General features: G+C 64.3%; 48 protein-coding genes (2 of these 48 cut by a window edge). 33 read left to right on the top strand and 15 right to left on the bottom strand.

The window, feature by feature from the left end; all coding sequences use genetic code 11:
* The 3 genes in view from HMP06_RS11120 to HMP06_RS11110 are tightly spaced (at most 49 nt apart) and all read left to right on the top strand, a layout consistent with a single transcriptional unit that may run on beyond the window.
* Positions 1 to 302: the end of a peroxiredoxin gene (locus HMP06_RS11120; RefSeq protein WP_176497146.1), read on the top strand. The gene continues 355 nt to the left of window position 1, outside the view; 302 of the gene's 657 nt are visible here — the last part of the coding sequence; the start codon falls outside the window, past its left edge; its stop codon occupies positions 300 to 302.
* Between the two features lie 42 nt (positions 303 to 344).
* Entirely contained in the window at positions 345 to 941 is a 597-nt protein-coding gene (locus HMP06_RS11115; protein ID WP_176497145.1) for a methyltransferase family protein, read from the top strand.
* A 49-nt stretch (positions 942 to 990) separates the two neighbouring features.
* On the top strand, positions 991 to 1,842 hold the full coding sequence (locus tag HMP06_RS11110) for a class I SAM-dependent methyltransferase (protein ID WP_176497144.1): 852 nt from the start codon (positions 991 to 993) through the stop codon (positions 1,840 to 1,842).
* 300 nt (positions 1,843 to 2,142) lie between these two features.
* On the opposite strand, the gene HMP06_RS11105 is transcribed toward HMP06_RS11110, so the two are convergent.
* A complete protein-coding gene (locus HMP06_RS11105) occupies positions 2,143 to 2,502 on the bottom strand; it encodes a carboxymuconolactone decarboxylase family protein (RefSeq protein ID WP_176497143.1) in 360 nt (119 codons plus the stop codon).
* 225 nt (positions 2,503 to 2,727) lie between these two features.
* Between HMP06_RS11105 and HMP06_RS11100 the strand changes: the two genes are divergently transcribed.
* Complete coding sequence (locus HMP06_RS11100) at positions 2,728 to 3,828, top strand: cytochrome-c peroxidase (protein ID WP_176497142.1); 1,101 nt, start codon at positions 2,728 to 2,730, stop codon at positions 3,826 to 3,828.
* A gap of 131 nt (positions 3,829 to 3,959) precedes the next feature.
* On the opposite strand, the gene HMP06_RS11095 is transcribed toward HMP06_RS11100, so the two are convergent.
* From HMP06_RS11095 to HMP06_RS11085, 3 genes are read right to left on the bottom strand one after another with little or no spacing between them, the layout of a single operon-like run.
* The gene (locus tag HMP06_RS11095; RefSeq protein WP_176497141.1) at positions 3,960 to 5,168 is read right to left on the bottom strand and encodes a TolC family protein; all 1,209 of its coding nucleotides are present in this window, start codon (positions 5,166 to 5,168) and stop codon (positions 3,960 to 3,962) included.
* Between the two features lie 59 nt (positions 5,169 to 5,227).
* On the bottom strand, positions 5,228 to 5,431 hold the full coding sequence (locus HMP06_RS11090) for a YgaP family membrane protein (RefSeq protein WP_176497140.1): 204 nt from the start codon (positions 5,429 to 5,431) through the stop codon (positions 5,228 to 5,230).
* A gap of 11 nt (positions 5,432 to 5,442) precedes the next feature.
* The gene (locus HMP06_RS11085; RefSeq protein WP_176497139.1) at positions 5,443 to 6,726 is read right to left on the bottom strand and encodes an NAD(P)/FAD-dependent oxidoreductase; all 1,284 of its coding nucleotides are present in this window, start codon (positions 6,724 to 6,726) and stop codon (positions 5,443 to 5,445) included.
* A gap of 84 nt (positions 6,727 to 6,810) precedes the next feature.
* On the opposite strand from HMP06_RS11085, the gene HMP06_RS11080 reads away from it, so the two are divergent.
* The 7 genes from HMP06_RS11080 to HMP06_RS11050 are packed head-to-tail and all read left to right on the top strand — an operon-like array spanning position 6,811 to position 13,776.
* The gene (locus HMP06_RS11080) at positions 6,811 to 7,146 is read left to right on the top strand and encodes a rhodanese-like domain-containing protein (RefSeq protein ID WP_176497138.1); all 336 of its coding nucleotides are present in this window, start codon (positions 6,811 to 6,813) and stop codon (positions 7,144 to 7,146) included.
* Positions 7,147 to 7,159: 13 nt separating this feature from the next.
* Positions 7,160 to 8,170, top strand: a complete 1,011-nt coding sequence (locus HMP06_RS11075) for an efflux RND transporter periplasmic adaptor subunit (protein WP_176497137.1) — start codon at positions 7,160 to 7,162, stop codon at positions 8,168 to 8,170.
* The gene (locus tag HMP06_RS11070) at positions 8,167 to 11,391 is read left to right on the top strand and encodes an efflux RND transporter permease subunit (RefSeq protein WP_176497136.1); all 3,225 of its coding nucleotides are present in this window, start codon (positions 8,167 to 8,169) and stop codon (positions 11,389 to 11,391) included. Before HMP06_RS11075 ends, HMP06_RS11070 begins: the two co-directional genes overlap by 4 nt.
* Positions 11,388 to 11,711: an ArsR/SmtB family transcription factor gene (locus HMP06_RS11065; RefSeq protein WP_176497135.1), complete on the top strand. Its 324-nt coding sequence runs from the start codon at positions 11,388 to 11,390 to the stop codon at positions 11,709 to 11,711. Before HMP06_RS11070 ends, HMP06_RS11065 begins: the two co-directional genes overlap by 4 nt.
* Positions 11,708 to 12,145: a thioredoxin TrxC gene (gene trxC, locus HMP06_RS11060; protein WP_176497134.1), complete on the top strand. Its 438-nt coding sequence runs from the start codon at positions 11,708 to 11,710 to the stop codon at positions 12,143 to 12,145. The genes HMP06_RS11065 and trxC overlap by 4 nt, the downstream gene beginning before the upstream one ends.
* Positions 12,146 to 12,190: 45 nt before the next feature.
* Positions 12,191 to 12,733 carry a DsrE family protein gene (locus HMP06_RS11055; protein ID WP_176497133.1) on the top strand — a complete coding sequence of 181 codons (543 nt, stop codon included), beginning with the start codon at positions 12,191 to 12,193 and terminating at the stop codon, positions 12,731 to 12,733.
* A gap of 50 nt (positions 12,734 to 12,783) precedes the next feature.
* Positions 12,784 to 13,776, top strand: coding sequence for a c-type cytochrome (locus HMP06_RS11050; protein ID WP_232089609.1), 993 nt, complete (start codon positions 12,784 to 12,786; stop codon positions 13,774 to 13,776).
* A 4-nt stretch (positions 13,777 to 13,780) separates the two neighbouring features.
* On the opposite strand, the gene HMP06_RS11045 is transcribed toward HMP06_RS11050, so the two are convergent.
* Together HMP06_RS11045 and HMP06_RS11040 are read right to left on the bottom strand one after the other, a co-directional pair.
* Positions 13,781 to 14,152, bottom strand: a complete 372-nt coding sequence (locus tag HMP06_RS11045; protein WP_176497132.1) for an ArsR/SmtB family transcription factor — start codon at positions 14,150 to 14,152, stop codon at positions 13,781 to 13,783.
* A 2-nt stretch (positions 14,153 to 14,154) separates the two neighbouring features.
* Positions 14,155 to 14,811, bottom strand: coding sequence for a peroxiredoxin (locus HMP06_RS11040; protein ID WP_176497131.1), 657 nt, complete (start codon positions 14,809 to 14,811; stop codon positions 14,155 to 14,157).
* Between the two features lie 103 nt (positions 14,812 to 14,914).
* On the opposite strand from HMP06_RS11040, the gene HMP06_RS11035 reads away from it, so the two are divergent.
* The 8 genes from HMP06_RS11035 (at position 14,915) to HMP06_RS11000 (ending at position 24,738) form a co-directional block, all read left to right on the top strand.
* Positions 14,915 to 15,853: an MBL fold metallo-hydrolase gene (locus HMP06_RS11035; protein ID WP_176497130.1), complete on the top strand. Its 939-nt coding sequence runs from the start codon at positions 14,915 to 14,917 to the stop codon at positions 15,851 to 15,853.
* Positions 15,854 to 15,859: 6 nt separating this feature from the next.
* Positions 15,860 to 16,648 (top strand): sulfite exporter TauE/SafE family protein, encoded by a 789-nt coding sequence (locus HMP06_RS11030; RefSeq protein ID WP_176497129.1) that lies wholly within the window; start codon positions 15,860 to 15,862, stop codon positions 16,646 to 16,648.
* A gap of 383 nt (positions 16,649 to 17,031) precedes the next feature.
* Positions 17,032 to 17,289 (top strand): helix-turn-helix domain-containing protein, encoded by a 258-nt coding sequence (locus HMP06_RS18075; RefSeq protein ID WP_176497128.1) that lies wholly within the window; start codon positions 17,032 to 17,034, stop codon positions 17,287 to 17,289.
* A 734-nt stretch (positions 17,290 to 18,023) separates the two neighbouring features.
* Positions 18,024 to 18,944 carry a hydroxymethylglutaryl-CoA lyase gene (locus HMP06_RS11020; RefSeq protein WP_176497127.1) on the top strand — a complete coding sequence of 307 codons (921 nt, stop codon included), beginning with the start codon at positions 18,024 to 18,026 and terminating at the stop codon, positions 18,942 to 18,944.
* Positions 18,945 to 18,962: 18 nt separating this feature from the next.
* On the top strand, positions 18,963 to 21,011 hold the full coding sequence (locus tag HMP06_RS11015; protein WP_176497126.1) for a hydantoinase/oxoprolinase family protein: 2,049 nt from the start codon (positions 18,963 to 18,965) through the stop codon (positions 21,009 to 21,011).
* 12 nt (positions 21,012 to 21,023) lie between these two features.
* Positions 21,024 to 22,907 (top strand): hydantoinase B/oxoprolinase family protein, encoded by a 1,884-nt coding sequence (locus tag HMP06_RS11010; RefSeq protein ID WP_176497125.1) that lies wholly within the window; start codon positions 21,024 to 21,026, stop codon positions 22,905 to 22,907.
* Positions 22,908 to 22,909: 2 nt separating this feature from the next.
* The gene (locus HMP06_RS11005) at positions 22,910 to 24,103 is read left to right on the top strand and encodes a CaiB/BaiF CoA transferase family protein (protein WP_176498495.1); all 1,194 of its coding nucleotides are present in this window, start codon (positions 22,910 to 22,912) and stop codon (positions 24,101 to 24,103) included.
* Positions 24,103 to 24,738 carry an isochorismatase family protein gene (locus tag HMP06_RS11000; protein WP_176497124.1) on the top strand — a complete coding sequence of 212 codons (636 nt, stop codon included), beginning with the start codon at positions 24,103 to 24,105 and terminating at the stop codon, positions 24,736 to 24,738. Before HMP06_RS11005 ends, HMP06_RS11000 begins: the two co-directional genes overlap by 1 nt.
* A gap of 25 nt (positions 24,739 to 24,763) precedes the next feature.
* Here the strand turns inward: HMP06_RS11000 and HMP06_RS10995 are convergent, their stop codons facing one another.
* The gene (locus tag HMP06_RS10995) at positions 24,764 to 25,429 is read right to left on the bottom strand and encodes a GntR family transcriptional regulator (protein ID WP_176497123.1); all 666 of its coding nucleotides are present in this window, start codon (positions 25,427 to 25,429) and stop codon (positions 24,764 to 24,766) included.
* Positions 25,430 to 25,814: 385 nt separating this feature from the next.
* Between HMP06_RS10995 and HMP06_RS10990 the strand changes: the two genes are divergently transcribed.
* The 9 genes from HMP06_RS10990 to HMP06_RS10950 all read left to right on the top strand — a co-directional run bounded on the left by HMP06_RS10990 (position 25,815) and on the right by HMP06_RS10950 (position 38,703).
* A complete protein-coding gene (locus HMP06_RS10990) occupies positions 25,815 to 28,370 on the top strand; it encodes a TonB-dependent receptor (protein ID WP_176497122.1) in 2,556 nt (851 codons plus the stop codon).
* Positions 28,371 to 28,909: 539 nt separating this feature from the next.
* Positions 28,910 to 31,231, top strand: coding sequence for a TonB-dependent receptor (locus HMP06_RS10985; protein ID WP_176497121.1), 2,322 nt, complete (start codon positions 28,910 to 28,912; stop codon positions 31,229 to 31,231).
* A 9-nt stretch (positions 31,232 to 31,240) separates the two neighbouring features.
* On the top strand, positions 31,241 to 32,473 hold the full coding sequence (locus tag HMP06_RS10980; RefSeq protein WP_176497120.1) for a parallel beta-helix domain-containing protein: 1,233 nt from the start codon (positions 31,241 to 31,243) through the stop codon (positions 32,471 to 32,473).
* Positions 32,474 to 32,553: 80 nt separating this feature from the next.
* Entirely contained in the window at positions 32,554 to 33,696 is a 1,143-nt protein-coding gene (locus tag HMP06_RS10975; RefSeq protein ID WP_232089607.1) for an SO2930 family diheme c-type cytochrome, read from the top strand.
* A complete protein-coding gene (locus HMP06_RS10970; protein ID WP_176497119.1) occupies positions 33,693 to 34,946 on the top strand; it encodes a D-arabinono-1,4-lactone oxidase in 1,254 nt (417 codons plus the stop codon). The genes HMP06_RS10975 and HMP06_RS10970 overlap by 4 nt, the downstream gene beginning before the upstream one ends.
* A complete protein-coding gene (locus HMP06_RS10965) occupies positions 34,946 to 36,088 on the top strand; it encodes a DSD1 family PLP-dependent enzyme (protein WP_176497118.1) in 1,143 nt (380 codons plus the stop codon). The genes HMP06_RS10970 and HMP06_RS10965 overlap by 1 nt, the downstream gene beginning before the upstream one ends.
* Positions 36,085 to 37,203 (top strand): MFS transporter, encoded by a 1,119-nt coding sequence (locus HMP06_RS10960; RefSeq protein WP_176497117.1) that lies wholly within the window; start codon positions 36,085 to 36,087, stop codon positions 37,201 to 37,203. Before HMP06_RS10965 ends, HMP06_RS10960 begins: the two co-directional genes overlap by 4 nt.
* Positions 37,200 to 37,817 (top strand): TetR/AcrR family transcriptional regulator, encoded by a 618-nt coding sequence (locus HMP06_RS10955; protein ID WP_176497116.1) that lies wholly within the window; start codon positions 37,200 to 37,202, stop codon positions 37,815 to 37,817. The genes HMP06_RS10960 and HMP06_RS10955 overlap by 4 nt, the downstream gene beginning before the upstream one ends.
* A 262-nt stretch (positions 37,818 to 38,079) precedes the next feature.
* Positions 38,080 to 38,703, top strand: coding sequence for a PRC-barrel domain-containing protein (locus HMP06_RS10950; protein ID WP_443026479.1), 624 nt, complete (start codon positions 38,080 to 38,082; stop codon positions 38,701 to 38,703).
* 94 nt (positions 38,704 to 38,797) lie between these two features.
* Here the strand turns inward: HMP06_RS10950 and HMP06_RS10945 are convergent, their stop codons facing one another.
* From HMP06_RS10945 to HMP06_RS10920, 6 genes are all read right to left on the bottom strand, one after another.
* Positions 38,798 to 39,808 (bottom strand): NADPH:quinone oxidoreductase family protein, encoded by a 1,011-nt coding sequence (locus tag HMP06_RS10945; protein ID WP_176497115.1) that lies wholly within the window; start codon positions 39,806 to 39,808, stop codon positions 38,798 to 38,800.
* Between the two features lie 5 nt (positions 39,809 to 39,813).
* A complete protein-coding gene (locus HMP06_RS10940; protein WP_176497114.1) occupies positions 39,814 to 41,049 on the bottom strand; it encodes a cytochrome P450 in 1,236 nt (411 codons plus the stop codon).
* Between the two features lie 43 nt (positions 41,050 to 41,092).
* Positions 41,093 to 43,021: a flavin-containing monooxygenase gene (locus HMP06_RS10935; protein ID WP_176497113.1), complete on the bottom strand. Its 1,929-nt coding sequence runs from the start codon at positions 43,019 to 43,021 to the stop codon at positions 41,093 to 41,095.
* Positions 43,022 to 43,127: 106 nt separating this feature from the next.
* Positions 43,128 to 44,759, bottom strand: a complete 1,632-nt coding sequence (locus HMP06_RS10930; protein WP_232089605.1) for an AMP-binding protein — start codon at positions 44,757 to 44,759, stop codon at positions 43,128 to 43,130.
* A gap of 38 nt (positions 44,760 to 44,797) precedes the next feature.
* Entirely contained in the window at positions 44,798 to 45,445 is a 648-nt protein-coding gene (locus tag HMP06_RS10925) for a TetR/AcrR family transcriptional regulator (protein ID WP_176497112.1), read from the bottom strand.
* Entirely contained in the window at positions 45,442 to 46,626 is a 1,185-nt protein-coding gene (locus HMP06_RS10920; protein WP_232089603.1) for an iron-containing alcohol dehydrogenase, read from the bottom strand. The genes HMP06_RS10925 and HMP06_RS10920 overlap by 4 nt, the downstream gene beginning before the upstream one ends.
* A gap of 288 nt (positions 46,627 to 46,914) precedes the next feature.
* On the opposite strand from HMP06_RS10920, the gene HMP06_RS10915 reads away from it, so the two are divergent.
* On the top strand, positions 46,915 to 48,027 hold the full coding sequence (locus HMP06_RS10915; protein ID WP_197940682.1) for a CaiB/BaiF CoA transferase family protein: 1,113 nt from the start codon (positions 46,915 to 46,917) through the stop codon (positions 48,025 to 48,027).
* Here the strand turns inward: HMP06_RS10915 and HMP06_RS10910 are convergent.
* Positions 48,022 to 48,921 (bottom strand): MBL fold metallo-hydrolase, encoded by a 900-nt coding sequence (locus HMP06_RS10910; RefSeq protein WP_176497111.1) that lies wholly within the window; start codon positions 48,919 to 48,921, stop codon positions 48,022 to 48,024. The two genes, HMP06_RS10915 and HMP06_RS10910, sit on opposite strands and share 6 nt — an antisense overlap.
* A gap of 17 nt (positions 48,922 to 48,938) precedes the next feature.
* Complete coding sequence (locus HMP06_RS10905; RefSeq protein WP_232089602.1) at positions 48,939 to 51,173, bottom strand: TonB-dependent receptor; 2,235 nt, start codon at positions 51,171 to 51,173, stop codon at positions 48,939 to 48,941.
* A gap of 678 nt (positions 51,174 to 51,851) precedes the next feature.
* Here HMP06_RS10905 and HMP06_RS10900 point away from each other — a divergent pair.
* From HMP06_RS10900 to HMP06_RS10885, 4 genes are all read left to right on the top strand, one after another.
* A complete protein-coding gene (locus tag HMP06_RS10900) occupies positions 51,852 to 53,462 on the top strand; it encodes an MFS transporter (protein WP_176497109.1) in 1,611 nt (536 codons plus the stop codon).
* Between the two features lie 5 nt (positions 53,463 to 53,467).
* Positions 53,468 to 54,655 (top strand): HlyD family secretion protein, encoded by a 1,188-nt coding sequence (locus HMP06_RS10895; RefSeq protein ID WP_176497108.1) that lies wholly within the window; start codon positions 53,468 to 53,470, stop codon positions 54,653 to 54,655.
* Positions 54,652 to 56,025 (top strand): efflux transporter outer membrane subunit, encoded by a 1,374-nt coding sequence (locus HMP06_RS10890; protein WP_176497107.1) that lies wholly within the window; start codon positions 54,652 to 54,654, stop codon positions 56,023 to 56,025. The genes HMP06_RS10895 and HMP06_RS10890 overlap by 4 nt, the downstream gene beginning before the upstream one ends.
* Positions 56,026 to 56,126: 101 nt before the next feature.
* Positions 56,127 to 57,671, top strand: the 5' portion of a protein-coding gene (locus HMP06_RS10885) for a phosphoketolase family protein (protein ID WP_176497106.1). It continues 855 nt past the right edge of the window; the window shows 1,545 of its 2,400 coding nt (coding positions 1–1,545); the start codon lies at positions 56,127 to 56,129; its stop codon lies beyond the right edge, outside the window.

Below are 57,671 nucleotides of genomic sequence, written 5' to 3'. Positions count from 1 at the left end.
TCCATCCCGGCGCGTCGGACACGGCGGCTGTGCGTGCGACCTTCATCATCGATCCCGAAGGAATCGTCCGTGCGATGGTCTATTATCCGATGTCCAACGGCCGATCGGTGGCCGAATTCCTCCGATTGCTCGAAGCCTTGCAGACTGCCGACGCCAACAAGATCGCCACCCCCGAAGGCTGGCAGCCCGGAGAGGATGTTATCGTGCCGCCGCCAGCGACCGTCGAAGCGGCAGACGCACGCGCAAGCGAAGGCTATGCCTATGTCGACTGGTTCTTCAGCAAGCGCCCTCTCGCCGCGTGAAGGGCAAACTGATAGGCTGCGGGCAAAAGGATGTGTGCGCCAATGTCGGTTGCTGATCACCTGATTTATGCCCTGCTGTGGCTTGGCTTTGCTATGAGCCATAGCGTCCTGGCCGGTGCCGATCTCCGCCGAGGTATGGGTCGGCTGGTCGGGCGGGCGCACCGGCTTGTTTATAATGCGCTGGCGCTTCTTGCACTGCTCGCCGTGTTGGCGACCGGTCATTGGCTTGCCGGTAGTGCACTGCCATTCATGATGCCGTTGGCGCTGCGTTGGGTGATGAATGCCGCGGTTATCGCTGGGCTCGTGCTCGGCTGGGTAGCGCTGCGATCCTATCACCTCGGCGCGTTCATCGGCACGGCGCAATTGCGCGGTGCCGATGATACCGCTGCGGCGCTGTCTGTGAGCGGCCTGCATCGCTGGATACGCCATCCGCTCTATTCGGCAGTATTGCTGATCGTCTGGGGGATGGCTCGTTCGGAGCTGGATGTGGCGACGGCCTGCTGGGTGACCTTGTACCTGATTATTGGCAGCCGCATCGAGGAGCAGCGCTTGATCGCGCGTTATGGCGACGCCTATCGACGTTATCGCTCGACGACTCCGGCATTCCTGCCGCGGTGGCGACGGGCGACATCGCGCTGACCGACCAAGATCGGGTCACGGCGACCCACAGAAGAGAAGGGCAAAGGCAATGAAATCGAGTCAGCCCAACGGCGAAAATCCGACCAGCGATGACTGGGCAGGCGCACGCGGCGAGAAATGGCTGGCGCAACTCGGCCGGATGGAAGCCATGTTGGCTCCGGTCGATGCACCATTGATCGAGCTGCTCGCGCTGGGCGGCGCGCGGCGGATTGCCGACCTCGCCTGTGGCGGCGGTGGCACGACGCTGGCCGTCGCCGCTGCTTCCGATCCAGGAGCGGCGGTGTTCGGATACGACATCTCTCCTGCGCTGGTGCTGTTCGCGCAGCGCCGCGCGGCGCCGGCCGATCCGGCCCCGGTATTTGCCGTGGGGGATAGCGCCAGCCTAGCGGTCGGAGTGCCGTTCGACCGGATCGTCTCGCGGTTCGGGACGATGTTCTTCGCTAATCCCGCCGTTGCCTTTGCCAATATCGCGGGGCTGCTGGCACCGGGGGGTCGCTTTGCCTTCGCCGTCTGGGGGCCACCGGCCGATAATCGCTGGATGGCGATCGTGCGCGAAACGATCGGCGCGCTGATCGACCTGCCGCCGCCGCCGGCCGATGCGCCAGGGCCGATGCGCTATGGAGAAGTCGAGATACTGCTCGAGATGCTGAACAAGGTCGGCTTTCGCCACGTCGAAGTGCAGGACTGGCGCGGGGACCTTGCTATCGGCGGCGATCTCGAGCCTCATGCCGCTGCCCGGTTCGCGTTAGAGAGCATGTCGGTGGCGCAGGCGCTATCCGATCGAGGGCCAGAACTGATCGCGCGCGCAACGGTGGCACTTGCGCAGCGGTTTGAGCAACACTGGTCGAACGGTGGGGTTCGACTCCCCGCGCGCGTCCACCTTGTCCACGGCACCCTCTGACCACTTTAGCCTAAAATCATTCGCCAGTTGGCGGTGACGCAGCACAACTGTTGCTGCAGGCCATGTGCAAGCAGGCTTTGCACATTGGTCATCATACCCGCCGCCAGACCAACGATCCTCGCTAGCACAATCAGCGCCGCTTCACTCTCTCTTAATCCCTGCCTGATGCGGACCAAGAGCAAACTTCGTCGGGGGAGCAACCGTTTCACGCGAAATACCATGCGCGCGGTTGCACCCATGCCGACGAGCCGGTCACCTGCAACTCCTCGGTGTTGAGGCCGTGCGTTTGCTACGTGAGCGTCATGGCATAGGCGCCTCGCGCGCTACGATCTGATCGACGGCCTCAAGTGCCTTGGCGGCGTACATCACCGACGGTCCGGCGCCCATGTAGACCGCCATGGCCAATGTTTCCGACACTTCGGCACGGGAAGCGCCCTGCTTCACGGCGCCTTCGGCATGATAGGCGATGCACGGATCGCAGCGGACAGCGACGCTGATCGCCAGCGCGACAAGTTCCTTGGTCTTTGCATCGAGCGCTTCACCACCATGAGCAGCTCGGGCCATATCCGAAAACGCCTTCATCACATCGGGTGAGGCCGCACGAAGATCCCGCACCGCGCCGTTCATGGTGCCCATCAACGCCAACCAGTCTTCTACCATCACCGACTCCTGAAAATCGCGTTGCTTATGCCGATGCAAACCTGGGGCAGCGCCGCAACGGTACCGTCCAACTCGACCGCACCGGACAAACATCGCAGCGAACGCGATCATTCTGTTTGATTCGTATCAAGGTCGGACGTTCCGATACCGCTATTTTCGAGCTATTGGGTCAAGTGCTCAAAAACGTCGCCCGGCGTACTTCCGAGCCATGGATAGGAGTACCGGATGATGCGGATCGCCATCGGACTCGTTTTTGTTGCAAGCGTCGCGCTTGCAGGCTGCGACAAGCAAAAATCTTCGACCGGTCAGCCGGTCGGTACCCCCGCCGCGCTGAACCCGACGGTAGCCGCCAGCGAGCCGCTCATGGAAAACGCGCGGACATTATTCAAAGCCATCCCCGCCACCGCTCCGGCGCTGCCCGGGAATAACACGACGCCAGCCAAGCTCGCGCTAGGCAAGATGCTGTTCTTCGATCCGCGGCTGTCGGCAAGCCACGCCATAAGCTGCGCTTCGTGTCATAATATCGGTCTCGGCGGGACTGATAATGAGCCGACATCTATCGGTCATCACTGGCAGCATGGCGGTCGAAATGCCCCAACAGTATTGAACGCTGTCTTCAATACCGCACAGTTCTGGGATGGGCGCGCCGCCGACCTCCAGGCGCAGGCGGGCGGGCCGATGGTCAATCCGGTCGAGATGGCGTCGCCGCAAACGCATGTTGCGGAGCAGCTAAAGGGTATCCCCGGCTATCGCGATGCGTTCGCCAAAGCATTTCCGGATGAGGCTGATCCGATCAGCTTGTTGAATGTGCAAAAGGCGATCGCCGTTTTCGAAGCTGGATTGCTGACGCCCGATGCCCCGTTTGATCGATACCTGAACGGCGATGCGAAGGCGTTGACGGTCACTCAAAAACAGGGGCTGAAACTGTTCATCGACAAGGGGTGTGCTGCTTGCCACAGCGGGATCAACGTCGGCGGCGGGATGTATGCAAAATTCGGGGTTGTGGCCTCGCCGGGGGCGGCGATGCGGCCGCCAGGCGACAAAGGCCGGTCGGCGGTCACCGGCTTGGTCGGCGATGACTATAATTTCAAAGTCCCGTCGCTCCGCAACATTGCTCTGACCGCGCCCTATTTCCACACCGGATCGGTGTGGGACCTGCGCCAGGCGGTTGAAGTGATGGGCAATGCCCAGCTCGGTGATAAACTGGCAGCACCCGAAGTCGATCATATCACGGCGTTTCTCGGCAGCTTAACCGGGGCGCAGCCGCGCGTTGTGATACCGATCCTGCCCGCCAGCGTTGCGGGGACCTCGCGACCCCAGCCATGACGCCGTCTGCCCGCCTTCAGGCGCTGCCCTGATCGTCACCGAGGCTAGTCGGCAGTCGGGACCGACCGGCTGTGCAAACGTGCGCAACAGTGAAGGGCGTCGTCATCCGGCCTGGCTGAGAGCAGCCTGCACTAATCAATGCCCGCGATCGCGCGCAGGCGGTATGCGGCTACCAATACCCGTCCACCAGCCTCCGCCCGCGCGGCTTGCGCCTCGATTGCCTCCCGCACGGCGTCCAGCTGGGCAAGTTGCGGCTTTACGCCGGCTTTCACTTCCAGCGCCGTGCCACGCAGAGCCGCTTCGCTTGCTGTTAGCCGAGCTTCGCTCGCCGATAAAACAGCGCGCGCGGTCGTCACGTCTTCGAATGCGATGACGGCTTGTTGCTCGACGACGAGCCGGGCATCGTCGGCATCGGCTTGCGCAGCGCGGAGGTCAGCGGCAGCGCCGCTTGCTTTGGCACCGATCCGCCCGCCACTGAAAATGGACCACCGTGCGCGCAGCCCGACCGAGGCGCTGTCGGCCTTGTAACCGGGGAAAAACTGGTCGCGTACGCTGGCCGCTTCGGCATAGGCACCGATGGTCGGCAATCGCTCCGCGCGCACGCCGTCGGATTTGGCGCGTGCGGCATTGATCTGGCGAAGCGCGGCGAGCACCGCCGGATTTCCCTTCAGCGCCATCGCAATCGCCGCGTCGCGCGATGAAGGGATTTGGGGCGCACCGGGCAAATCACCATTGAGCGCGACGGGATGGCCTGCGAGCGTCTCAAGCTGCGCCATGGCCCCGGCCAATTGCCCCTGGGCACCCGACAGACCGGCTTCCGCTTCGGCGCGGCGTGCCTCGGCCTGAGCGGTTTCGGTCGAGGTGCCCTCGCCTGCTTTGAACTTGAGCCGCGCCTGGCGAAGCGTCTCGTCGAGCGCGCGATTGAGCGTGTCGTAGCGCGCGATCAACTCTCGGGCAGCAACCGCCCGCACATAGGCCTGAACGACGTGGACTCGCAGCTCGAGCGCGGTCATCCGCACCTGTTGGTCGGCCGCTTCGGCACCTCCGGTCGCTTGGCGGATCGCGGCGTTGATTCGACCGCCGGTGAACAGCGGCAGCTCAACCGTGGCGCGCGCCGATCGCGGCACGACATCATCGGCGGTGAGCCCGAAAAACCCCTGCGGGTCGATCCGCCCGACACCAATCTGGCCCTCGAGCGCAGCGGATGGGGCGCGTTCTGCTCTGGCCGCGCTGACTCCGGCGCGCGCCGACTCGGCGCGCGCCCGCGCGCCTTCGAGCGACGGGGATCGCGCCATCGACTCCGCAATCACCGTGTCGAGGCTTTGGGCCGATGCCGGCATGGCAAGCGCCGTCAGCGCGGCGCCCGCAACCAGTCGAAGCAACAGAGGCCCTCGCATGATCAGCGAAAGGCCGTTCCGGCGCGGACGCCGAGCGCCTTGAAGATCATGGCTGCTGGGCACCATCCGGTCAGGCTGGCCTGCAGCATGTTGGCGCCAGCAAAAAGCGTCAGCGCGATCCACCAAGGGGACACGGTGACGGCGAGGATGGCACTGACCAGCACTATCGTGCCGGCAAAGGCCAATACGGCCCGATCGAGGTTCATCACGATTTTCCTTAATTGTCGAAGCGGAGTTTCTTGATGCCGAGTACATGCAGCGCGAGCTTTTCGTAGAAGGGCTCGCTCTCGCCCATCCGCACCTTGCGCAGGAAGTATTTCTCGAAGCCGATCTTGGCCAGATGCACCCATTTGCCTTCGGACGACCAATTGACGTTGCGTGGCGGAATCTGCGGCTTGGCGACGAAGGCGACGCCACCGTCACCAAAATCGGCGAGGCAGATCGCGTTCCAAGTGGCTTCGTTGCTTGGCTCCTCGCCATTGTGCAGTTGCTTCAGGTTGGCGGCAATCGCGCTCACCATCGACTCGATCATGAAACCGGTCTTGGGGACCCCCACCGGCACCGGCGTGGGTCCGGTCGGCGGAATCGCGATGCACACGCCGAGCGCGAAGATATTGCGATAGGTCGGGTTGCGCTGATGCTTGCCGGTCAGGATGAAGCCGCGCGGGTTGGATAGCCCCTCGACACCGCGCACCGCCGCAATCCCGCGGAACGGCGGCATCAGCATGCCCCAGCCGAACGGTAGGTCGTATGTTTTCTTGTCGCTTCCGTCGTCGTTCACTTCGGTGACGTGCATCATGCCGTCGTCGACGCTCGTCACCTTGGCGTTGGTGATCCACTTGATGTGGCGATTGCGCATCTCGCTTTCGAGAAGACCCTTGGTGTCCCCGACGCCGTCGAGGCCGAGATGCCCGACATAGGGCTCGGGCGTGACGAAGGTCATCGGCACCTTGTCGCGGAGCTTGCGCTTCTTCAGCTCGGTATCGAGCGTCATCGCCATCTCATAGGCCGGGCCGAAACACGACGCGCCTTGGGCGGCGCCGACCACGATCGGGCGGGGATTCGCGCAAAGTTCCTCGAACTTCGCATGGGCCGCAACAGCGTGCGCGGTCTCACAGATAGACACGGTGTGATGGTCGGGGCCGAACCCCGCGATCTCGTCATAGGCAAGCTCGGGGCCAGTCGCGATCACCAGATAGTCATAATCGATAAGCGAATTATCGTTTAACTCGATCCTGTTCGACTCCGGATGGACCTTGCGCGCGCCAATGCCGGTATAGGCAATGCCGTGCTTGGCCATGACAGGAGGCAGGTGCACGCGGAGCGCTTCCGGCTCGCGCCAGCCCACGGCAACCCAGGGATTTGAGGGCACGAACCAGTAATCCTCGCCTTTGCTGACGACGGTGACGCGGGCTTTTCCCTTCAATGCTGCGCGGATTTCATAGGCGGCAATCGTGCCGCCGAGGCCAGCACCCAGCACGACGATATGCGATTCGGACATTTCCGGTTCCTCTCACTCGATATGGGTTGACGCATATAACTATTACACGATATGTGCAATCGAGAAATTTGAAGAGGTGCCGCCATGTTTGGATTCTCGCGTAAACCCTCGCATCGCGTCGTCAGTCCGGCCGAGCTGCAAACGCTGTTGCGCGCCGGCACGGCGACCGTCGTGGATGTTCGCGAGCCCAATGAATTCGCCGCAGGACACATCCCCGGGGCACACAACCTGCCGCTATCGCGCTTCGACCCGGCGGCGCTGCCCGTCGTGGGCGGCAAGACGCTGATCCTGTCCTGCGCAGCCGGCAGACGATCGGCGATGGCACTCGATCGCTGTGCGGCGGCCAAGTCCGATGTCGATACGCATCTTGCCGGTGGCTTCGGCGCCTGGACGTCCGCCGGCCTGCCGGTCGAGAAATAGGGAGCTCCGACGCATGTCCCGTACTCAGCCCGGAATCGCAGCATTGCTGCTGACGATCCTCCCGCTTGCCGCCTGCGGCAGCGCGCCCGAAGTGCCAACGGCCAAGGTCGCCGCGCCCGCCGGGCCACGGCTCAAGGTCGCCGCGGCCCAAACCAGCGACTGGAAATCGGTGAGCGCCGAAATCGCGACGGTGGATCAGGCGCAGGCGATCGCGCGCATTCCTGGTATCCTGACCACGCTCACCGTCCGCGCGGGCGACATGGTGCGCAAGGGGCAGGCGATCGGACGGATCGTCGACAGCCAACTCGCGCCGCAGTCCGCCGCCTTCGGGGCGCAGGCCGCGGCTGCTCAGGCGCAGGCGGCCCAGGCACAGGCCGATCTCGCGCGCGTCCGGTTCCTTTATGACAATGGCGTTTATGCGAAGGCGCGGCTCGATCAGGCGCAGGCAGTGGCGTCCGCCGCCAATGCCCAAACCCGCGCGGCACGGGCGCAGCAGTCAGCGGTCGGCGCTGTGGCCGGGCAAGGCGTCGTCATCGCGCCCGCGTCGGGACGCGTCTTGCGCGCCGACATCCCTGCAGGAGCGGCCGTCGCGCCGGGGATGGTCATCGCCACGATTACAGCAGGAGATACCGTCCTGCGCCTGACTCTCCCCGAATCACTCGCGAGCCAGATCCATGCCGGGTCGCGGGTCCGCGCCGATGGCCGGACCGGTGCTGTGGTCCGTGTCTATCCCTCGGTTCAGGCAGGGCAGATTACCGCCGATGCCACGATGAGCGGCATCGACAACAGGCTGATCGGCCGCCGCCTCGCTGCTGAGGTTGAGACCGGCACGCGACGGGCACTGGTCGTGCCGACCAGCTACATTATCCGTGCCTACGGTATCGACTCGGTCACCATTCTCGCCGTCGACGGCAGCGCCGCGAGCGTCCCGGTCCAGACCGCCCCGTCGGGCGACTTGGGCAAGGTCGAGATCCTGTCGGGCGTCACCCCCGGCGACACGCTGATCGCGGCGCCCGCGAAATGAGCCTCGGCATCTCGGGGCGGATCACCCGCGCGACGATTCAGTCGCCGCTGACGCCCTTGTTCCTGCTCGCCGCGATCCTTGTTGGTCTGCTTGCAACTTTCACGATCGCGCGCGAGGAAGAACCGCAGATCAGCGTCCCGATGGTCGATATCCGAGTGATGGCACCGGGCTTGTCCGCCGCCGATGCGGTCGAACTCGTCGCCAAGCCGCTCGAGACAATCGTCAAGTCGGTTGATGGGGTCGAGCATGTCTATGCTCAGGCCGAGGACAATGGCGTGCTCGTCACCGCGCGCTTTCTCGTTGGGTCGAACCCCGAAGATGCCGCGACCCGCATCGACGAGAAACTGAACGCCAATATCGACCGTATCCCGGTCGGCATTCCCCCGCCACAAGTGACGGTGCGCGGCATCAGCGACGTGCCGATCGTAGTGCTGACGCTGTCACCCAGCCCCGGCGCGCCGGGTGCCTGGAACGATCAGTCGCTCCTCCAGCTTGCCGGGCGGCTACGCAGCGAAGTCGCCAAGGTCGACAATGTCGGCTTGAGCTTCATCGTCGGCGGCCAGCGCGAGGCGATCCGTGTCGCGCCCGATCCGGCGAAACTGGCGCTGCATCAGGTGCCGCTTGGCAATGTGATCGACGCCGCGTCACAGGCCAATCGCTCCTTTCCCGCGGGCACGGTGCGCGAAAATGGACAGGCCGTGAGCGTCGTCGCCGGCCAAACGTTGGGTAGCGCCGCCGATGTCGGCGCGCTGATCGTGCGATCGGTCAGCGGCGCGCCCGTCTATCTGCGCGACGTCGCCAGCGTCCAGCAGGCCGCGACCGAGGATCAGGCGCGCGGCTGGCGCTGGTCGCGCAGCGAAGGCAAGGGCTGGAACCGCGCACCTGCCGTCAGCATCGCCATCGCAAAACGCGCAGGCGCCAACGCGGTCGATGTCTCGACCGGCGTCGTCGCGCGGGTGGCAGCGCTGAAAGGCACGCTGATCCCCGCCAATGTCGATGTCGCCGTCACGCGCAATTACGGCGCAAGCGCCAATGACAAGGCGAATGAGCTGCTCTTTCACCTTGCGCTGGCCACCGTCTCGATCGTCATCCTGATCGGTTTCGCGATTGGCTGGCGCGAAGCGGGCGTTACCGCGATCGTCATTCCGACGACGATCCTGCTGACGATGTTCGCTTCCAAGCTGATGGGTTTCACGATCAACCGCGTCAGCCTGTTCGCGCTGATCTTTTCGATCGGCATTCTGGTCGATGATGCGATCGTGATAATCGAGAACATCGCGCGTCACTGGGCGATGAAGGATGACCGCAGTCGCATCGATGCGGCGGTCGATGCCGTTTCGGAAGTCGGCAATCCGACGATCGTCGCCACCCTGACCGTGGTCGCCGCGCTTCTCCCGATGCTGTTCGTCTCCGGGCTGATGGGGCCGTATATGGCACCGATCCCGGTCAATGCGTCGGCCGCGATGGTGTTCAGCTTCTTCGTCGCGGTGATCATCGCGCCGTGGCTGATGATCCGCTTCGCCCGCTCGGCAGTCAACGACGGCGATGCCCATGCGGACCATCATGGCGGCAAGCTCGGCCTGCTCTATGCTCGCGTCGCGAGCCGCGTCATCGCGACCAAGCATAGCGCGCGGCTGTTCCTGATCACGGTCGGCGTCGCCACGCTGGTTGCCTGCTCGATGTTCTATTTCAAGGCGGTGACCGTGAAGCTGCTGCCCTTCGACAACAAGAGCGAAGTCCAGCTCGTCGTCGACCTGCCCGAAGGCAGCAGCCTCGAAGCGACCTCGCGCGCGCTCGAACAGGCCGCCGCCATCGTCCGCACTATCCCCGAGGTCGAGGCGATGGAAGCCTATGCCGGCACCTCCGCACCGTTCAATTTCAATGGCCTCGTTCGGCACTATTTTCTGCGCGCACGCCCCGAAATGGGCGATCTCATGGTCACGCTGGCCCCCAAGGAAGATCGCGCGCGCGCAAGCCATACGATCGCAGTGGCTCTACGCGAAAAGCTGAAGGCTGTGCCGCTACCTCCAGGCAGCTCGATCAAGGTCGTCGAGACACCCCCCGGCCCGCCCGTGCTCGCGACGTTGCTCGCCGAAATCTATGGCCCCGACGAAGCCGTCCGCCGCGCGACGGCAACCCAGCTGGAGGCGATCTTCAAATCGGTGCCGTACATCGTCGATGTCGACAACAGTTTCGGCGATCCGCGCCCCGAACTGCGCCTGATCCCCGATCGCGCCAAGCTCGACCAATATGGTCTGTCAGAACGCCAGCTACTCGACAGCATCGGCGCGCTGCTCGGCGACCAGATCGTCGGCTATGCCCCGCGCGGCGGCGGGCGCGATCCGCTGCCGATCCAGATCGCGCTCGACCAGTCGCAGCGCAGCTGGAGCCAGGCGCTCGCCGCCACGCCGGTCGCGGTGACGCAAGGCGGGGGCGGCCCGCAACTCATCCAGCTCGGCGAACTGGTCGAGGCTAAGATGCAGCCCGGCGGCCAGAGCATCTACCGTCGCGACGGACGCGGTGCGACGATGGTGACGGCCGAACTCGCCGGGCGCTACGAAGCCCCGATCTACGGCATGCTCGCAGTCGATGATGCGGTGAACAAGTTCGACTGGAAGGCCCACGGGCTGGTCAAGCCCGAGATCCGCCTCAACGGCCAGCCCGCCGACGAGAGCAAGCCGAGCCTGTTGTGGGACGGCGAATGGGAGATCACCTGGGTCACTTTCCGCGACATGGGCGCAGCGTTCGGGGTGGCGTTGCTCGCCATCTATGTGCTGGTCGTCGGCCAGTTCCGCAATTTCAAGCTGCCGCTGGTGATCCTCACCCCGATCCCGCTGACCTTGGTCGGCATCGTCATCGGCCATATGCTGTTCGCGGCACCCTTCACCGCGACGTCGATGATCGGCTTCATTGCGTTGGCCGGCATTATCGTGCGCAATTCGATCCTGCTGGTCGATTTCATCAACCACGCCCGCGCGCCCGATAAATCGCTGCGCGATACCTTGCTCGAGGCGGGAATGATCCGGTTCAAGCCGATCGCGTTGACGGCAGCGGCGGCCATGATCGGGGCGGCGGTGATCCTGACCGATCCGATCTTCCAGGGTCTCGCCATATCGTTGTTGTTTGGCTTGGCCTCTTCAACCTTGCTGACTGTGCTGGTGATCCCGGCAATCTACATCGTCTTGCGCGATGACGGTCGCCCAGCGACAGTAAGCCAATGAGCTTTACCGGACCTATCGCCGCGCTGCACAACAATGCCGCGCATGTCGCCGAACGTCTGCGGCTGCTCGCGCACCGCGATCGACTGATCATGCTGTGCCGGATGACCGATGGTGAGGTTTCGGTCGGGGAGCTCGTCACTCTAACCGGCCTGTCACAATCGAGCGTATCGCAGCATCTAGCGGTGCTGCGGGAGGCGGGTACGGTCAGGGTGCGCGCCGAGGCCCAGTCGCGCTTCTACCAACTGGTCGATGCACAAGTCGCCGGGATTATCGCGGCCTTGTGTGATTATAGTGGTCGGATCGCCGGAGAGCCCGCATGAGCAGCGCCATCCTCGTTTGCCCGCACTGCCAGGCGCTCAACCGCGTCCCCGATGCACGGCTGGGCGAGCATCCGAACTGCGGCACGTGCCGCCGCCCGCTGACGACGGGCGCACCGATCGACGCCAATTTGGCGCTGTTCGACAAGATCATCGGCCGAAGCACCGGCCGGGTGCTGGTCGATTTTTGGGCGAGCTGGTGCGGCCCGTGCCGGATGATGGCTCCCGCCTTCGCGGCGGCTGCCGCTGAGCTTGACCCGAGGGTTCGGCTGCTCAAGGTAGATACCGAAGCCGAACAGGTTCTGGCCGCGCGCTACGCGATCCGCTCGATCCCGACCTTGATTCTGTTCAAAAGCGGCGCCGAGATCGCCCGGCAGGCGGGTGCGATGGACAAGGCGGGGATTATGCGCTGGGTAGCGAGCGCTGGCGGCGCCTAAGATCGCGCCATTCGGTTGGTTGGCAATGAATGCATGGAGGGCATAATGAAGATCTTGTTGGCTTTTGCCGCACTCGCGGGTGTCGCTGTGGCAGGCCCCGGCTTTGCGCAGCAGCACCGCGCACCGGCGATCGAGCCCTTTGGCGCGACATTCCCGACCGAGGGGGCGCTGGAGCGGCCCGATCCGGCGCTGCGCTACCGCGTCGTGTTTCCCGTGACGAAGGCAAGCGCCGATCCGGCCAAGCCCAACGCCTCACTCGAGCGCGTTGCGCGCTTCCTCAACCTGCTCGCCGCCGATGGTGCGCACGTCAAACCGGGCGAGATTGTCGCGATCCTCTACGGTCCCGCCACGCAGATCGTCACCAACGATACCGTTTATGCCGCTCAGACGAAGGCGCCGAACAACCCCAACATCGCGCTGATCGCCAAGCTGAAAGCCGCAGGCGTCGTCGTCGCGGTGTGCGGCCAGGCGCTCCGTGCGCATAAATACGAGGGCAAGGACGTTGCGCCGGGCGTGCGGGTCGATGTGTCCGCCATGACCACCATGGCGAACCTGCAATTGCGCGGCTGGGCGCTGCTGCCTGAGTAAGCCTATGAAGCCGCCACACCTGAGCGGGGCACCTGACCGTGGGACGATCGATGCGCGATAGATCGAGCGACACCTACCGCCGACCATCGAAGCCGCCGGTCCTTGCCTGGGCGGGGACGCTGCTCGCGATGATCATCGTCGGCGCTGCGTTCTACGCGATAGGCTTGCGCCGCGGCGCCCACGCCCCGACGGCGCGGGTAGCCCCGCCCCCGGCAGTGCCAATAGCGTTCACGCCTCCGCCCGATTCAGCGATTCCAGACGGCCCGACCGGGGCCGCGATCCGCCGCGGCCAGCAGCTATTTCTCCACACCCGCGCGAATGCTGAAAATCATGTCGGCAACGGTCTGTCGTGCAGCAACTGTCATCTCGATGCTGGCCGTCGGCCGAATGCCTCGCCGATGTGGGCGGCATGGGGTGCCTATCCTGCCTATCGCGCGAAGAACGACCAGATCAACACGATGGAGGATCGCATCCGCGATTGCTTCACCTATTCGATGAACGCGCCGGCATCGCGCAGTGGCAAGGCGCCGCCACCGGGGGACCCGATCTACCGTGATCTGCAAATGTATTTTTTCTGGCTGGCGAAGGGCGCGCCGACCGGGGTTGATCTGCCCGGCAAGGGCTTCATCGACCTCAATCCGACCTCACTCGGGCACGATCCGGTCCGCGGGGCCAAGGTTTTCGCGCAGAGCTGCGCGACGTGCCACGGCGCAGATGGACAGGGGCAGAGGTATCCCTCAGGCAGCTCTGCCTTTCCACCGCTGTGGGGCGCGATGTCGTTCAACTGGGGGGCGGGGATGGGAAAGGTCGCCAATGCGGCGGCCTTCATCAAGGCGAACATGCCGCTGGGCCAGGAATATAGTCTGACCGACCAGCAGGCATGGGATGTCGCCGCTTACATCGATAGCCGCGAACGACCGCGTGATCCGCGTCAGACCGGCAGCATCGAAGAGGCGCGGAAGCGATTCCATGGCAAGGGCGATTATTACGGACAGCCAATCGAGGGCGATTTGCTGGGCGATGGAATGGTGACTGCCCGCTAACCTCCTACTCGACCCGCGCGAACATCGCTGCGCCGCCGCCGCTCGCCATCCGATCAGCGAGTGCCACATGGCGTGGCACCGCGACGGTATCGGCGAAGGCATCTAGCAAGGTGCTGAGTTCGGCGAAGCGCGCGTGATTGATGCGGTAGAAAACCTGCTTCGCTTCGCGCCGGGTGAGAACGAGATCGGCCTTGCGCAATATGCCGAGCTGTTGCGACAGGCCGGGCTGGACAATGCCGGTCGCCGCTTCAAGGTCGCTGACGCTGCGTTCACCGCCGATGAGTGTGCGGAGCAGGTCGAGCCGCACGGCGTGGGCGATCGCGCGGAGCAGTTCGGCATGCGCTTCGATCTCGAGGATGCTCAAATTGACGGGCATGGTCAGCCTTCATCCTTGACGGGGGTATAAAACCAGTCGGTCGCAGTTTCCGCCGCAAAGACCGCCGCTGCCGTCTGGGTCGGCACGGCGAGCAAATCATCGCCCGGTGTCCATTCGGCGGGCACCAGCGCAGATTGGGCATCCGTGCGCTGCAGCGCGGCCAGCAGCCGCAGCATCTCTTCGACCGAGCGACCAACAGTCGAGGGGTAGCAAGTCGTCGCTCGCAGCCGTCCTTCGGGGTCAACGAAATAGGTCGTGCGCACCGATGAAGCATCCAGCGCGTCGGCACCGACCATGCCATAGGCGCGCGCAATCTCCAGCGTTGGGTCCTCGATCAACGGAAAGCTTACCTCCACGCTGAACTTTTCCTGGATCGCCTTGATCCAGGCGAAGTGCGAGAATAGACTGTCGACCGACAACGCCATCAACTGGCAATCGAGCGCCGCAAAACGATCGGCTGCGCGCATGATCGCCACGAACTCGCTGGTGCAGACCGGCGTAAAATCAGCCGGGTGCGAAAACAGGATCAACCACTTTCCACGAAAGTCAGTAAGCGACTTCACCCCTTGCGTGGTGCGCGCCGTGAAATTTGGCAGCGTGTCGCCGAGCCTTGCCGGTCCGCATGGCGTCCGCTGTCCGCTTTGATCGTTCAATTCCATAACCTTCATCCGTCAAAGAGGAAATATGACACGGCTGGCCAATTGACGCAACACACTTACACGATTATATCATGCACGTAATCGTGAATTATAGGAGCGTCTCATGGCCGCAGCGCCAACTGATGCCGTCGTCACCCGTGCCATAGCACAGATCACCGCCAGCCTGATCGGTGATGCCCCACGCCCTATCGTGCACAGCTTCTTCGACGAAGTCACCTTCACCGCCAGCCATGTCGTCCATGATCCAGTAACGCGGTCGGCGGCAATCATCGACTCGGTGCTCGATTTCGATCCCGCTTCAGCGCGCACTGGGCACGCGAGCGCCGACGCGATGATCGCCTATGTCCGCGCCCAGGGGCTCAGCGTCGAATGGCTGCTTGAGACGCACGCCCATGCCGATCATCTCTCGGCAGCGCCCTATCTCCAGCAGCAACTGGGCGGCAGGATCGCGATCGGCCGCGCCATCACCGCTGTTCAACAGACCTTCGGCACCTTGTTCAACGAAGGCAGCGATTTCCAGCGGGACGGATCGCAGTTCGACCATCTGTTCGACGACGGCGACAGCTTCACGATCGGCAGCCTGGCGGCGGCAGTCCTCCACGTGCCGGGCCATACGCCCGCCGATCTCGCCTATGTGATCGGCGACGCGGTCTTTACCGGGGACACGATCTTCATGCCCGATTTCGGCACTGCGCGGGCGGACTTCCCTGGCGGCGATGCGCGGCAGCTCTTCCGCTCGATCCGGCGGCTGCTCTCGCTGCCGCGGGGCGCGCGGCTGTTCCTGTGCCACGACTACAAGGCGCCAGAGCGCGACACCTTCGCCTGGGAAACGACGATCGGGGCCGAGCGCGACAGCAATGTCCATGTGCATGACGGCATCGAAGAGGACGGCTTCGTCGCGATGCGGACGGCGCGCGATGCGACGCTCGACATGCCGCGCCTGATCTTGCCATCGATCCAGGTCAACATGCGCGCCGGGCACCTGCCCGAGCCGGAAGCAAACGGCACGCGCTACCTCAAGATTCCGCTCGACACGGTCTGACGGCGGGTGCTCGATACCACCCAATATGTTCTTGGCGCGCTGTCAGGCGTGCTGGTCGGCTTCACGCTTGGGCTGGTCGGCGGCGGCGGGTCGATTCTCGCGGTGCCGCTGATGGTCTATCTGGTGGGCGTCGCCAGCCCGCATGTCGCGATCGGCACCAGCGCGCTCGCCGTCGCCGTCAATGCCGCGACCGGACTTGCCAGCCACGCCCGCGCCGGCACCGTGAAATGGCGCTGTGGCCTGATGTATGCCTCTGCTGGCATTCTCGGCGCGCTGGCGGGATCGACTGCGGGCAAGGCGTTTGACGGGCACAAGCTGCTGTTCCTGTTCGCGATCGTGATGATCGTGGTCGGCATCGTGATGCTGCGCGGGCGTAAGAATAAAGGTGTCGAGGGTGCCGAGTGCACGCGCGAAAATGCGCCCAAGGTGCTGGGTTACGGCCTGGGCACGGGCATCTTTTCCGGCTTTTTCGGGATTGGTGGCGGCTTCCTGATCGTGCCCGGTCTGGTGGCGTCGACCCGCATGCCGATCATCAATGCGGTCGGCACCAGCCTGATCGCCGTAACCGCATTCGGGCTGACGACCGCTGCCAACTATGCTTGGTCGGGCCTGATCGACTGGCCGCTCGCGGGCGTGTTTATAGCGGGCGGTGTCGCCGGCGGGTTTGGCGGTACTGCGCTTGCCGGGCGCTTGTCGGGAAAGGGCACGCTGACCACGGTGTTCGCCGGCCTGATCTTCGTCGTGGCAGCCTATATGCTCTGGCAAAGCGCGTCGGCGCTCATCGGACCGCAATGACAGAGATCCCAGACTAGGACGTGAGATGCTGCGCCATGGAAAGCCTGATCGCGAGCGGCAAGGGCGTGTGCGAAAGCTGTCGCATTGTCGGCATTTCAGAAAGAGCCCTCGCCAGATGGCGCGAGACGCCGCAGGGGTATCGCCGAACCACCCTCATCTAAAATGCCCCGCCGAGCGGTTTTGTGGGATCGATATAGAGCGCCTGGGCGGCCGATTTGGGCACTAGCCGACAGATTGATCGCTAAGTAGTCGTGGCGGCATAGCTGAACGAACGACCGCAAAAGGCCCGCTCGCTCCCGAACACGGCCCGACCGGTCTCCACCCTTGTGGCGGCGAGCACGATCCGATACCAACTCAAAGCTGATCTTGGAACAGATCAGAAAATGATCGACCAAATACGCAAGGTGCGCCGCGAATGCGGCTGGTCGCAAAGAACCCTAGCCGCCCGGATTTGCGTCGACGCCCAAGCTATCAAAAGATTGGAAGGAGGCGCAGGCTCCGTTGCGACTCTGATCGCGGCGATGACGGCATTGCATATCCGTCTGACCGGCCTGGGGCCGACAGCGTCCAACTGGCCGAGACGATCCGCATATGCCGCAACAGTCGCTCCCTCCCGCAGGCAGGCCGCGCGCTTTTCATAGCCTCCCGGGCGCGGCGCAGCACTGCCAATGACGCCGACCGGCTGAAGAAGTATCTCAGCCGCCTCGGCTTGGATTGGGGGATGGTTTCAGAACGCTAGAAGCGACTGTGCCAAGGGGAGCCCGGTTCTGAATTGGTTGTACAGAGGCCGAGAAAGGGCGCTCGCGTCCACGGTGTATCTCCGGTGAAATTCGATGATCTTCTTGGTTTGTTTTTTGTTTGTTCCGTCTTCCAAATATTGAAAAGTCACGGATTTCTGCCATTTTGCAAGGTAGGCGCTGCCCTCCGAAGGCAGAGGCCACTGGTTCGAATCCAGTCGGGCGCACCAGATTTCCGCCGTTTTCGAGAGAATGGGTGCCGCGGACGCGGGCGTCAGTCCCGGGAATAGACGCGTTCCAAGCCAAGCTGGGCGATCGTGGCCAATCGTACCTCTTTGAGGTCGAATTCACCGCTACGCCGCACCGAACCCGCCCGTTTTACCGGAAACTGCACAGGTAGCGCGCGCTCTGCGCTGTATCGCCGGCCACCTATGCGGTTCGCCGATGATTTCGACCTCGTCTCGATCATGGGCGAATTTTCTCGATGAACGCCGAGCCGGCAAAGCGAACGAGCGTCCAGCGCGCGCGAAAGAAGCCAGCGTATCCATCGGCATCCGCAACATTTTATGTATACAAATAGCGCTTGAGCTTCGTCGTGTGCCGGTCTAGCCTGGGTATAACAGGAGGGAATGTCGGGCATGTTCAAGCAAGTGGATCACGGGCGGAAAATCGGCTTTGTCGAGGTTGCGCCGCGCGATGGCTTGCAGAACGAATCCGTGATGATTTCCACCGAACAAAAGGTAGAGTTGATCGCCCGATCGATCGCCGCAGGCGCGCGGCGGATCGAAGTCGCGAGCTTCGCCCACCCCGCCCGGGTGCCGCAGATGGCCGATGCCGAAGCGGTGATCGCCGCGCTGCCCGAGCGTGACGATGTTGTATACATAGGATTGGTTCTTAACAAACGCGGCGCATTGCGCGCGCTGGCCACGAAGGTCGACGAGCTCGGCGCGGTCTGCGTCGCCACCGATAGCTTCGCGCACGCCAACCAGGGGCAGACCGCGCTCGAATCGCTGGAAATGGCCAAGGACGTGGTGCGCTTTGCGACGGCCGAGGGGCGTCGTGCGCAAATCACGATCGGCGCATCGTTCGGCTGCCCGTTCGAGGGCGAGGTCGATCCCGATCATGTCGTCGCGATGGCCGTGTCGGCGGCGGAAGCGGGGCCAGTCGAGATCGCGCTGGCCGACACGATTGGCGTCGCGGTCCCGGCGCAAGTGTTCGCGTTGGTCGAGCGCGTCGCCCACGCGATCGCGCCGATCCCGGTGCGTGCACATTTCCACAACACGCGCGGCACCGGCATCGCCAACGTCTGGGCGGCGATAGAGGCCGGCGCCAGGACGATCGACGCTTCGATCGGCGGCCTTGGCGGGTGCCCGTTCGCACCCGGCGCCGCGGGCAACGTCGCGTCGGAAGACGTGGCCTATCTGTTTCAGCGCTCGGGCATCGACGCCGGGCTCAATCTCGATCTCCTCATCGAAACCTCCCACTGGCTGGGCGGCGTGATGAGCCGGAAACTTCCCGGGATGCTCGGCCATGTCGGCCGGTTCCCGGCTGCAGCCTGAAGAATAGGAAACGCGTGCATGGCATATAGGCTTGGGGTGGACGTCGGCGGGACCTTTACCGATCTGCTGCTGTTCGACGAGGCGAGTGGGAGTTTCTGGCGGCACAAGACGCCGTCGACGCCGCACGACAGTTCGCAAGGTGTGCTGGTCGGGGTCGACGCGATCTGCGAATCGGCTGGCATCACCCCGGGCGATATCGACATTCTGCTCCACGGCACCACCGTCGCGACCAATGCCGTGCTGGAGGGCAAGGGCGCGCGCGTCGGGCTGATCGTCACCGACGGTTACCGCCAAGTGCTGCAGATCGCGCGCAGCCTGGTGCCGGGCGGGCTCGCCGCGTGGATCATCTGGCCCAAGCCGCAGCCGCTCGCCGCGCTGGAGGATACGGTCGAGGTTGCCGGCCGGATCAACGCCAAGGGCGAGGAGGTTCGTCCGGTCGACGAGGCCGATATCCGCGCCGCGGTGCAGATCCTTAAGGACGAGGGCGTCGAGGCGGTCACCGTGTCGCTGATGAACGCCTATCTCAATGGCGCGCACGAGTTGCGCGTCGCCGCGATCGTCGCCGAGATGATGCCGGGCGTGCCGCTGTCGCTCAGCCACGAAGTGCTGCCCGAGATGCAGGAATATGAGCGCACACTCACCACGGTCGCCAACGCCGCTGTGCGCCCGGTGGTCAGCCGCTATGTCCGAAACTTACGCGAGCAATTGCGCGGGCGCGGCATGGCCGGGCGGCTGGCGTTGCTGCGCTCCGATGGCGGTTTGATGACCTCGGAAAAATCCGAGGAACATCCCGTTTCGCTGTTGATGTCGGGGCCTGCGGGGGGCGTCACCGGTGCGTTGTGGGTCGCGAAGAATGCCGGGCTCGGCAACATCCTGACGCTGGATGTCGGCGGCACCTCGACCGACGTCGCGCTGATCGAGCATGGCGAGCCGCGCCGTACGCGCACGACCGATGTCGGCCATCTCAGCGTCCGTGCTTCCTCGCTCGACGTGAAGACCGTCGGCGCGGGCGGTGGCTCGATCGCTTATGTGCCCGAGCTGACCAAGGCGCTGCGCGTCGGGCCGCAATCGGCGGGCGCGGTGCCGGGGCCGGTGGCGTATGGCAAGGGCGGCACGCAGCCGACCGTGACCGACGCCAATGTCGTGCTCGGCTATCTGCCCGAGGCGCTGCTCGGCGGCACCTTCAAGCTCGACCGCGCCGGCGCGACGGCGGCGGTGCAGACGATCGCCGATGCACTCGGCATCGGGCTGTATGAGGCGGCGCGCGGGATCATCGACATTGCGAACGAGAATATGTTCGGCGCGCTGCGGATGATTTCGGTGCAGCAGGGCTATGATCCGCGTGACTTCGCGCTGATGGGTTTTGGCGGGGCGGGGCCGCTGCATGTCAACGCGGTCGCGCGGTTGATGGGGAGTTATCCGGCGGTGTCGCCGGTCTCGCCCGGCGTGCTGTGTGCGCTGGGTGACGTGACGACGCGGATGCGCACCGAGGCGGCGCGTTCGCTGTCGAAGCGGCTGTCGCAGACCAGTGCCGAGGAGATCATCGGGCTGCTCGATGAAATGGCGGCGCAGACGCGCGGCGAATTGGTCGAGGGCGGCGTGCCCGAGCATGAGGTAAGCGCGGTGTTCGAGATCGACGTGCGCTATCACGGCCAGGCGTTCGAGGTGCCGATGCTGATCGACCTCGACGTGTTGCGCAGCGAAGGTCTCGGCCCACTGACCCAACGCTTCGACGACGAGCATCGCCGGTTGTTCACCTTCAACATGGATAGCGAACATGAGCTGGTGAATTTGCGCGCGGTCGCACTCGGCCTCGCCCCGGCGCTGACGCCGGCGCAACTCGAGCAAGGCGATGGCAACCCGGCCGCCGCCAAGCTGCGCGATCACGAGATCTGGATGGACGGCGGCATCCAGCAAGGCGCGATCTATGACCGCTCGAAACTGCGTGCCGGTGACATCATCCCCGGCCCCGCGATCGTGATCGAGATGGATTCGACCACGCTGATCGAAACGCACCACGCCGGAACGGTCGATGCCGTCGGCAACATCCTGATCATGCCGGCTTGAGGAGCTAAACCGATGCCTGCCCAAATTCTCCAGACCAACGCCACGCCGTTCTCACCGGTCGAGATCGATCCTGTCACGCTCGACATCATCGAGAACGCGCTGCGCAATGCCCGTGTCGAGATGGACGCGACGCTGGTGCGCACCGCGATGTCGCCCGGCATCCGCGAGCAAGGCGACAGCTTCCCGCTGATCGCCGACCATAAGGGCCGGATGATCGTCGGCCAGTTTGGTTCGTTCATCGACGGCTTCCTCAAGGTCTATACCGGCACGCTGGAGGAGGGCGACATGATCCTCCTGTCCGACCCGTATTCGTGCGACGGCGCGGTGAGCCATTCGAACGACTGGCTGATCCTGCTGCCGATCTTCCGCTCGGGTCGGCTGATCGCGTGGAGCGCGATGTTCGGGCACATGTCCGACATTGGCGGCAAGGTGGCGGGATCGATGCCGATCGATGCCTCCTCGATCTTCGAGGAAGGCGTGCGCATTCCGCCGGTCAAAATCTACCGCAAGGGCGTGTATAACGAGGACGTCGTCGCGCTGGTGATGCACCAGACGCGCACCCCCGATTGGTGCAAGGCCGATCTCAGCGCGATCATCGCCTCGTGCCGCGTCGCCGCGCGCCGCGTCGACGAAATGTGCACGCGCTTCGGCGAGGACGTGTTCGTCTCGGCGACCGAGGAATTGCTCGCGCGCAACCACCGCGCGATGAAGCATCTGATCGCGACTTCGATCGGCGAGGAGCCGGTGATGTTCGAGGATTATATCTGCGACGACGGCAAGGGTTTCGGCCCGTACAAGATCAAATGCACGATGCGCCGGATCGGCGACAAGGTGCTGCTCGATTTCGACGGCACCGACCCGCAGAGCAGCGCCTCGATCAACTTCTTCCTCAACGAAAACATGTTCAAGATGTTCTTCGGCATCTATATGATCATGGTCTTCGATCCGCAGATTCTGTTCAACGACGGCTTCTATGATCTGATCGAAGTGCGCATTCCCGAAGGCTCGCTGCTCAAACCGAAATTTCCGGCGGCATTGTCGGGGCGGACGCACGCGCTGGGGCGGATCTTCGATATTCTGGGCGGGCTGCTCGGGCAGAAGACGCCCGAATTCCTCAACGCCGCGGGATTTTCCTCCTCGCCGCATCTCTTCTATTCGGGCACCGACGGCGACGGGCGCTGGTTCCAATTGTTCCAGATCGGCTTCGGCGGCATTCCGGGGCGGCCGCTCGGCGACGGGCCCGACGGGCATTCGCTGTGGCCGGGTTTCACCAACGTTCCCAACGAATTCCTCGAACGCTATTTCCCGTTGATGATCGAACGCTACGAAACTGCTGCGGATTCGGGCGGGGCCGGGCTGCACCGCGGCGGCAACGGCATCCATATGACCTATCGCTTCCTCGAGCCCGGCATCATCGCGATCCATGACGATCGCTGGTTCACCTATCCCTGGGGCGTCAACGGCGGCGAGCCGGGCGCGCGGGCGCGGAAAATCATCGAGAAGCAGGACGGCACGCAGACGATCGTCGGCAACAAGAGTGAGGAGATCGCGGTCGAGGCGGGTGACCAGCTCCACTTCATCACTTGGGGCGGCGGCGGCTGGGGAGATCCGCTCGAGCGCGCGCCCGAACTGGTGGCGCTGGAAATTCGCCAGGGGCTGGTGACGGTCGCGGGTGCGCGGCGCTACGGCGTGGTGATCGACGGACGTTCCGTGGACATCGCGGCGACCGCGGCGTTGCGGGCCGATATGCGCGGCGCACGTCCGGCAGACCTGCCCTTGTTCAATCATGGCCCGGATATCGAGACATTACGGGCCAACTGCCTCGCGGAGACGGGCCTTCCCGCCCCGCGCCCACCGCACTGGTTCGTGCCTGAGCAGGCGATTGCAGCGGAATGAGCATGCAGAGCGAAAACACCGGCCCACTCAAGGGCCTCCGCGTGATCGAGATGGGCCAGTTGATCGCGGGCCCGTTCTGCGGGCAATTGCTCGGCGACATGGGCGCCGACGTCGTCAAGATCGAGCCGCCGGGCAAGGGCGACCCGATGCGCGACTGGGGGCGCGGCGAATTCCATTTGTGGTGGGAGGTCGTGTCGCGCAACAAGCGGTCGGTCTCGGTTAACCTGCGCATTCCCGAAGGGCAGGCACTGGCGCGCAAGCTGATCGCCAAGGCCGATATCCTGATCGAGAATTTCCGCCCGGGCACGCTTGAGAAATGGGGTCTGTCGCCGGAAGTCTTGCATGCCGAGAACCCCGGCCTGATCATCGTGCGCGTGTCGGGCTATGGCCAGACCGGGCCGTATTCGGATCGCGCCGGTTTCGGCGGAATTGGCGAGGCGATGGGCGGCTGGCGCCACATCGTCGGCGATCCCGACCGCGCGCCGAGCCGGATGGGCGTGTCGATCGGCGACAGTCTCGCGGCCACCTATGGCTGTCTCGGCGCGCTTGCTGCACTCCGCCACCGCGATCTGACCGGCGAGGGGCAAGTGGTCGACAGCTCGCTGTATGAAAGCGTGCTGCAAGTAATGGAGAGCCTTGTCCCCGAATATGTCATCTCGGGCTATGTCCGCGAACGCTCGGGCTCGAAGCTGCCGGGCATCGCGCCGTCGAACGTCTACAAATGCGCGGACGGTGATTATCTGATCGGCGCCAATCAGGACACCGTGTTCGGCCGGCTGTGCCAGGCGATGGATCGTCCCGAACTGGCGAGCGATCCGCGCTATGCGACGCATGTCGCGCGCGGGCAGAACCAGGTCGAGCTCGATGATCTGATCGAGGCGTGGACACAGACGCTGACCATCGAGCAGGTCGAGGACAAGATGCTCGAACATGGCATCCCGGCGGGCCGGATCTACCGCGCCGAGGAAATGCTCGAGGACCCGCATTTCGCTGCGCGCGAGGCTTTGGTCGACGTCCCGCATCCGCGCTGGCCCGGGCTCAAGATGCAGAACGTCTTTCCCAAATTGTCGCGCACGCCAGGGACGATCCGCTCGATCGCGCCGCAAAGTGTGGGGCAGGATAATGCTGCGGTGTATGGCGAACTTGGACTGACCGGCGAGGACATCGCTGCGCTCGCCGAGCGCAAGGCGATCTGATGACGCGGTCGCTCGACGATGCATATGCCGACGCCGGGTTCGACGGCCATCTGCCGTTCGGGAGCAACCCGGCGTTGCTGATCGTCGACGTGGTGATGGCCTATCTCGATCCTGCATCGCCGCTCTATGCCGGGGTCGAGGATGCGCTGGCGGCCAATGTCGCGCTGGCGGCGGCGGCGCGCGCGGCGGGGGTGCCGGTGCTGTTCACCCGCGTCGTCTACGGGGCGGGCGGGGTGGATGGCGGCTTGTTCTACCGCAAGGTGCCCGCGCTCAAATGCTTCGACGCGGGATCGCCGCTGGGGGCGTTTCCGCCAGCGCTGCAGCCTGAACCGGGCGACACGATCGTCACCAAACACTATGCTTCGGCGTTTTTCGGCACCTCGCTTGCCTCGACCTTGACCGCATTGCGCGTCGATACCGTGCTGGTGACGGGCTTCTCGACCTCGGGCTGCGTCCGCGCGACGGCGCTTGATGCATTACAGCACGGCTTCGCGCCGTTCGTGGTGCGCGAAGCGTGCGGTGATCGCGATCCGCGACCGCACGATGCGAATTTGTTCGATCTCCAGCGGAAATATGCCGAAGTGATCGGGCTCGACGAAGCGATCGCTTTGCTCGGCGGAGACGCGCGCCGGTAGAATCGGCTTCGCGCCGCCGCCAGGCTTAGGCGCGCTCCGCTTTCACCGGCTCGATCGCGGTGCGATCGACATAGACGTGGTAGGCGCGCCGGATGTGCGACGTCATCACCGCACCCGCCCATTGCGGGTCGCGCCGGGCGATCGCCGCGACGATTTCCTCATGTTCGGACAGGCTGCGTTCGAGTTGCGCGCGGTCGTAGCGCAGCGCGGTGCGGTGCACGATCGGTTGCAGCACCAGCCGGTTGAGCATCATCGCCAGCCGGTCCGACGCGGCGGCCTCCAGCACCATGGCATGATAGGCGCGGTTGAGCCGCAGGAAGGCATCGACATCGGGCGTCGGACCCCGGATCGCCTTGCCGATTTCGGCGTTGTTCGCGCGCAACGCCTCGATCATCGCGTCGCTCGCGCGCTCGGCCGCGCGCGATGCGGCGTGGCTTTCGAGCATCGTGCGCAGCGTGAACACTTCCTCGACATCGTCGCCCGACCATTCGCTGACGAACGAGCGCTGGCTTTCCGAGCGGTAGAGGAACATTTCGTTCTGCAGCCGGGTCATCGCATCGCGCACCGGCGTACGCGACACGCCACAGCTCTCGGCCAGTTCCTCTTCCTTGAGCTGGCTCCCCGGCTTCAGGTCGCCGCTCAGGATGCGGGCACGGATTTGTTCGTAGGCGCGGTCGCTGGCTTTGGACATGGCACGGCATTAGCGCGCAGCGCGCGCGGTTGGAACGCAAAATGCATACCCGGCGTCGCGCACGGACGTACCGTTGCTTGGCCGCATCACCGGATCGGTGGGACTCGCGCCACAGGGCTGAGACGGGCGGGGTGTATACAGCGCAGGCCATCCGAAAGCGCGGTGCAGATGAGCGCGGCGCGGCGAAATCTCGTCGTCGAGGCGTCCGCGTACCCCTGATATCGGCCCCGCGATGTGGCGGATTTATCACGAGCGCGCTTTTGCGAATTATGTGGATTGACGCCATATGTGTATACAATAGTCTGACCTCATACGGCAGCATAGCGCCGCGGTTCGGGACGACGACGAGGGGTCGCGTGTCACGAATGTCAAAAAGGGGGATGAAATGGGATACAGAACAGCCGCGTTTCTGATGAGCAGCGCCGCGTGCGTCCTGCTGCCGATCACCGGCGCGAGCGCGCAGACGCTCCCCGCCCAAGCTTCCCCCGCCGAGCCTGCCGCGACCGCGCCCGATCCTGGCGACATCCCCGGCGACATCATCGTCACTGCTCGCCGCGTCAACGAAAGCGCGCTGGATGTTCCCGCCTCGATCACCGCTTTCTCGGGCGACATGATCGCCAAGGCCAGCATCACCCGCGCTGCGGACTTCGTGAAGCTGACACCGGGCGTGACGATCGTGTCGAGCACGGCGGAGGCGGGCGACACCCAGATCAACATCCGCGGCATCAACGGCGCCCGCGACGCGGAAAGCTCGGTCGCGTTGGTCGTCGACGGCATCCTCAAGACCAACACCGCCGCGCTCAACCAAAACCAGGGCACGATGCGCCAGATCGAGGTGCTGAAAGGGCCGCAAGGCGCGCTCTACGGCCGTAACGCCGCGGCCGGCGCGATCGTCGTGCAGACGCTGAAACCCAGCGATCATTTCGAGGGCGGCGCGACGGCGAGCTATGGCAACAACAACACCGCCCTGGCGACCGGCTATATCGCGGGGCCGCTGAGCGAGAGCGTCGGTTTCGTCGTGTCGGGCGATTATCGCACCACCGATGGCTTTTATCGCAACAGTTTCACCAACACCAAAAACGTCGATAATCAGGAAAGCTGGAACGTCAACGGGCGGATCATCGCCAAGCTCGGTTCGGCGACCACGATCGACGCCAAGGCCAAATATGGCCAGCTGAACGGCGCTTCGATCAACTTCAACTCGGCCTTCCAATTGCCAAGCTTCGGGCTGGTCAACCCCGCCTTCAACGAGGATGTGAACCAGCACCGGTTCAATTATTATGGCAACATCAAGCCGACCAACACGCAGCGCACGATCGAGGGGTCGGTCAAGCTCGAGCAGGATCTCGGCGGCGCGGTGCTGACGGCGTACGGCCTTTACAGCAATATCGAGAACAACCTCACCGCCGACGGCACCTCGGCCGATTTCGCACGCTACATCTCGACGGTCGATCCGCGCGGGGCACGCACCGTTAACGCCTGCTTCGCCTCGACCGCGGCGCTGACCGGCTTCCCTGTCAACCAGCCCGCCAATATCGGCGCGATCCCGGTGCCGTTCCTGTTCGCGCCGGCCAACGGCTCGACCTTCGGCGCTTATTCGCCAACGACCTGCGACGGCACGCAATATCAAGTGCGCAACCAGGAGGATTTCAGCGGTGAAATCCGGCTTGCGTCCAAGGGCAGCGGTCCGATCTTGTGGCAGTTCGGCGGTTACTATCTCCACATCAACCGCACGGTCGGGGTGAGTCTGGGCGGCGACACCGGTAATGGGGTGATCAAGCAGCTCTATAATGCGCCGGATTCGCTCAATCCGACCTCGCAATTGTTCGCTGACCGCTTCCGCACCAATGTCTATGCGGCCTTCGGTTCGACCGAGTTCAAGCCGACCGATGCGATCGATCTGAGTGTCGCCTTGCGCTACGATGTCGAGGAGCGCCATGCGAACAGTCTGGTGCCGACCGCGCGCGATCCATTCACCGGCGGGCCGATCAACCCCGGCCAGGCGTTCGGCCCGCTGACCGACAAGAGCGCGACCTTCCGGCAGCTCCAGCCCAAGCTCAGCGCGCGCTGGGAGATCGCGGCGCGCACCAATTTGTTCGCCAATTGGGGCGTCGGGTTCAAATCGGGCGGGTTCAACAACCAGGGTTCGGCGGCGATCGTCAACGCCAATTTCAACAGCAACACGATCCCGGCGATCAACGCCAACGTCTCGATCAACGACCAGTATCGCAAGGAGCGCTCAAGCGCCTACGAAGCCGGGATCAAGGGGCGCGTCGGGCCGGTGTCGTACAGCCTGGCGGGCTATTACACGCAAGTCCGCGACATGCAGTTCTTCGAATTTTTCGTCGGCAGCTTCGGCCTGTTGCGCGTGGTTTCGAACATCGACCGGGTCGATCTGAAGGGCGTCGAGGCGAATGTCGATGCGCGGATCGTCAAGGGCTGGAACGTCTATGGCGCGTTCAACTACACCGATTCGGAGATCAAGAAGAACAGTTCGCGCCCGTACACGGTCGGCAACAAATCGCCTTATACGCCCGACTACACGATCAACCTTGGCAGCCAGATGCAGGCGCCGCTGTCGTCGCGCGTCAACCTGCTGTTCAAGGCGGACTATCGCGTCACCGGACCGACCTGGTTCCACACCGTTCAGGATCAGCCGCGGCCGACCTTGTTCAGCGGGTTGATCCCGATCTCGGCGCTCAACACGCTGCCTGCCTCGTTCGGGGACGCCAATTACGTCAAGGCGAAGCGCCGGGCGTTCGGCGTGCTCGATCTGCGGCTCGGCCTGGAAGGCAAGGCGTGGAAGGCGAGCATCTACGCCAACAACTTCCTCGACGAACGCTACCTCAACGAGGTTATTCCGGCGATCGAGTTCGGCGGATCGTTCCTGTCCCCGGGCGACCGCCGTGTCTACGGCCTCGAATTGGGATATAAGTTCTGACGGCCGATCACGCTAAAGTTCGGCGGGGCTTGCGCTACAAGCCGTGATGTTTTCGCTGAAACCATAGTCGGTTTTCGCGTCCCAGGCGGGCGTTTCGTGAGGCCACGAAGCGACCCGTTTGAGGAAAGCCGTGACTGATCGGGGTCCCGTGCTGCCTTTCGCGCCTAAATTCTCTGATCGGCAACCTGGCTAGAGTCCCGGGTTTGGGTCGAAGCGACACGGTGGCCGCCTTATGGTCGCGCTCGCGATTTTTGCGGGTGCAGGCGCAATGTGACTTTGGCGCACGCCAGCACGGAACTGCGCCCGAATGCGGGCCTCTGAACCCAGCGCTATCCGCTAAATATCTGCCTCTGCGGCATGTTTCGAGAAAAGGATAGCGTACACTATATTCTATGATAGAGTTGCGGATCGATACCGTGTTGGGGAGCATGAGTATGAAGCGATACGCAACGTTTTGCTGTGGGCTGGCAATGGTTTGGGGCCATTCTGCTGCGGCGCACGGAGTGGGCGATCCCGCCGCCCCGCGCGGGCAAACGGCCGTGGACCCGGCACCCGACGCCCGGTCCGAGAGTGAAAAACTGCCGGATATCGTCGTCACGGCACAGCGTCGCGAGCAATCGCTGCAGAAGGTGCCGATCAGCGTTACCGCCTTCACCGCGGCCAACATTGCGGCACTGACGGCCGAATCGATCGGCGATCTCGACACCTTCACGCCCGGCCTCACGATCAACGATACGTCGGTCACGCAGCCGGGCTTCACCGTCCGCGGCGTGGCGACCGACGATTTCGGGATCGGTACCGATCCCTCGGTCGGGATCTTCATCGACGGTATCTATTCGGGGCGATCGGGATCGTCGCTGATCTTCTTCAACGATGTGGCGCGCGTCGAAGTGCTGAAGGGGCCGCAAGGCACGCTGTTCGGTCGCAACACCTCGGCCGGGGCGATCTCGATCATCACCAACAAGCCGAATGATATCCGCTCGCTGAGCGGCACGGTGCAAGTCGGCAATTTCAAGAAAATCCGCGGCGATGCGACGCTCAATTTGCCGCTCACCGATACGCTGTTCCTCCGCCTCAACGGCGTCGCCAATTACCGCGAAGGCTATCTGAGGGACGCTCTCACCGGCCGGCGACGCGAAAGCGAGAATAACAAATCGGGGCGCGCCGCGCTGCGTTGGGCCCCGAGCGACGCGACCGATTTCGTGCTCGCTTACGATCACGACGATACCGCCAAGGACGGCCCGTTCGCGATCGGCATCAGCGACGCGGCGCTCAGTAAAGATCCGCGCGGACCGTATACCAACGACGTCATCGGCGACAAGGAAACGCGCTTGCTCAACGGAGTGTCGTTCACCGCGACGCACCGGACCGGGCCGCTCACCTTGACTAGCATCAGCGCGTTCAAGCACTTCGAAACGCACAATCGCGAAGATGAGGACGGCACCGCCGATCCAACGCGCTATTTCGACACCGAGAATATCGAGAAGAACAGCAGCCTGTACCAGGAGTTTCGCGTCGGCTTTGACAATGACCGGCTGAGCGCGATCGTCGGCGGAAGCTATTTTCACGAACGTGGGCGGCAAACCAGCGCCGCGACGCTGCTCAGCGATTCGGTCGATCGCTTGCTCGACCAGGTGGCCGGTTTCCCGGTCTTCACGATCCTCAACACCTTCGGCGGCTTGCCGGTGTTCGGCCAACAATTCCGCGAGGACATGAACAACCGCGCGGCGAACGATTCCTTAGCCGCATTCGGTGATGCGACCTATAAGGTCACCGATCGGCTGAGCTTGACCGCAGGCATCCGTTACACCCGCGATTTGAAGAAGTTTACGTGGACCAACGGCGGGTTCGACGCATTTGGCTTGGAAACGCTGACCGCGCCGGGCGCACTGTACAATGCCATCACCGATGCGGTCCTTGGCATATCGCCCTTTCCCAATGCTGCATCGATCAGCGCGGCCGACTTCTTTCGCGCGACGGTCGGGCCCAACGGCCTGATCTTCGATGTCGGCGCGCTGGAAGGCGTACCCTTCACGCGGCGCGAAAGCTTCAGCGACGTGTCGCCGCGCTTCGTCGTGCAATACGACGTCAACACCGACCTGCATCTCTATGCGTCGGCATCGCACGGCTATAAGGCTGGCGGCTATAATTCGACCGAGATCAACTCGTTCTTCGCCCCCGAACGGGTATGGAATTTCGAGGGCGGCTTCAAATCCGAGCTGTTCGATCGGCGCGTTCGCTTCAACCTTTCGGGCTATTATTTCAAATACCGCAACCGCCAGTCGATCAGTCTGGAAAACACGGGCGGCGCGTTGCCGCAGTACATCACGCGCTCGGGGGATTCGCAGGCATACGGTGTCGACCTCGATACCCAGTTCGTCGTGTCGCGCGATTTGACGGTCGGCTTCACCGCCGGCGCAATCGACTCGACCTGGGTGACGCGGATCGAGCAAGGCGTCGATATTTCCGGGCAGGCGACGGGCGAACCGGCCTTTCGCGGCGTCGCCAGCGCGCATTACAAGCATGATTTCCGCGCGGGCGGGCTCTTCGCGGACGCAAGCTACAGCTACACCACGAAGCAGCGGATCAACGGCGCGACGCGTGCGATCGACACGGCGATTGCGCCGTTCGTCGATTTCTCAAAGCTTGGTGCGCTCCGCTCGGCACGCAACATCGTCAACGCGCGGATCGGCTGGCGCTTGCCGGGCGATCATGTGACGATCTCGGCTTATGCCGAGAACCTGCTCGACAAACGCTATTACCGCACACTCAATACGATCTCGGCCGATATCTTCCAGACGCCGTACGTGCGCGCGGAGCGGCCGGGTTTCTACGGCGTCGAATTTGGTTTCCGTTTCTAGGAGAGAGACATGCGCAAGATCCTTGCCACATTCGGCTGTGCCGCCATCCTCGCTTCGCTCGCCGGCTGCGGTGCGCCGAAGACCGATGCGCAGGGCTTCGTGATCGATCCGGATTTCGAGAAGAACCTCCAGCAGAAGCTGCTCGACGCGAAGCCGGGCAGCGTGATCGACATTCCCGCGGGCAAATATGCGCTGAGCCGCAGCCTCAGCCTTACCGCCAACGGCGTCACCGTGAAGGGGGCGGGGATGGACAAGACCATCCTGTCCTTCGCGCGCGCCACCTCCGGCGCCGAAGGGATGCTGGTGACCGGCGACGATTTCACGATCCAGGATCTGGCGTTCGAGGATAGCAAGGGCGACGCGCTGAAAATCAACGGCACCAAGAATGCGGTGATGCGCCGCGTGCGCGCCGAATGGACCGGCGGGCCCAAGACCAGCAACGGCGCCTACGGCCTCTATCCGGTGCAAGTCACCAACGTGCTGATCGAGGGTACGGTGGTGAAGGGCGCCTCTGACGCCGGCATCTATGTCGGGCAATCGAGCAACATCATCGTGCGCAACAATCGCGCCGAGGACAATGTCGCCGGGATCGAGATTGAGAATTCCAGCAACGCCGACGTCTATGGCAACACGACAACCGGCAATACCGGCGGCATCCTGGTGTTCAACATGCCCAATCTGCCGGTGCCGGGCAGCAAGACGCGGGTCTACAAGAACACCGTCACCGCCAACAACCATGCGAATTTCGGTGCCAAGGGCAGCGCGGTCAGCTCGGTGCCGCCGGGTTCGGGCGTGATCGTCAATTCCAACGACGAGGTCGAGATTTTCGACAATGACCTGAAGGATAACAAGACCGGCAACGTGCTGATCTCGAGCTATTATTCGACTGGCTTCGATACCAAGAACGGGATCGCCGCGGCCTATGATCCGTTCCCCGAGAACATTTATGTCACCGGCAATCGCTTCTCGGGCGGCGGCGATGATCCGGGGGGGCGTTTCGAGCCGTTGAAGGCGCTGGGTGGCGGTCGGCTGCCGGACGTGTTGTGGGACGGCTTCACCAATCCCAAGCTGAAAAGCCCAGGCATCTGCGTGCAGAACGGCACGGCCAAGCTGCTCAACATCGATGGGCCGGGCAAATCCGCCAAGGCGCGGATCGACACGACGGTGAATTGTGCGCCGGCGACCCGGCTGAAGGAGATCGTGCTGCCTGCGGCGATGACCAAGGACAGCGCCACGTCGTGAGGTTCCCGGTGTTCGCGTATCCCCGCATTGCGCGCCTCCCCGGCGAAAGCCGTGACGGACTATTGACGCGATGTGGCGTGTTGCTCGTCGCGCTCCTCATCGGCGCGTGCAGCACCGCCCCGCGTGCCGTAACCTTCCATGCCGACGACAATCCCGCGAAACTTTCCGACTGGGGCCTGTTCATGCTCGCCGACGGTCGGATTGCGCCGCGCGCCGGGCTGGTCACCTATGAACTGAACGCGCCATTGTTCAGTGATTATGCGCAAAAATGGCGCACGATCTGGATGCCCAAGGGCAACGCGGCGAAATATGATGCGGACCAATGGTTCGACTTCCCGGTCGGCACGATCGTCACCAAGACCTTCTATTATTCAACGCCCGCCAGCGCCGCGGTACCGCAGACCAGCGGCGAGGTGTTGAAGGTCACGCCGGCCAGTTACCAGAATGGCGTGAGCGGGTTGGATTTGCGCCATGTCCGGCTGATCGAAACCCGGCTGCTGGTGAAGCGCGCGGCCGGCTGGGTGGCGTTGCCTTATGTGTGGAATGCCGCGGGCAGCGATGCCACGCTCGAGCGCACCGGTGCCGATATGCCGCTGACCCTGGTCGACGGCGCGCGCCGGGATGCGTTCACCTATACCGTGCCCAACCAGAACCAGTGCGCCGGATGCCATGCGCAGGATTACCGCACCCGCGCGACCAATCCGATCGGCCTTAAGGCACGCCATTTGAACCGCGATTTTCCGGGCGAGGGGGGCGAGATCAACCAGCTCAGGCGACTGGCGGCGCTGGGCTATCTGACCGGGGTGCCGGGGCAGGGCGCGCCGCGCAATGGCGATTGGCACGACGACACGGCCGGTAGCGCGGCTGAGGCGCGTTCCTATCTCGATATCAATTGCAGCCATTGCCACAACCAGCAGGGCGCAGCGCGCACGTCCGGCCTGTGGCTCGACGCGAAGACGGTCGACCCGCGCGTGCTCGGCATGTGCAAGCCGCCCGTTGCCGCCGGGCGCGGCACTGGCGATCGCCCCTTCGATATCGTGCCGGGCCAACCTGATCGCTCGATCCTGCCCTATCGGATGGCCAGCACCGATCCCGGCGCGATGATGCCCGAGCTCGGCCGCAATCTCGCGCACAAGGAAGGGCTCGAACTGGTGATCCGCTATATCAAGACGCTGAAGGGCGCGTGCGACGCGGATGACGGCACCAAGTTGGCCTCGAGATGAGCTGGTCGAACTGGTCCGGCAGCGTGCGGGCGAGCGCGCCGGTGTTGCGCCCGACCAGCGAGGCGGCGCTGGCGGAGGCGATCCGCGGTGCCAGCAGCGTGCGTGCGGTGGGCGCGGGCCATTCGTTCATGCCGCTGTGCGAGACGGACGGTGTCATCGTCAGCCTTGAGGAGCTGCAAGGCACGCTGACCGTGGCACCGGACCGCCGCACCGCGCGCATCCCGGCGGGGTGGAGCATCAAGAAGCTCACCGCCGCGTTGTTCGATGCCGGGCTGGCGCTGGCCAACCAGGGCGACGTCAACCCGCAGTCGCTCGCCGGGGCGATGGCGACCGGCACGCATGGCACCGGCCACGAACTCGGCAACCTGGCGACGTTCGCGCGTGGGTTCCGCCTGATCGGCGCGGACGGCGCGGCGGTGTGGTGCGATGCCGAGACCAATCCCGACCTTTTCCAGGCGCAGCGGCTCTCCCTCGGCCTGTTCGGCGTGGCGACCGAGATCGTCGCGGAGGTGGTGCCGGCATTCCACCTGTCGGAGCGGATCGAGAAGAAGCCGTGGGACGAAATCCGCGAATGCTATGACGATCTGGTCAAGGCTCACCGGCACGTGGAATTCTGGTTCTTCCCGCACGCCGACAGCGTGATCCTCAAGACGCTCGACCTCACCGATCCGTGCGATCCGCCGCCCTCTACCACCGATATGGAGGAAGCGACGTTTCGTCGCGTGCTCAATGTCGGCGCGCTGATCCCGCCGCTTATCCCGACGCTCCAGCGGTTGATGATGAAGACCGAGATGAACGGCAACCGACGCGGCCCGGCGCATGCGATCTTTCCGTCCGACCGCACGATCCGGTTTGAGGAAATGGAATATGAGATGCCGCGCGCGGTCGGACTCGACGCGCTCGAGGAAGTGGTCGGCTGGATCCGTCGCAAGCGGCTGCCGATATCCTTCCCGTTCGAGTTTCGCGTCGTGGCGCCGGACGATATCTGGATGAGCCCGATGAATGCCGGGCCGGTGGCGGCGATCTCGATGCATCAATACGCCAAGATGCCGTGGCGCAAGACCTTCGCCGAGGCGGAGGCGATTTTCCGCGCCGCTGGCGGACGGCCGCATTGGGCCAAGCGGCACACGCTCGCGCGCGGCGACGTCGACACGCTGTATCCGATGGCTGAGCGCTATCGCGAAGTGCGGCGGACGGTCGATCCCGCGGGCAAGTTCCTCAACCCCCATCTGGCGGAGCTGTTTTCCTGATGGACGACCTCCAACTGCACAGCCACCTGATCGGCCAACAGGGTTCGCGCGCCGCGCTCAACACGCCGGTGCTGGTGCTCGACCTCGATCAACTCGATGCCAACATCGCGGCGATGCAGGCGCTGGCTGCGGCGCAGGGCATCGCGCTCAGGCCGCACGGCAAGACGCACAAGAGCGTCGATATCGCGCGCCGCCAAATCGCGCGCGGCGCGGTCGGTGTGTGCTGTGCCAAGATCGGCGAGGCAGAGGTGTTCGCCGATGGTGGCATCCTCGGGCTGCTGATTACCTCGCCCGTCGCGGCACCGGCGGCAATCGTGCGGCTGGCGGCGCTGGCCGGCCGCAGCGCGGGGCTGATGGCGGCGGTCGATGACCCCGGCGTCGTCGCGCGGATGCAGCACGCGCTCGCCGAAGCGGGTACGACGCTCGATGTTGTGATCGACATCGACCCCGGCATCCGGCGCACCGGCGTCGCCTCGCCCGAGGCGGCGGTCGCACTCGCCGAGGCGATTGCGGCGTGCGACAATATCACGCTGCGCGGCGTGCAATATTATTGCGGGATACAGCAGCATGTCGAGGATTATGCCGCGCGCCATGCCGCGATCGTCGAGCGGACCGCTTATCTGTCGCGCGTCATCGCCGCGCTGACCGAGGCGGGCTACCCGCCCGAAATCGTGACCGGATCAGGCACGGGCACGCATCGTATCGATCTCGAACTCGGGGTCTTCACCGAACTTCAGGCCGGTTCGTATGTCTTCATGGACAAGCAATATCTCGATTGCGACCTGACCGGCGACGGTACCGCGCCGTTCGAACCGTCGCTTGCGGTCGATGCGCGCGTGGTCAGCGCCAATCACGACGCGCTGGTCACGATCGATGCCGGGTTCAAGTCGCTGTCGACCGACGGTGGGGCGGCGCAGGTGCGCAGCGGCGCAGCGCCCGAGACGATGGTCATCTTCATGGGGGATGAACATGCCGCGCTCGTCGCGCCGGGGATCGGCCTGGCGCTGCGTCCGGGCGACCTGGTCAGCCTGACCGTTCCGCACTGCGACCCGACCGTGAACCTCTATGACCATTATCATGTCGTCCAGGACGGCACGCTGGTCGAGATCTGGCCGGTCAGCGCGCGCGGACGCGCACGGTGACGGGGCGCGCCGGTCACGTCGCGGCCATTCTGGCCGTCGGCGTGATCGGCGTGCTGATCGCCGGGTTGCAGCCGCAATTGCTTGGCGCGCTGGCGTTGGAAGGTCGTCTTTCGGTCGCGGCGCTGGGCGGCCTCGCCACGGTCGAGCTGCTGGCGATGGGGATCGCAGCGGGCGCTGCGAGCTTCATCCTGCCAGCGCACCGACTGCGCGCGATCGCGTTTTGCGCGCTGCTGGCAACCGGGCTGCTCGATCTTGCCACGCCGCTGTGCAGCGACGGCGGCATTTTCGCCGCCCGGATTGCCGCCGGTCTGGGGGAGGGCGTACTGGTCTGGATCGCAATCGGCTTCATCGTCGGCACCGCGCGGCCCGAGCGCTGGTCGGGAATCTACCTTGCGCTACAGACGCTCGTCCAATGCGCGCTGGCCAGCATTCTCGGCCTGTTTGCAGCGAGCAGCACCTTTGGGTTTGGCACGCTTGGGGCAGTGACGCTCGCTGGCATTCTCGCGTTGCGGTGGATGCCGGATGCGCACGCGGCCAGCGGCGGGGACGCGGAATCCGGGACGCTACCGCACAGTCGCGGGCTACTCGCTTTGGTCGGCGTCCTTCTCTACCTCGCGTTCATCGTTGCAATCTGGGTCTATGTCGAACCGTTGGCGTTGCAGCGCGGCGTGCCGATGCAGACGGTGTACCTGATCGTGCCGCTATCGCTGGCGATGCAAGTGATCGGCGCTGGCGCTGCGACCGTATTGGCGGGGCGTCTGCCGCCACGCACCACGATCCTGTGCGTGGGCGGACTCAATCTCGGATTGCTCGCGGCGATGGCGTGGGCGCCTTCCGGCTTGTTCGTCGTGGCGAGCGCCGTGTTCGGCTTCCTGTGGCTGTTCGCGCTGCCGTTCCAGGTGCCGCTCGTCATCGCCGCCGATCCAACCCGGCGGGCCGCGATGTTGATCGGGGGCGCGCAATTGGTGGGATCGAGCCTCGGCCCGCTGCTTGCAAGCGGATTGATCGCGGATCGCACCGTCACGCCGGTTCTGCTGTTCGGCGCGATCTGCCTCGGCACGGCGGTGTTGGCGCTGGTGGCCGCGGGATCGGTGCGTCATAGCGCCGACGCATGACGACGCCCTTTGTCTCGAAACGCTCGCAACCCAAGCAGGAGCGCGCCCACGCGACCTATGAGCGCTTGCTCGATGTCGCGGGCACTCTGCTGGCCGAGGTCGGGATCGACCGCATTTCGACCAACATGATCTGCGCGCGCGCCGGGCTGACGCCGCCCGCACTGTACCGCTATTTCGACGGGAAATATGCCGTGCTGGAGGCACTCGGACGGCGTCTTATGGCGCGGCAGAACGTCGTGCTCGAACAGTGGATCGCGCGCCATGCCGAGCACGGCGTGGCGGCGTTACGCGACGGGATCGAGGAATTGCTACGCGAAACCGCCGCAGTGACGCAATCCGAGCCGGGTGCCGTCTGGATCCTGCGCGCGCTGCATGCCACGCCGCAACTGGTGCATGTCCGCCTCGAATCGCACCGGTATGTCACCGATCAGCTCGTCGCGGCTTATGCGCGGCACCTTCCGCATGTGGATCGTAGCGATTTGTGGCAACGCCTGCGGCTGGCGGTCGAGCTCGGTTTTGCCGTCGATGAAATGCTGCGGGAAGAGGATCGCATCGCCCCCGAACGCGCCTTCAAGCAGGTTGCAACTTTGCTTCGGATCGATCTCGCCGATTGAGCCTGCACCACCGCGCAGCCGTTTCGTGAAGCGCCGCCGGTCACCAACGCCTTGCGGCCCTGCAACGTGCCAAACGCCCCGGCATCCCCGTCGCCGGGCGGATCGCGGCGGCGCAGATGGAACGCGTGATCGGCTCGGGTGTTGGGGCGAAAGGTGTGGAATGGGGCGCGGCGGACTCTGCCTATAAGGGGTCGCGCAGCCCCCAATCTCGGCCTGATGACGACATACCGGCGCCATGGACGCCAACCTTTAGGAAACGCTCGTGTCCGATATCGCAGGATGGATTGCACCGGTCGCCACGATGATTGCTGCGATGATGACGGCGGCGAATCTCGGCGCGCGGGTTACCGGCTGGGGCTTTGTCGTGTTCACGCTCGGGTCGGTATGCTGGTCGATCGTCGGCCTGTCGACCGGGCAGACCAATCTTGTCGCAACCAACATCTTCCTGACTCTTGTGAATTTTGTTGGGATCTGGCGGTGGCTGGGGCGGCAGCGTGCGTATGAGGATGGTGGCCAGTCAGCCAAGAGCAAGAGCCGCCGCGCGGCCGTACCGTCACTGTTCACCGCGACGGGAATCGCGGGCATGACGGCACGGGACGTGCAGGGGGACGATGTTGGGAAGGCGGTAGAGGCGCTGATCGAGTGCGAGACCGGCGTCGTCAGCTATGTCGTGGTCGCGACCGGCGGACTTGGCGGGATTGCCGAGGAGTTGCGCTCGGTGCCGCGGGATCAGATCACGTTCGGCTGCGATCAGCTCGACCTCGGCCTGTCGCGGCGCGCGTTCGATGCGCTGCCCCCGCTGCCCGCCGGGGACTGGCCTGCGAACGTCTCGGATCAGCGCCCGCAAGGAAAAAGTGCGGAAAACATTAGGGTCGCCAGCACATAAAACGATTTTTTATCGTGCTTTAGCGATCCTCCCTCCGCGCTCTCCAAAGGCATCGGGCATTGCTACAAGTTCAGTGGGGGTGAACCATTTCGCTTCATGCCGTCCGAACACCCGCAGCGACGACGACGACCTTGCCGACGGCGTCACGCTGTACGAGCGCGGTCAAGGCCGGCCTGGCTTGCGCCAGTGTGTAGGACCGGAGCAATCGGGGCGGCAGGTCGCCGTCGGCGGCCTGCGCGAACATCGCGCTCCAGATCGCCATCGCGCGCTCGAGATCGCTTTCGAACAGATGCCGTGCATCGACGCCGATCAGCGCGCCGTTCTTCAGCAGCGGGAGATTGGCGGGAAGTTTGGGCACATCGCCGCCGGCAAAGCCCAGGATGAGGTGGCGTCCGTTCTTTGCCAGCGACCGGAACGCCGGTTCGAAACTGGCACCACCCACCGGATCGAACACCAGATCGACCGCCCCCCCAAGCGTCGCGCGCAGCGTGTCGCGCCAGTCGGGTGCGCGATAGTCGATCGCGAACTCGGCCCCGAGCGCGGTGGCATAGTCGCGCTTGAGCGGTGTCCCCGCGGCCGCAATCACGCGTGCGCCGGCTTTCGCGGCGAGCTGTACCGCAGCGCTACCGATGCCCCCGCCGGCCCCTAGAACCAGCACGCTCTCGCCGGCTTTCAAGCCACCACGATCGAACAGCGCGTACCAAGCCGTCAGATGATCGAGCAGCATGGATGCCGCGACGACGGACGACAGGTAATCAGGGACCGGAATCAGGGCATCGGCGGGGGCAAGCGCGAACTCGGCCAGTCCGCCGCCGGCGAGCAATTGCCAGCTTGCGACACGCCGTCCGACGGCGACGCCGGACACGTTCGGGCCCACCCGATCGACCACGCCGACGATCTCCGCGCCGGGCACATAAGGCGGCGCGGGCCGGTGCTGATAGCCTCCCGCTGCGATCAGCGCATCGACATAGCCGAGCGCGACCGCCTCGACGCGCAGCCGCACTTGGCCTTCGCCAGGTTCGGGCACCGGCACATGCCGAAAATCATAAGCCTCGGGCCGGCCCAGCGCGTCGCTGGTGAGGGCGAGCATGGTCGGCACAGCCATCGGCGTCAGTCCCAATGCGCCTCGAGCCGCGTCAGCCCGCGGAACAGGAAATTCTCGCGCCACGTCGCCGTGTCGAGATCGACCTCCAGACCGGGCAGCACGCTGGCAAGATGCTCGAACGCGATCCGCCCCTCGATTCGGGCCAGCTCGGCCCCCACGCAGAAATGGATGCCGCCGCCGAAGGACATATGGTCGGCGGCACCCCGCGCGATGTCGAACCGCTCGGGTTCGGCGAATTGGCGGCCATCGCGATTCGCTGCGCCGACCAGCGCCAGCACGCGCTGCCCCGCAGTGACCGGGTGTCCCGCAATCGTCGTGTCGTTCAGCGCAGTGCGATAGGTCGCGACCAGCGAGCTTTCGTAGCGCAGCACTTCTTCGTTGGTCGATGCGGCAAGGCCCGTCGGATCGGCGACGAGGCGGTCCCATTGGTCGGAATGGCGGCGCAGCAGGTACAGCCCGTTGCCGATGATGTTGGCGGTGGTCTCGAACCCGGCGCCGAACAAGGCGATCGCCACCGTGGTCGCTTCATGGACGCTCAATCCGTCGGGGGCTTCGCCGGTCTGCGCGAGTGCAGTCAGCAAATCGTCGCGCGGATTGGCCAGCCGGTCCTCAAACTCCGCGAGGAAGAAGGCCTCCAGTTCGTCGATCCGGCGGTTGGCGGTAGCGAGTTCCTGCTCGGTCAGCTTTCGCGCTTCGAACACGACGAAGGCTTCCGGGATCGCTGCGATCAATCCCGCCATCTTGGGGGTTTGATAGTCGATCCCCATCAGTTCGCAGATGACCATGACTGGCAATTGATAGGCGAACTGCGTCATCAGCTCGGCCTGCTTGTCGGCGATGAAGGCGTCGGTGAGTTCCTGACAGATTTCCCGAATGCGCGGCTCGAGTGCGCGCACCCGCTTCGCAGTGAGCGAGCCGGTGACGAGCCCGCGGATCCGCGTGTGCTGGGGCGGGTCCTGCGCGATGAACACCTCGGACAGCCAACGATAGCCGGAATTATCCAACACGTCGAAATCTGGGCCGTAGAACAGCTTCAGGTTTTCCGCGAAGTCACCGGTGCCAAAGTCCTTGCGGTTCATCAGCACTTCGCGAACATGATCGTAGCGCGACACCACCCAGTAACCGAGCTTCGACCAATGGAACGGGTCGTTCTCGCGGAGGTCCGCAAAGATCGGATACGGATTGGTAATCAGCGCGGGCAGGGAAGGGTCGAACGGCGCGATCTCGGCGGTATCGGTCATGGTCCTGTCTCTCCTTTGCCCGGTGATGCGACCCCAGGCTCGATCAGCTTGCGGCGGCTGCGAAATTCAGGTCTTCTGGGTCGGCCTGCCGCGTCATTCGCCAGAAGGCATCGTTGCGCCACGGCGTTATCGCGATGATCCGCCCGCGCGAATTGCGATACCAATTCTCGGCCCCGGGATGTGTCCAAACGAGCTTCTCATGCGCGGCATCGAGCTTGGCGACATAGCTGCGATACACGTCGTCGCGCACTTCGACCGAGGCGGCGTCGTGCGTCATAAGCGAATCGATGATCCGCATCGCATAATGCGCCTGGTTCTCGATGTTGCGGATCATGCTGCCGCCATGTCCGGCACCGACGTTAGGCCCCAATAGAATGAAGAAATTGGGGAAGCCGGGCACCAGCGTCCCGAGATAGGCCGACGCATTGTCGCCGTCCCACACGTCGCGCAGGACGAGACCATCGCGACCGATCACGTCATAGGAGCCGAGCACATTGGTCGTTTGGAACCCGGTCGCCAGGATGATGGCGTCGGCCTTCACTTCCTCGCCCGATGCCGCGACGAGCGTGTCGCCGCGCACTTCGGCGAGATGCTCCGGGATCAGCCGCACATGCGGTTTGCGCAGCGTGCGGAACCAGCCATTGTCGAGCAGCATCCGCTTCAGGAAGGGCGGGTAATCGGGTAACACCAGTGGCAGCAGATCCTGCCGGTCGCCCAATTGCTCCTCATAATATTTGGTGAAGAACTGCCGGTGCCCATCATTGACCGCGTTGATCGATCGCGTCGGATCGGTCCAGTCGGGATCGCGGGTCAAGGTGCCGTGGACGCGGTCGTTGAAGGTCCAGGACAGCCGCTGCTCGACCCAGTGACGGTATAGCGGGAACGCGCGCATCAAATAGCGAACGCCCTCCGGCACCGCTTTACGGAATTGCGGGAAGGGCGCGATCCATTGTTTCGATCGGGCGAAGATCGTCATTTCGGCGACCTGATCGGCGATTGCGGGGGCGACCTGCATCCCCGACGCGCCATTGCCGACCACGGCAACCCGTTTGCCGGAGAGATCGACATCGTCGCGCCAGGCTGAGGTGTGCAGCACCTCCCCAGTGAAGCTGTCGAGGCCGGGGATGTGCGGATATTTCGGGATGTTGAGGATCCCGACCGCGCTCATCACGATATCCGCGACATGCGTTTCGGTGACGCCGTCACCGTTGGTGGTGGTGACACGCCACTTGCTGTCGGCGGCGATCCACTCGGCGCGATCGACCTTGGTGCCGAAGTGCGCGTGGTCGTACAGGCCGAAGCTGCGCGCGGTGTCGAGCAGATAGGCTTCGATCTCGCCCTGCAGCGGGAAATATTGCGACCAGTCGGCCGGCTTGCATGAAAAAGTATAGGTCAGATTGGGCGTATCGACGCCGCAGCCGGGATAGCGATTTTCCCACCACGTTCCGCCGAAATCCGCATTCTTTTCGAAGATCGCATAGTCGATCCCGGCGCGGCTGAGTTCGATGCCCGCACAGATGCCCGAAATGCCGCCGCCGATAACGATCGCCGTCATGCCGGGCTTGGGCGGCGCGGGCCGGGCGGGGGGATCGAGTTGCATCGAAAACGCGACGACATCGCCATAATCCTCGGGCACCGGCTCGCACATGGCGATGCCGAGCATCGCGGCAAGTTCGGCATTGCTGGGGCGCGGTAATGCCAGCGGAGCGCCGGCGGACCAGGCCAGGATGGCGTCATAAGCCGCATCGCGAATCGTGCGCTGGATTTCGTCGCTCAGCCCGCCGCTATCATTGTCGTCTAATCCCCGCCCACGGCGCGGGACGAACGGACCCGTAAGCCACGCCGGATCGCCGGTCAGTTGCACCAGACACATCAGTAACGCCGGGACGTTCGCCGCGTCGATCCCCTGCCGCAGCCGGACCGGATCAAGCTCTTCGCCCGAGGATGGGCCGCTAACTTCCTTTGCCGTCATCGTTTTTCCTGACATGGCACCGACGGCGAAACTCTTACCGTCGATATTAAATAACTACTATATGGTAGCTAAAATCAATTGGATTGACCGCGTGAGCGCCGCGCGATCAGCTTGAAAACACCTCTCGGCGGATGCGCATCCCGGCTTTTTCCCGGTCCCACGTGTCGTGCGTGATGCCTTCTTTGCGCAGATCGCCCTTGAGCACCTTAGCCGAGGGCGTCTTGGGCAATTCGGGCAGGATGCGGATGTAGCGTGGCACCATGAAATACGGCATCTCGCGCATCAGGAACACGGCGAGTTCCTCATGATTGATTGTGCGGCCCGGCACGGGAGCCACGACCACCATCACCTCATCCTCGGAAAATTCGCTCGGCACCGCGATCGCGGCGGCTTCGCGCACGTCAGGATGCGCGCACACCTCGACCTCGACCTCGAACGACGAGATGTTCTCGCCCCTCCGTCGGATCGCGTCCTTCACCCGATCGACGAAATAGAAATAGCCGTCCTCGTCGCGGCGGAAGGCGTCGCCGGTGTGGAACCAGCCGTTGGCCCAGGCCTCGGCGGTCGCTTGTGGGTTGCGGTTGTAGCCGCTGTTCATCGCCCAGGGCCGATCGGTACGGACCAGCATCTCGCCGATCGCGCCGACCGGCACCTCGCAATCGTTGCGATCGACCAGCCGCACTTCGACATGCGGCCGCACCTTGCCGCACGTCCCGCGCTTGACCGGATTGGCCTCCGACACGATCGGCGACGAAATCTCGGTCATGTTGAAGATCGTGTAGATGTCGATCCCGAAGCGTTCGGTGAAGGCCGGCGCGTCGTCGGTCAGCGGCACCATGAAGGCGGCGCGGACGCTGTGGTTACGGTCTTCCGGGCCGGGCGCGCGCTTCATCAGGAAGGTCGCCATTACCCCCAGCAGGAACACCACGGTGGATTTGGTTTGCCGTGCGATGTCCCAGAAACGCTCGGTCGAAAAGGATTCGATCAGCGCGACCGACGCGCCGCGCGCGAGCATCACGAACGGCGGGCCCATGCCGCCGATATGGAAGATCGGCGCGACGCACATGTAGCGGTCATCCTCCCCAACCATCGGCCAGGATTCCGGTCCGGCATTCGAAAACATGTGGAGATAGGAGGACAAAACGCCCTTGGACGGGCCGGTCGTGCCCGAGGTGTAGATGATCGACTGGATGTCCCACGGCTCAATCGGGCGGTCCAGCGGGGCGAGCGTGTCCCCGCCGATCGCGTCGAAGCGCACCACCGGCAATCCGATGTCGGGCGCCACGCCGTTTGTCACGATGACGAGCTGTTGCAGATCGGCGCGATCGATCTCGCCCAGCCGCTCGACCAGATCGGGATGCACGATCATCACCTTGGCACCGGAATTGGCGACGACATGCGCCAGCAGATTGCCGCGGTACGCAGTGTTGAACGGCACGAAGATCGCGCCGAGATAATTGATCGCATAGAAAGCGATCAGCGCGTCGCGCCCGCTCGGCAGCCAGGCCGCGACATAATCGCCTTGCCGCACGCCGAGCTTTTCCAGCCCCGCAGCCTTGTCGATGACGCGGCGGCGCAGCTCGGCATAGCTCCATTCCTCGCCATCTTCGAAGATGACGTGGGTCTTGTCGGGCCGTTCGCTTGCCCAGCGATCGACCAGATAGCGCAGCACGCATTCGTCGCGATTGGGAATGCGCGGATCGCTAAAGTCGCGCGGACGCGCCAGGGTCGTCGTCACAGTCTCTGCCTCCCGAAAAGTGCGTGCCCCGGTGGCCGTCACGCCAGGCCGACAAGTCGCAGACAGGCTTCGACCGCCTGATCGACGACCGTCTCGGCGGAGCGTTTGCTGCCCGGACGATAACAATGGATGATCCAGCTCAGCAGCCCGCCGATCCACACCGACATCGCCGCCGCATTGTCGACGCTCACCGATCCGTCGCGCACGCAATCCTCGATCAACTTGCCGATGCGCAGGTCGAATTCGTGGCGCAGCCGCAGGATTCGCTGCGCATCAGTGCGATCGAGGTTCATCATCTCGCGCTGATAGATGACGAGATATTCGTGCCGCTTGACGATGATCTCGGCGACTTCACGCAGCGATGCCTTGAGTTGGTCGATCGGCTGGCGCTCGATTTCCTCGATCCGGTCGAGCGCGGCGAGCGATTCCTGCACGCCGGCTTCACAGATCGCGCTCAGGATCGCGCTCTTGCCTTTGAAATAGGTGTAGAGAAACGGCTTGGTCGCGCTGAGGCGATCGGCGAGCATTTCCAGCGTCGCCGATTCATAGCCCTTTTCGTAGAACAGGGCGCTGGCTTCCTCCAGGATCCGCGCGCGTTTGAACGCGACGACGCCGGGCTTGATTTCCCGGGCGCTCTGTTCGGAAACCGGCGGCGTTCTGGCGGCGGCGGCGCTGGATTTTGTCATGCGGCCCTTCTGAGAATTTCCAGGATGTCGGCAGGCTGGGTCACCGGACGCGGGTTGGTCCGGCCCCAAATGTCGAGCATGGTATATTCCGCGATTTGCTGGAAGCGCTCTTCGGTGACGCCGACTTCGCCGAGCGTGCGCGGCATCCCGAGCAAACGGATGAAGGCATCGAGGCTTGCGCCCGCAGTGGCATGGGTGTTGCCGAGACAGGCGTTGATGCGGTGCTGACGGCTGTCGTCATGCTCGGCATTCCACTCGAGCACGTACGGCGCCATCACGCACGAACAGTGGCCGTGCGGCACGTTGCAGGTGCCACCCAGAATATGACCGATCGCATGGCTCGCACCCATCGGCACGCCGCCGATGATCGAGATCATCGATTGCCACGCACCGATCTGGCACTTCAGCCGCCCTGCCATGTCGTTCGGATCCGCCTTGGTGCGCGACAGCCCCTCGACCAGCAGGCGCAGCGCATTGTCGGCAAGGCCATCGGCGAAGTCGTTCGACAGTTTGGAGCCGAGCGTCTCGACCGCATGATCGACCGAGCGCACGCCGGTCGACAACCACAGCCATTCGGGCGTGTGCACGGTCATCGCCGGATCAAGCACGACCATGATCGGCGCCATCGTGCGATGCTCATAGCCTTGCTTGTGCGCGGTCACTTCGTCGGTCGATCCCGACAGTGCGTTGAATTCGCCGCCCGACAAGGTCGTCGGCACGCAGATTGTGCGGATGTCCGGGCCGATCTTGACCGGATTGATGACATTGCCCGCGTCGTCGACATAGGTGCGCAGCGGCTCGAAATCCTCGACCGTGCGGACATTGTGCTTCAGCAGCAGCGGGATGATCTTGCCGGCATCGATAACCGATCCGCCGCCGATCCCGACGATCAGATCAGCATCGACCGCGCGCGCGGCCTCGGCGGCAGCCAGAACGTGGGAACGCGGGGCGTGGGAGGAGATGCCGCTGTGCGTGCCGGCGTGGCGATCGCCGAGCGCGGCCTCGATCTTGGTGATTTCGTCGGTTTCGCGGCGGAGCGTGTCAGATGTCAGCAGGAAGACCCGCCGCGCGCCCATGACTTCGGCCTGTTCGCGGACGGCTTCATGCGCCGGTTTGCCCATCGTCACGCGTTCGGTAACGGTAAAGGTCATCTGGCTCGGGATCACGTCTGCCACGGTCATCTCCTGCTACGACGCATATCTTTGCGGTCTTGCGGACATTATGCACATAGGCGTCCTACTAGCTAGTATATTTTTATACCGATGTTCGCAAAATGGATCTTGCGCAGCTTGACCGCGGCAATACCCACAGGTAGCCCTATCTCAGACTCGTCACACTATAGGTCCGCAGTGACGATGGGGGACCACAAATTGAGTTCTGATGGATCAGCAATTGCGTGTCGCTGATGTGCGGGCGCGTGACGTGTCGGAACGCCCGGGGCTGGCCCGCAGCATAAGCGCGGTGGCCCGGTGAGCGGTCCGCTGGCGGGCATCCGCGTGGTCGAATTCGCCGGATTGGGGCCCACGCCGTTCGGCGCGATGATGCTCGCCGATATGGGCGCGGAGGTACTGCGGATCGACCGGCACCGGGGTGAGGCTCTTGGCGGCGGAGACGAGCGCGACGATTTCCTCAATCGCGGTCGCCCCTCCGTCACGGTCGATCTGAAATCGCCCGAAGGCAAGGCGCTGGCGATCGCGGCCGCGACCCGCGCCGACATTCTGATCGAAGGCTTCCGCCCTGGCGTGATGGAGCGCCTCGGCCTCGGTCCGGAGCCCCTGATCGCCGCCAATCCCCGGTTGATTTACGCGCGCATGACCGGGTGGGGCCAGTCGGGGCCGATGACGCACAAGGCCGGGCACGACATCAATTATCTGTCGATGACCGGCGGGCTCAGCCTGATCGGGCCGTTCGACGGGCCGCCGGTGCCGCCGATCAACTACGTCGCCAATTTCGGTGGCGGGGGCATGTTGCTGACGGTGGGCGTGCTCGCGGCGCTGGTCGAACGCTCGGTCAGCGGGCGCGGTCAGGTCGTCGATGCCGCGATGGTCGATGGGGCCTCTTTGCTCGTGACGCAGATCTTCGCCTGGACCGCGATGGGGCGCTGGCGGCCGCAGCGCGGCGGCAATCTGCTCGACGGCAGCGCCTATTTCTATCGCTGCTATCGCACCGCCGACGACAAGTTCGTCGCGGTCGGCGCGCTTGAGCCGCAATTCCATGCCGAGTTGATCCGCGGCGTCGGGCTCGATCCGGCCGAGTTCGGCGATCATCTCGATCCGGTCTGCTGGCCGGTGCGCAACGCCCAATTGGAGGCGATCTTCGCGACGCGCGACCGCGATAGCTGGATCGCGCACTTCGCCGCATTCGATGCGTGCCTCAGTCCGGTGCTGAGCCCGGAGGAAGCGACGCGGCATCCGGCCAATGTCGCGCGCAATGTCCATGTGACGGTGGCAGGGGCGCTGCAGCCTGCCCCGGCGCCGCGCTTCGATCGTACCCCGTCGCCGCTGCCCGCGGCACCCGTCCGCGCCGGTGAGGGTGGGGCAGAGCGTTTGCGCGCCTGGGGGATTGACGCGGCCGGGCTATAAAGCAGGCGACAAGATCGGTCGGAAGCCTGTCCCGTCGCGCACCACGCGCGCGACATGGCTGCCGCCGAAATGCGCCGGGATCAGCAGCGCCTCGCGGTCGGCCGCTTCGCCCAGCACGTGCCGCCGCGTCTCGCGCGCCTGGTCCTGGTCCTCGCAGAACGCGCTATTCCATTCGGGCGCGTAGATTTGCGCGGGGTGGTGCACCACGTCGCCGACGAACATCGCCTCCACCCCGTCCGACGTAACGCGCATCACGCTACTTCCCGGCGTATGGCCCGGCCGCGATTGCAGCACGAACCCCGGCGCAACTTCGAATCCGTCATCGGCCCATTCCGCCCGGCCAGCCTCCAGGATCGGCCGCACGCTATCCTCATACATGCCGCCATTCACCAGCGTGCCGACATAGCCCGGGCCGACGCTCTCGACCTCCGGGTCCCAATAATCGCGGTCGCGCATCGGCAGAACATAGCGCGCGTTGCGGAAGGTCGGCTGCCAGACGCCGTCGATCAGCCGCGTGTTCCAGCCGACATGGTCGACATGGATGTGCGAACACACGGCGGTGTCGATATCCTCAGGCTGAAAGCCGGCGGCGGCGAGGCGGCCGAGGAAATCGGTCTGCAGATGCGCGAAGATCGGCAGATCGGGACGATCCTTGTCATTGCCGGCGCCGGTATCGAAAAGGATGCGCTGATCGCCGGTATCGAGCACCCAGCTTTGCAGGCACGCTACCAGCTTGCCCGAGGCCGGATCGAAATACTCGGGGACGAATTCGCGCTCGCGCCGGTCCCAATCGTCCGCTTGGAAGCCCTGGAACAGTTCGCTCGGCGGGCTGAAGGTGCCGCTCCATTCTTCGATCCGGTGGACCGCAATCTTGCCGATTTGAAAGCGGTCCACCGTGTCTGTCCCAACCGTCAGAAGTTGAAGCTCAGCGTCGCACCATAGGTCCGTGGCGGCATCACCGATCCGACGCGCGGGAATTGATAGGTCGCGGCGGCAATGATGTTGTTCGCGATCACGAACTCGTCACCGATGTTCTTGACCCACGCACCCAGCGACCAGCGGTCGCGCGCTGCATGATAGGTCAGGCCCATATTCGCCATGAAATAGGCATCCTGCTCGGCATCACGATTGTTGAACTCGGTGAAATAGACCTTGGATTGCCATTTCCCGTCCCCGTTCAGCGTCACTTTGCCCTCGCCGACCGGCACGTCCCAGGTGAAGCCGCCGCCAAGCGAGAAGCGCGGTGCGTTGGGCAGGCGGTTGCCGCTCAGATCGACCAGCCCGGGCTGGCCGGGGCAGGCGGCATAGGAAATGCCCGCGCGCGCCGGGAAAGCGGCACCGTAATAAGCGTTGCAGAATTTCGTGAACTTGGCGTTGAGGTAGGAGGCGTTGGCATTGACCGACAGGCCACCGCCGACGCGCGCCTCGAGTTCCAGCTCGCCGCCGTAGTTGCGCGCGGTCGCCGCGTTGATCGTCTGCACGATGCTATTCGCGTTGACGAAGCTGACCTGCAAATTCTTGTAATCGTAATAGAAGATCGCACCGCTCAGGCGGACGCGATTGTTCAGGAAGCGCTGTTTGAAGCCGGCTTCATAGCTCCACACCGTTTCGGGATCGATCGCCGGATCGGTGCTGCCGACGTTGATCACGCCCGATTTGAACCCCTTTGTGACGCTCGCGTAGAGCATTGTCGTCGAACTCGGGCGATATTCGACCAGCGCCTTGGGCGTGACCGCCGACCAGCCCTTCGCGACATTGGTCGGGATGTTGAGCCCGATCGCATCGAAGCGGAAATAGCCGTTGCCGCTGCGATGTTCGTAATTGTACCGCGCGCCGAGCGTCAGCTTCACCGCCTGGCTGACTTCATAGCTGCCTTGGAGGTACACGCCGACGGCGTCGATCTTCACGACGCCATTCTGCTCATACGCGCCATTGTCGAAAGTGTTGGCAGGCAGGCCGAACAACAGCCCGAGATTGGTCGTGGGCACGAGCACCTGACCGGTCAGCTTTTCGTTCAAGTACATCGCGCCGCCGAGCAGCGAGAAGGCACCGCTCTGATAATTGACGGTCACTTCCTGGCTGATCGAGCGGCTTTTTTCGACGTAATTGTTCTGGCCGGCCAGATTCACCTGCGAGGAATCGAGATCGTCGCGCTGGAAACGGTCGAAACTGCGATAGGCGGTGATTGTCTTGATCGACGCCGCGCCAAGATCGAAATCGAGCGTGCCGGTCGCGCCATAGCCCTTGCGGCGGTTGATCGCTTCCTGGTCCGAATAGATGTTGCGCAGGTTCGGCGTCTGGCCGCGCGCTTTATAGTAGCCGATCACCGTCTGACCGCCGAGGAGCGTGTGCGGGAGCGCATTTTCGGGGACCACCGATGGGCCGAAATAGTGGAACGCGTAATTATTGTCGTCTTCGTTGAAATGGTCGAGGACGAGCGTCGCCTTAACCGCCGGGCTGATCTTGCCGATGATCGTCCCGCGCAAGGAGTAGGCATCGCGATTATCGACTGCGGCACCGGTGAACAGATTAGTGCCATAGCCGCCGCGCTTTTCATACTTCCCGGCAACGCGCACCAGCAGCGTGTCATCGCCCGTCAGGCTTCCGCCGATTGCGCCCTCGAGGATCTTCGCGTCGTAATTGCCGTAGGTCGCGCGGAAGAAGCCGCCTAGCGCCTCCTTTGGGCGCGCGGTGACGAGGTTGATCGCGCCCGCGGTCGCGCCGCGACCGTAGAGGATCGACTGCGGTCCGCGCAGGACTTCGATCTGTTCGAGATCGAAGAAACCGCTGAGCTGTTGCGCCGGGCGCGGCAGGAGCGCGCCGTTTTGCAGGAAGGCCACTGCGCCTTCGCCGCCGACATCGAAATTATTGAGCCCGACGCCGCGGATGAAGGTGCGGTTCACGCCAAACTGATCGCCGATCGACACGTTGGGAACGACGACCTGAATGTCCGAGATGTTGGAAACGCCACCCGGACCGATATCGGCGGCGGAAAGCGCGGTGACCGATGCGGCAACGCGGCTGAGCGAGGTGTTCTCGCGCGTCGCCGTCACGATGATATCGTTGAAGCCGTCTTTGTCGGAGGCCTCAGTAGCGGGGGGTGGCGCGCTTGGGGCGGCTTGCGCGTACGCGAGGCTCGGCACCATTAGCATGGCCAAAGACGCATACCGCGCCAAGCAAAGGCGATCTACCATCGACACTCCCCTCATCTGACCACGATTAAGCACGTGGCTCCTTCTGATACTGATCGGTATATCTAGCTTTACGATGGTATTCAAGGGGGCATGCGATCGCGGCGCGGAGGACCGCATGCGTCGGTGGTGCGGGGATTGGCAAAGCTTCGTGCCCGATCATCCGGCGCGTGCCGGGCAGGAGAATGGTCGAGCGAGAGCGCTCTTATCAGGGGTAACCCTCCACCCTCTCGAAAATAGTCTATATGGTACTACTATCTCATCGCATTTTGCAAAGTGCTTAAGGGCGAGATCCTGCGCAAATAACCAATATGGTACTACCACTCGTGCAATTTGCCGGCCTCGTCCTAACCTTTGGTCAGTTCGCGGCGCGCACGCGACCCGGGCGCCCGGGCGACGTTAGCCTGGGACTATGATCGCTATATCAGTGGGTTGCGTGCCATATCTGCGGTCAGCCTCGGTATCGCTCGTGTCGCGGGTCACGGTTAGGCGTCTCGACCGGCATGCAGCGTCGATGCGCCGCGCTGCAACAAATCGCAGTTCCGAACATTGTTACGCTGCCGAACAGAACAGGTGGTCCGCATTTCCGTCCCCGCGCCTCCCCATGAATTCCTGCCGCATGAGCGTCCGTTCATGCCCGGATCGCCCGCGACTCCGTCGCATCCGATGCGGCGGCGTGTCGGATACTTCGCAATCGGCGTACTGCTGGCTGTCGCGGGCGGCTTCCTCAATGGCCTCTTGCTCGCCAATCTGCCGCAGATACAGGGTGCGCTGGGCCTGACGCCGGTCGAAGGCGGCTGGCTCACCGCGGCTTATTCGATGACCAACATCTGCATGAGTCTGCTGCTCATCAAACTACGCCAGCAATTCGGCATTCAGCGCTTCACCCGCGCCACGCTCGCAGGGTTCCTGGCGTTGAACGTGCTGCAATTGTTCGTCCATAGTTACAGTTTCGAGCTGTTTCTGCGCGCGGCAAGCGGGGTGGTGGCGAGCGGCCTGTCGACGCTCGCCTTATTTTACATCATGCAAGCGATGCCGGCAGCCAAGCGGCTCGGCGGGTTCGTGCTGGGCGTCGGCTTCGGCCAGATCGCGACGCCGTTGGCCCGCGTGGTTTCGCCTTTCCTATTAGGGCAGGGCGATATCGAGAACCTGTTCGTCTTCGAGCTCGGCCTGACGCTCGCCTGTCTTGGCAGTGTCGCGTTGCTGCGCTTGCCGCCCAGCGAGCGGGTTGAGGCGTTCGAGCCACTCGATTTCCTGACCTTTGCGCTGTTCGCGCCCGGCATGGCGCTGTTGTGCGCGGTGCTGGCGCAGGGCCGCATCATCTGGTGGAGCACGCCGTGGCTCGGGTGGGCGCTAGCCGGAGCCACCATCCTCATTTCCGCGGCGTTACTGATCGAACATAACCGGGCCAACCCCTTGCTCAACACCCGCTGGATCGGGAGCCGCGACGTCTTGCGCTTCGCAGCGGTCGCCGCGGCGCTTCGAATTTTGCTCTCGGAACAGAATTTCGGAGCGCTCGGCCTGTTCACCGTCGTTGGCATGACGAACGACCAGCTGGTGGGTTTCTATGCGCTGCTCACGCTCGCATCGGTTGCGGGGCTGGCGATCAGCATGGCGTTGCTGAATCCGCTCGATCTGCTGCGCCCGGTGATCTTCGCTACCGCCCTCATCGCGGTGGGGGCCTATCTGGACGCGAGCGCGACCAATCTCACGCGCCCGGAAAATCTCTATCTGAGCCAGGCTTTGATCGCTTTTGCAGCACTCTATTTCGTTGGTCCGACGATGATGGTCGGGTTGCTCCGCGCGCTGTCCAAAGGGCCGAGCCATATCATCAGCTTCTCCGCGGTGTTCTCGATCTCGCAGACGCTCGGTGGCCTCGGCGGCGCGGCGTTTCTTGGGAGCTTCCAGATCCTGCGCGAGAAATTCCATTCCAACGCGCTGTCGCAATCGCTGGTGCTGAGCGACCCGCTGGTCGCGACGCGGGTGCAGCAACTCGGCGGCGCCTATGCCCGCGCGCTCGGGGATCCGGTCCAGAGCCAGACGCAGGGGATCACCCTGCTCGGCCAGCAAGTTGCGCGGGAGGCCAACATTCTCGCCTTCAACGACGTGTTCCTGCTGATCTCTGTCCTCGCGCTGCTCGTGCTGGCATGGCTGCTGACGCGGTGGGCGTGGCTCAAATACCGCGGGATCAACCCGCTCGCCGAGGAGCTGGCGGCACTCCAAAAGATGATTGCACAAAGGTAAGCGACATGACCGAAGACGGCCGGCCGGTGGAACGCGACACCGATCCTAACGACGCAGCGCGGCTCGACGATCCGGTCGAGACCCAGACCGGACCCGGTGCCGCGAGCGCCGCACCGGTAGCCGAAGCCGAGGTACCAAGGCGCGGCTGGGCACCGCCGCGCGGCGGGCGTGGCGCGACGCTGGGCTTCATTGCGCTCGCTGTCATCGGCGTGTTGCTGATCCTGTATGCGTGGCGGCTGCCGCCGTTCACGTCTGCGATCGAAGCGACCGAGAATGCCTATGTCCGCGGGCAGACGACGATCATCGCGCCGCAAGTGAACGGCTATGTCGCGCAAGTGCTGGTGCAGGATTTCGATACGGTCCGCGCCGGACAAGTGATCGCGCGGATCGACGATCGCATCTATCGCCAGCGCGTCGAACAGGCGATCGCCGCGCGCGCCGGGCAGATCGCGACGCTTGCCAATGCCGCCCAGAGCCAGCGTTCGAGCGAGGCGACGCTGGGCGGTCAGGGCGCGGCGGTGCTCAACGCGCGCGCGCAGTTGCAACGCGCCCAGGCCGATATGGGCCGCGTCGATGATCTGGTGAAGGAAGGGTCGGTGTCGCTGCGCGAACGCGATCAGACGCTCGCCGCGCTGCGTCAGGCTGAAGCCGCGGTACTGCAGGCGCAAGCGCAGCGCAGCGTTGCGGCTGAGCAAGTGCGCACCGTGCAAGTCGGGCGTGGCGGGTTGAAGGCGGCGGTGTCGGGCGGCGACGCGGCGGTGCGGCTCGCCCAGATCGATTTGGCCAATACGGTGATCCGCGCGCCGCAGGACGGGCGGCTGGGTGAGGTCGGGGTGCGGCTCGGCCAATATGTCACGGCCGGCACGCAATTGACCACGCTGGTCCCGCCCAAGGTGTGGGTTTCGGCAAATTTCAAGGAAGCGCAGACCGCGCTGATCCGGCCCGGCCAACGCGCCACGGTCCGCATCGATGCGCTTGGCGGGGCGGAGTTGCGCGGAACGGTCGAGCGCCTGTCGCCAGCCGCAGGCAGCGAGTTTTCGGTAATCCGCCCCGACAATGCCACCGGCAATTTCGTCAAGGTGGCGCAGCGCATTACGGTGCGAATCGCGCTCGATCCGCGCGATCCGATGCACCAGCGGCTCAGCCCCGGCATGTCGGTCGAGGCGCGAGTCGACACGGCGTCGCGCCGATGAGGCCGCGGCACTTAGCAACCACGGGCACTATTGCGCTCGTCCTCGCCGGATGTATGCCCGGCCAGACGCCGCGACCCGAGGCGGCGCGTGTCGTGCCGCCGAACGGCTGGCGGACCCCGCTTATCGCCACCGTGCCGTTGAAGGCGCAGTGGTGGCGCGACTTCGGCGACCCGTCGCTCGATGCGCTGGTCACCGATGCGCTGGCGAACAATCCCGATATCGCGACGGCCGCGGCGCGGGTGCGTGAGGCGCGGGCGCAGGAATCGCTCGCCCGCGCGCAGCTTTTCCCGTCGCTCGATCTGGGGGCAGGCGGCAGCTATGGTCGCAGCGTCAGCCCGTTCGGAACGCCCGTGACGAGCGCGGGTGCCCAGCCGGTCTTTCAGGCGTCGTATGAAGTCGATCTGTTCGGCCGGATCGACAGTCAAATCACCGCCGCAAGTCTGAACACCTCCGCGCTGGACGCCGCGCGCGCGTCCGCCGCGCTCAGCGTGACGGCGGCGACGGTGTCGGGTTATCTGACGCTGCTCGGTCTCGATGCGCGCATGCAAGTCGTTCGCGATACGATCACCGCGCGCGCGGAAGCCTTGCGCATTGCCGGGTCGCGTGCCCGCGTCGGCTATACCTCGCAATTGGAATTGCGTCAGGCCGAGGCCGAATATCAGGCCGCCGCCGTGATCCTGCCGCAAGTGCAACTGGCGATCACACGGCAGGAGAATGCGCTGAGCACCCTGGCGGGCCGGACGCCCGGGCCGATCGCGCGCGGCGCGACCCTTGACGCGCTGGTCACGCCGGGCATCCCGGGCGGCCTGCCGTCCGATCTGTTGCGCCGCCGCCCCGATATCGCCCAGGCCGAACGGACACTCGCGGCGTCGGACGCCACGATCGCGGCGGCACGCGCGCAATATCTGCCCACGTTGCGGCTGACCGGCACGGGTGGTGCGGCGCTGTCCACGCTCCTCGCCAATCCGATCACGCTGTGGTCGGTCGGCGCCAGCGTGCTCGCGCCGATCTTTGAAGGAGGCAGGTTGCGCGCCAATGTCGATGCGACGACCGCGCGCCGCGATCAGGCGGCGTTTGCCTACCAGCGCGTCGCCCTCCAGGCGTTCCGTGAGGCCGAGGATGCGCTTGCGGCGATCGACCGGCTGACCGAACAGGACCGCGTCTTGCGCGCGCAGCGCGTGGCGGTGGCGGAAACGTTGCGGCATGCGACCAATCGTTACCGCGCCGGGTATAGCCCCTATCTCGAACAGCTTGACGCACAGCGCGCCTTGCTCTCGGTCGATCTCTCGCGGGTGCAATTGCGGACCGATCTGCTGAACGCGCGCGTGTCATTGTTTCAGGCGCTCGGCGGCGGCTGGCAAAGCCAATGAACCGCACGGACTTGGGTCGGCAGCGGCGATTGCTGCCGACCCTTCCGAACCCGCGCCGGATGGCCTATGCATTGGTCTTGCTTGCGATCTGAGGAATTCCGATGTCCGATCCGATCGCGTCCGCCGTACCGGCGGACTTGTCACTCCCGTCCGACCCTTTGTCGCCCGATATGCTGCGCCGGATGCATGGCTATTGGCGCGCGGCGAATTATCTGTCGGTCGGGCAGATCTATCTGCGGGCCAATCCGCTACTCGATCGGCCGCTGACGCTTGCCGACGTCAAAACGCGGCTGCTGGGGCATTGGGGTACGACGCCGGGGCTGAACTTGCTCTACGTCCACCTCAACCGGCTGATCGTCGCGCACGATCTCAACATGATCGCGGTGATCGGGCCGGGCCATGGCGGACCGGGGTTGGTCGCCAACACCTATCTCGAAGGCTCCTATACCGAGCGCTATCCCGCGATCGAGCGCAGCACCGGCGGGATGGACCGGCTGTTCCGGCAGTTCTCGTGGCCCGGCGGCATCCCGAGCCATGTCGCGCCCGAGACGCCGGGGTCGATCCATGAGGGCGGGGAGCTTGGGTACTCGCTGGCGCATGCGTATGGCGCGGTGTTCGACAACCCCGACCTGATCGTCGCTTGCGTCGTCGGTGATGGCGAGGCCGAAACGGGCGCGCTCGCGACGAGTTGGCACAGCAACAAATTCCTCAACCCGGCGCGCGATGGCGCGGTGCTGCCGATCCTGCATCTCAACGGCTTCAAGATCGCCAATCCGACCGTGCTGGCGCGGATCGGGCGCGAAGAACTGACCGATCTTATGCGCGGTTACGGCCACGAACCGTATTTCGTGGCGGGCGATGATCCGGCGGTGGTGCACCAATTGCTCGCCGCGACGATGGACCGCGTGTTGGCGGAGATCCAGGATATCCAGGCCGAGGCACGCCATGGTGCGAGCGATCCAGTGCGGCGACGCTGGCCGATGATCGTGCTGCAGACGCCCAAGGGCTGGACTGGGCCGAAATTCGTCGACGGCAAGCCAGTTGAGGGAACGTGGCGCGCGCATCAAGTGCCGATCGCCGACTTCAAGGATCCCGAGCATCTCGTTCAGCTCGAGGCCTGGCTCAAAAGCTATGACGCGCACGAGTTGTTCGACGAGACCGGCAAGTTCCGCGAGGAGTATGCGTCGCTTAGCCCCACCGGCCACCGCCGGATGGGTTCGAACCCGCATGCCAATGGTGGCGAACTGCTCAAGCCGCTCGTCCTGCCCGATTTCCGCGACCACGCCATCGCCGTCCCCGATCCCGGTGCGGTGAAGGCGGCGGCGACCGCTACGCTCGGCAACTATCTGCGCGACGTGATGGCGCTCAACATGGCCACCGCCAATTTCCGACTCTTCGGCCCCGACGAGACCGCCTCGAATCGCTTGCAGGCAGTCTACGACGTGACGGGCAAGGCGTGGATGGCGGAGACCGAGGCGGTCGACGAGCATCTCGACCGCGACGGGCGCGTGATGGAGGTGCTGAGCGAGCATCTCTGCCAGGGCTGGTTAGAGGGCTATTTGCTGACTGGGCGGCACGGGCTGTTCAGTTGCTACGAAGCGTTCGTCCACATCGTCGATTCGATGGTCAATCAGCACGCCAAATGG

The sequence above is a fragment of the Sphingomonas sp. HMP6 genome, assembly GCF_013374095.1.
GTDB lineage: Bacteria > Pseudomonadota > Alphaproteobacteria > Sphingomonadales > Sphingomonadaceae > Sphingomonas.
The sequence above is the reverse complement of the archived record's forward strand: the minus strand, read 5'-3'. Positions and strand labels throughout refer to the sequence as shown.

Excerpts from the sequence above, each read along its gene's own strand:
- HMP06_RS11115 (WP_176497145.1), top strand. The coding sequence starts at position 345 with ATGTCGGTTGCTGATCACCTGATTTATGCCCTGCTGTGGCTTGGCTTT.
- HMP06_RS11110 (WP_176497144.1), top strand. The coding sequence starts at position 991 with ATGAAATCGAGTCAGCCCAACGGCGAAAATCCGACCAGCGATGACTGG.
- HMP06_RS11105 (WP_176497143.1), bottom strand. The coding sequence starts at position 2,502 with ATGGTAGAAGACTGGTTGGCGTTGATGGGCACCATGAACGGCGCGGTG.
- HMP06_RS11100 (WP_176497142.1), top strand. The coding sequence starts at position 2,728 with ATGATGCGGATCGCCATCGGACTCGTTTTTGTTGCAAGCGTCGCGCTT.
- HMP06_RS11095 (WP_176497141.1), bottom strand. The coding sequence starts at position 5,168 with ATGCCGGCATCGGCCCAAAGCCTCGACACGGTGATTGCGGAGTCGATG.
- HMP06_RS11090 (WP_176497140.1), bottom strand. The coding sequence starts at position 5,431 with ATGAACCTCGATCGGGCCGTATTGGCCTTTGCCGGCACGATAGTGCTG.
- HMP06_RS11085 (WP_176497139.1), bottom strand. The coding sequence starts at position 6,726 with ATGTCCGAATCGCATATCGTCGTGCTGGGTGCTGGCCTCGGCGGCACG.
- HMP06_RS11080 (WP_176497138.1), top strand. The coding sequence starts at position 6,811 with ATGTTTGGATTCTCGCGTAAACCCTCGCATCGCGTCGTCAGTCCGGCC.
- HMP06_RS11075 (WP_176497137.1), top strand. The coding sequence starts at position 7,160 with ATGTCCCGTACTCAGCCCGGAATCGCAGCATTGCTGCTGACGATCCTC.
- HMP06_RS11070 (WP_176497136.1), top strand. The coding sequence starts at position 8,167 with ATGAGCCTCGGCATCTCGGGGCGGATCACCCGCGCGACGATTCAGTCG.
- HMP06_RS11065 (WP_176497135.1), top strand. The coding sequence starts at position 11,388 with ATGAGCTTTACCGGACCTATCGCCGCGCTGCACAACAATGCCGCGCAT.
- trxC (WP_176497134.1), top strand. The coding sequence starts at position 11,708 with ATGAGCAGCGCCATCCTCGTTTGCCCGCACTGCCAGGCGCTCAACCGC.
- HMP06_RS11055 (WP_176497133.1), top strand. The coding sequence starts at position 12,191 with ATGAAGATCTTGTTGGCTTTTGCCGCACTCGCGGGTGTCGCTGTGGCA.
- HMP06_RS11050 (WP_232089609.1), top strand. The coding sequence starts at position 12,784 with ATGCGCGATAGATCGAGCGACACCTACCGCCGACCATCGAAGCCGCCG.
- HMP06_RS11045 (WP_176497132.1), bottom strand. The coding sequence starts at position 14,152 with ATGCCCGTCAATTTGAGCATCCTCGAGATCGAAGCGCATGCCGAACTG.
- HMP06_RS11040 (WP_176497131.1), bottom strand. The coding sequence starts at position 14,811 with ATGGAATTGAACGATCAAAGCGGACAGCGGACGCCATGCGGACCGGCA.
- HMP06_RS11035 (WP_176497130.1), top strand. The coding sequence starts at position 14,915 with ATGGCCGCAGCGCCAACTGATGCCGTCGTCACCCGTGCCATAGCACAG.
- HMP06_RS18075 (WP_176497128.1), top strand. The coding sequence starts at position 17,032 with ATGATCGACCAAATACGCAAGGTGCGCCGCGAATGCGGCTGGTCGCAA.
- HMP06_RS11020 (WP_176497127.1), top strand. The coding sequence starts at position 18,024 with ATGTTCAAGCAAGTGGATCACGGGCGGAAAATCGGCTTTGTCGAGGTT.
- HMP06_RS11015 (WP_176497126.1), top strand. The coding sequence starts at position 18,963 with ATGGCATATAGGCTTGGGGTGGACGTCGGCGGGACCTTTACCGATCTG.
- HMP06_RS11010 (WP_176497125.1), top strand. The coding sequence starts at position 21,024 with ATGCCTGCCCAAATTCTCCAGACCAACGCCACGCCGTTCTCACCGGTC.
- HMP06_RS11005 (WP_176498495.1), top strand. The coding sequence starts at position 22,910 with ATGCAGAGCGAAAACACCGGCCCACTCAAGGGCCTCCGCGTGATCGAG.
- HMP06_RS11000 (WP_176497124.1), top strand. The coding sequence starts at position 24,103 with ATGACGCGGTCGCTCGACGATGCATATGCCGACGCCGGGTTCGACGGC.
- HMP06_RS10995 (WP_176497123.1), bottom strand. The coding sequence starts at position 25,429 with ATGTCCAAAGCCAGCGACCGCGCCTACGAACAAATCCGTGCCCGCATC.
- HMP06_RS10990 (WP_176497122.1), top strand. The coding sequence starts at position 25,815 with ATGGGATACAGAACAGCCGCGTTTCTGATGAGCAGCGCCGCGTGCGTC.
- HMP06_RS10980 (WP_176497120.1), top strand. The coding sequence starts at position 31,241 with ATGCGCAAGATCCTTGCCACATTCGGCTGTGCCGCCATCCTCGCTTCG.
- HMP06_RS10970 (WP_176497119.1), top strand. The coding sequence starts at position 33,693 with ATGAGCTGGTCGAACTGGTCCGGCAGCGTGCGGGCGAGCGCGCCGGTG.
- HMP06_RS10965 (WP_176497118.1), top strand. The coding sequence starts at position 34,946 with ATGGACGACCTCCAACTGCACAGCCACCTGATCGGCCAACAGGGTTCG.
- HMP06_RS10955 (WP_176497116.1), top strand. The coding sequence starts at position 37,200 with ATGACGACGCCCTTTGTCTCGAAACGCTCGCAACCCAAGCAGGAGCGC.
- HMP06_RS10945 (WP_176497115.1), bottom strand. The coding sequence starts at position 39,808 with ATGGCTGTGCCGACCATGCTCGCCCTCACCAGCGACGCGCTGGGCCGG.
- HMP06_RS10940 (WP_176497114.1), bottom strand. The coding sequence starts at position 41,049 with ATGACCGATACCGCCGAGATCGCGCCGTTCGACCCTTCCCTGCCCGCG.
- HMP06_RS10935 (WP_176497113.1), bottom strand. The coding sequence starts at position 43,021 with ATGACGGCAAAGGAAGTTAGCGGCCCATCCTCGGGCGAAGAGCTTGAT.
- HMP06_RS10925 (WP_176497112.1), bottom strand. The coding sequence starts at position 45,445 with ATGACAAAATCCAGCGCCGCCGCCGCCAGAACGCCGCCGGTTTCCGAA.
- HMP06_RS10920 (WP_232089603.1), bottom strand. The coding sequence starts at position 46,626 with ATGACCGTGGCAGACGTGATCCCGAGCCAGATGACCTTTACCGTTACC.
- HMP06_RS10905 (WP_232089602.1), bottom strand. The coding sequence starts at position 51,173 with ATGGTGCCGAGCCTCGCGTACGCGCAAGCCGCCCCAAGCGCGCCACCC.
- HMP06_RS10900 (WP_176497109.1), top strand. The coding sequence starts at position 51,852 with ATGCCCGGATCGCCCGCGACTCCGTCGCATCCGATGCGGCGGCGTGTC.
- HMP06_RS10895 (WP_176497108.1), top strand. The coding sequence starts at position 53,468 with ATGACCGAAGACGGCCGGCCGGTGGAACGCGACACCGATCCTAACGAC.
- HMP06_RS10890 (WP_176497107.1), top strand. The coding sequence starts at position 54,652 with ATGAGGCCGCGGCACTTAGCAACCACGGGCACTATTGCGCTCGTCCTC.